We start from the raw sequence: 57671 nt of genomic DNA, 5'->3' as shown, positions 1-57671 counted from the left end.
GGTAATATTGGCCATACCGCACATTTTGGGGGCGCAATTGGTGGGTACGTTACTACATTGTTATTTAAACCAGACCTCCTAGTTACCGATACTTGGATGGTACTTTTACTTGCAGTACCCATTATCATTCTTTTTATACTCGGTAAATTGGGTAAATTGTAATATAAAAAGAGGTCTATCAATACTTTTTACAGTAGTGGTAGACCTCTTTATGTAAACTTGACTTAATCTTAATTAAGTAATTCAGAAATTTTCTCTTCCAAGGCAGGGCCCCGTAAGTTTTTTGCGATGATCACTCCGTTTTCATCCAAGATAAAAGTAGCGGGAATAGCATCAACATTGTATAATTTGGCAATGGCATCGTCAAAATAATCCAAACTTGAGATATGGTTCCAGGTTAGGTTGTCATCGGCAATGGCCTTTTTCCAATCTTCTTCCTTCCGATCCAAAGAAACGCCAATGATATTCAATCCCTTCTCGTGGTATTTGTTGTATACATTTACTACGTTAGGATTTTCTACCCTACATGGCTTGCACCAAGCAGCCCAAAAGTCGATTATGGTTACTTTTCCCATAGCTTCTTTTAGGGAGATCTTGCCACCATTTGGAGTAGGACCTGAAAAATCAGGAGCTATAGCACCAATGGAAGTAGATTTTCCTTTTTCTTCCCGTTCTTTCGCTGCAGTTAAGCTAGCAGCTATTTTTTTACCAGTTACTGTTTCTTTTATTTCTGGTGTTAGTGCATCGTACATTTCTTGGGCCTCTGCACTCTCCACTATTCTACTATTTAATACTTTATCTATTAAAAGAGCAGAGATAAGTCCGTTGGGGTTGTCCTTTATAAACTGTAATTCAAAGTTTTTGTACTCTTCTTGCAATTCGGCAAACTCGTCTTTAAGCGAATTTACAGTGGCTTCATTTCCTGTCATGCTTGCCTCCTGAAGATCTTTCTGTATAGACATCGCTTTATCGGATAGCGATCTGGAATTGTCCAAATATTTAAAGAATACATCGTTCTGGACAGTTCCCGTTACCTTGGCGAAATTTAGGCTGTCCTTTTGAGCGGTTAGCTCTATGGTACCATTTTCGGCTACAAGTGGGGTATATCCCTGAACTTGGTCTACAAATACATAGATCAAATCTGGGGAAGCTGCAGTACCCTTAATACTAAATTTACCGTCTACAACGGTAGTAGTATCAATATCGTAGGGCTGATTGCTCTCGTTGATCTTACGTATAAATACTTGCGTACCGTCCTCAATGTCGCCAGTCAATGTACCGTTTAGGACATAGCCTTCTGGTTTGTTGTTGCACGCAACCAATCCGATGATTACGGAAAGGGATAAAATTAATTTCTTCATTGTTATGTTGTTTTAATTGGCGCAAATGTACTTATATATGGTAAATAAAAAAAGCCAAAAGCAGTCCAAGAAGGCTCAAGGCTTTATTAGTTGAATAGAGGTAAGCACCTTAGAATTGGTAACGTACGCCTAGGGCAATATCGAAATCAAAGTTATTTGAGAAATTTTTGTAGCCCACCAAACCTATCTCTGGTCTAAAGTCCAAAGAGAGCAATAAGGGGAAATCAAAATTGTATTCCACCCCAATATCTCCGGCAGCAAATATAAATAGGCCGCCATCTGGAGTACGTTGGTTATTGTTGTTATCCGGAACAGAAGCAAAATCTACACTGCCCAATCCGCCACCAGCACCGTAGTACCAATTGAAATTGTCATCTATAGGAAAGATCCACTGATAAAGTCCGGATAATTTAAAGGCGTCAAAATACCGACTGTCTCGCCAGCCAAGGTTAGCTTCCAATCTGTTGTATTGAAATAAGGATTTTTGATAGGAAATCTCAGCGCCAAAACCATCGCTGTCCCCCAAGCGAAGACCAATGGAATGATCTGAAATTTCTTGGGCGCTAACGGAGTACCAAGAACAACACAGTAACAAAGCGAATAATTTAACGATTTTCATAGGGGTTCTAATTTTAGATATAGTTAAAAATGAAAAATTCATGGTTAAGCTCAAACAATAATAACTTAATTTAGTGCCCAAAATTGTTTGAGTTGGATAAAAATATGCTAAATTATTTAAAAGATCATTTAGATGGTGAGTTGTTTGTGGATAAATTAACAACCACCTTATACGCAACCGATGCTTCGGTTTATAGGAAAATCCCAATGGCCGTTGCCTATCCCAAAAGCGAGGCCGATATTAAGAAATTAATTTTATTTGCGAAGGAAAACACTATAGGCCTCATTCCCAGGACTGCAGGCACCTCATTAGCAGGTCAGTGTGTAGGTGAGGGCATAGTGGTAGATGTTTCTAAACACTTTACCGAAATACTTTCCTTAGATACAGATAAAAAACAAGTTACTGTTCAACCAGGGGTAATCCGTGATGAATTAAATCAATATTTAGCGCCTTTCGGCCTATTTTTTGGACCCAATACCTCTACCTCTAACCGATGTATGATAGGGGGTATGGTAGGTAATAACTCCTCGGGAACCACTTCTATACAGTATGGGGTAACCCGTGATAAGGTGGTTTCTATGAATACTTTTCTTTCCGATGGGAGCAAGGTCCAATTCAGCAGCCTGTCCCAAAACCAATTTTTAGGAAAAATGTCCCTAGAAACCTTTGAGGGCGATATTTATCGGAACATTCATAAAGAACTTATAAATAAGGAAACACAAGAAGAAATTCTATCGGAATTCCCCAAACCTCAAATTCATAGAAGAAATACTGGCTATGCTGTTGATGAGCTACTTAAGAGTAGTGTGTTTGGCATGGGAGATGAGGGATTAAATCTTTGTAAATTATTAAGTGGGAGCGAAGGTACCTTGGCATTTACCACCGAGATCGTACTGCAATTGGATGACATGCCCCCTAAGCTTTCCGCAATGGTGGTTACCCATTACAAGTCTTTGGAAGACTGCTTAAGTGATGTGGCGCCACTAATGGCACATAGCCTTCATACCTGTGAGATGATGGACAAGGTTATTTTGGATTGTACCAAAAACAACCGTACCCAATTGGAAAACCGGTTTTTTGTGGATGGGGACCCCACCGCACTGTTAATGTTGGAGGTGAAATCGGATACCGAGGAGGATTTGGAAAATCAACTACAACAGTTGTTGAACACCGTAAAATTATCCGGACTAAGCTACGCTCATCCAATACTTAAATATGATGATATTAACAAGGCCGTAGAATTAAGAAAGGCGGGCTTGGGATTGTTGGGAAATATAGTGGGGGATCGTAAAGCTGTGGCCTGTATTGAAGATACTGCCGTAGCCGTGGAAGACCTTAAGGATTTTATTGGGGAGTTTTCCCAAATAATGAAGGAATATGACCAGGAAGCGGTATACTACGCTCATGCCGGTGCAGGAGAGCTGCATCTAAGACCTATCCTTAATCTAAAAAAATCTACTGATGTAGCTCTATTTAGGGCTATTACCACTGACGTGGCAAAACTTACCAAGAAATACAAAGGGTCTTTTAGTGGGGAACATGGCGATGGAATTGTAAGGGCAGAGTTTATACCCCTAATGATCGGGGAAAAGAATTATGAGCTACTAAAACGCGTGAAAAGTTATTTTGACCCCCAAAATTTATTCAATCCTGGTAAAATTGTGGATGCCTATCCCATGGATCAATCCTTGCGTTATGAAATAGACCGGAAAGAACCGGAAATAAAGACGTTGTTGGATTTCTCAGATAGTGAGGGAATCCTGAAGGCTGCAGAAAAATGTAATGGGAGTGGCGATTGTAGAAAGACACATCATATGTCAGGAGCCATGTGTCCAAGTTATCATGCGACAAAGAATGAAAAGGACACCACTCGTGCACGTGCGAATGCCCTGCGCGAATTCTTGACCTCTTCAGACAAAACAAATAAATTCGACAATAAGGAACTTAAGGAGGTGTTTGACCTTTGCTTAAGCTGTAAGGCCTGTTCTAGCGAATGCCCTAGTAATGTGGACGTGGCTACCTTGAAAGCGGAATTTCTCTATCAGTATCAGGAAGAAAATGGATACCCGCTACGAGCAAAACTTTTTGCCTATAATACCGCCCTAAATAGATTGGGGAGTAAGATGGCAGGTTTTACGAATGCAATCTACGATTCCAAATTTTTGGGAGGATTGCTTAAAAAATCGGTGGGAGTGGCTCCCGAGAGGAACTTGCCAAAGGTGTACAAAGTAGATTTTGACAGCGTGCTAAACACGGCAAAAGAGGCCAGTAGTGTTACTAAATCCAAGGTTGTTCTTTATATAGATGAATTCACCCAATTTTTAGACGTGGAATTAGGAAAGGATGCTATTGAGGTCCTGACAAGGTTGGGGTATGAGGTAGAACTTTTTTATGCAGAAAGTGGACGTACCTTTATTTCAAAAGGATTCTTAAAACAGGCAAAAATCCTGGCCATAAAAAATGTGGAGAAGTTAATGGAATTTTCCGAAAGGGGGCTTCCTGTCCTTGGATTGGAACCTTCTGCCATTCTTACGTTTAGGGACGAGTACAAGCGATTTGGGATGGATAAGAAAAAGATGGAGAACATCGCCAAAAATGCATACCTAATTGAAGAATTTTTGTCCAAAGAGATTAAAGCTGGCGTCTTGACTTCCGCTTCCTTTACGTCAGAGGAGAGGACGGTTAAAATTCATAATCACTGTCATCAAAAATCAATTTCCAACCAGAAGGTGACTTTTGATATTCTTAATCTGCCAAAAAATTATAATGTTTCTATAATTAATTCTGGTTGTTGTGGAATGGCCGGATCTTTTGGCTACGAAAAAGAACATTATGAGGTGAGTATGCAGGTAGGGGAGTTAAAATTGTTCCCTGCCGTACGTAAAACCGCCGAGGAGGTAATCATTGCTGCCAACGGCACTAGTTGTAGGCACCAGATTTATGACGGTACCAATAGAAAGGCATTGCACCCTATTAGTATTTTAAAGGAGGCCTTAATCAATTAGATTGGGGCTTATGCTTGCTTAGGGTACAACAGTTTTTTGGAATTTTATTATTAAGTGTAAGAAACTGCTTTTTTGGCAACAATAAGGAGCTCTTCCATTTTTCTATCTCTTTTTTAAGATTTACCTTTGGTTGCTTAAGCCCGATAGGGTTTATAAGCAATACGAACCTATTACTTTACACAGGATATGGCAGGAAATACTTTTGGTACCCTTTTTAAATTGACCACTTTTGGAGAATCGCATGGCGTGGCCATAGGCGGCGTATTAGATGGTTGTCCCGCAGGCATAACATTGGATTTAGATGCTATTCAAGAAGATTTAAATAGACGTAAACCTGGACAGTCGGCCATAGTAACCCAACGGAAGGAACCAGATACCGTAGCGTTTTATTCTGGACTCTTTGAAGGAAAAACTACGGGAACACCCATAGGTTTTGCCATTCATAATACCAATCAGAAATCGAATGACTACTCCCATATAAAGGACTCCTATCGCCCTTCGCACGCCGATTATGTGTACGACCAAAAGTATGGATTTCGGGATTACCGTGGAGGGGGAAGAAGCTCTGCCCGCGAAACGGCCAGTAGGGTAGTGGCAGGGGCCATTGCCAAACAATTCTTGGGCGATATGAAAATTAATGCCTTCGTTTCCCAAGTAGGAAATTTAAAACTGGATAAAAATTATCAGGAATTAGATTTTACGTTGATAGAGTCCAACCCAGTACGCTGCCCAGATCAGGAAACAGCGGCAAGGATGGAGGAGTATATAAAGCAAATAAAAAAGCAGGGAGATACCGTAGGTGGCATAATTACCTGTGTCATCCAAAATGTCCCGATTGGCTTGGGAGAACCTGTTTTTGATAAGTTGCATGCCGAATTGGGGAAGGCTATGTTGTCTATTAATGCCGTAAAAGGTTTTGAGTATGGCAGTGGTTTTGAAGGCGTAAAAATGAAAGGTAGCGAGCATAACGATAAATTTAATACGGATGGGACCACTCAGACCAATTATAGTGGAGGTATTCAGGGAGGTATAAGTAACGGCATGGATATTTACTTTAATATTGCTTTTAAGCCGGTAGCTACGGTTATCCAAGCTTACGATACTATAGATAAAGAGGGTAACAAGGTGAGCACGCAAGGCAAAGGGAGGCATGATCCCTGTGTAGTTCCAAGGGCTGTACCTATCGTGGAAGCCATGGCTGCCTTGGTAATGGCAGATTTTAAGCTGCTGAACCGGACCATTACATTATAACTACTTATTTTTTTGGCGCGTTGCATCTCAAAATAGTATCTTACCGGCCTAAATCAGTTTTTTTATGAAGAAATTGGAGTTGCATTGGCAAATTTTATTAGGAATGCTGGGCGGAGTATTTTTAGCCTTGGCGTTGGTTCAATTTGAATGGGGTCCTAAAATAGTATCGGACTGGATTAAACCTTTTGGTAATATTTTCATCAGCTCCTTAAAGCTAATTGCAGTTCCTTTAATTCTAGGCTCCTTAATCAAAGGTGTTTCCGATTTAAAGGATATCTCCAAATTGTCCAAAATGGGCGGTAGAACTATTGGTATATATATTCTTACCACGGTAATAGCCGTTTCTATAGGTCTAACAATAGTTAATATTATTAAACCTGGAGCGTCGATCAGTGAGGAGACCAGAAATGAGTTGGTAGAAAATTATAAGGGGGATGCCGACTCTAGGATCCAACAGGCAAATAAACAAAAAGAAGCCGGACCCTTAAAGGCATTAGAAGATTTGGTGCCTAACAATATCTTTAATGCGGCAAGCGATAACGGCAATATGTTACAGGTCATATTTTTCGCTATATTTTTCGGGATTGGACTGATACTGATACCAGAAGAAAAGGCCGCCCCGGTAAAGAAATTCTTTGATGGATTTAATGAGGTTATCTTAAAATTAATCGATCTAATTATGTTGGCAGCTCCCTACGGAGTATTCGCCCTTTTGGCTGCTTTGGTAGTAGAATCGCCCAGTTTAGACCTCTTTAAGGCATTGGCATGGTATGCAGTTTGTGTTCTTAGTGGTCTTATACTAATGATAGGGGTGTATATTTTGATCGTTTATTTGGTAACCAAACGCAGCCCCTCGTTTTTTATATCGGGGATATCCCCAGCACAATTATTGGCGTTTTCTACCAGTTCTAGTGCAGCAACTTTGCCCGTAACAATGGAACGTGTTGAAGAGCATTTGGGCGTGGAGGAAGAAGTGACCAGTTTTGTATTACCTATTGGGGCTACTATAAACATGGATGGTACAAGTCTGTACCAAGCAGTTGCTGCCGTTTTTATAGCTCAGGCCTTTGGAATGGATCTAAGTTTTGGAGTTCAATTGGGAATTATTGTCACAGCAACATTGGCCTCTATAGGCAGTGCAGCAGTTCCTGGGGCCGGGATGGTTATGTTAGTGATAGTGTTGGCGCAAGCGGGTATCCCCGAGGCCGGATTGGCATTGATATTTGCCGTAGACCGACCGTTGGATATGTGTAGGACCGTTGTTAACGTTACCGGAGATGCCGCCGTTTCTATGGTGGTCGCAAAATCTCTAGGCAAATTAGGGGACCCCAAGGTTAAAAATTGGGACGACGAATACAAAATGAGAAAGTAATCCTAATTTTTACTTTCTAGGGTGTAATAAAGGAAATTAATCAGCAACAAATTATTTTCAAAGGTTTGTAATTTCGAAGGATTGTTCCTATAAATTAGTGCAATCTTATTTTGTAATTATGAAAAAACCTGCCTTACACTGGCAAATCCTTATAGGGATGCTTTTAGGGTTGCTTTTTGGGTTGGTAATGTTATGGGTATCCGGGGGTAAGATGTTTATTCAAAATTGGATCAACCCCTTTGGAATTATCTTTATCAATCTTTTAAAACTGATTGCCATTCCTTTAATTTTAGCTTCCATAATAAAAGGAATCTCAGATTTAAAGGACATCGCCAAGTTTAAAAGTATTGGTCTGCGTTCCATCACACTATTTATACTGACCACGATAATAGCGATTGTTATTGGTTTGGTGCTGGTTAATATCTTTTCCCCAGGGAAAGGAATCTCACCAGAGACCATAGCTAGGATTACCAATGATTATGCTGCTGGGCAGGGGGTGCAGGCCAAAATAGCCGAAGCGTCCCTGCAAAAAGACTCAGGTCCCCTACAGTTCTTGGTAGATATGGTGCCCGATAACGCTTTTAGCGCTATGAGCGATAATAGATTGATGCTTCAAGTGATATTTTTCTCTATTTTTCTAGGGGTATCCATGTTGCTGATAGGAGAGGCTCAGGCGAAACCCTTAAAAGCTTTTTTTGATTCCTTGAATGATGCCGTCTTAAAAATGGTGGATCTAATCATGATGACCGCACCCTTGGCAGTTTTTGCGCTCTTGGCCAATGTGGTGGTAAGCTCTGGAGATCCAGATTTATTGCTGGCATTGTTGAAGTATGCAGGCGTGGTGCTTTTAGGACTCTTTCTTATGATCCTTTTTTATTGTGTGGTTTTACTAGTGGTAGCCGGAAAAAATCCGATCTGGTTTTTAAAAGCAATAAGTCCTGCACAACTTTTGGGGTTTTCTACAAGTTCTAGTGCAGCAACCCTACCAGTAACCATGGATAGGGTAGAAAATCACCTTGGAGTGGACAAGGAAGTTTCCAGTTTTGTCCTTCCTGTAGGGGCAACTATAAATATGGATGGGACTAGTCTTTATCAGGGAGTAGCCGCAGTTTTTATTTCCCAAACCTTGGGGCATCATTTGGAGATTACAGACCAATTGATCATAGTGCTCACCGCCTTATTGGCCTCTATAGGATCGGCTGCAGTACCAGGAGCAGGAATGGTGATGTTGGTCATTGTTCTGGAATCCATTGGATTTCCCAGCGATAAGTTGGCTGTTGGCTTAGCGTTGATCTTCGCGGTAGACAGACCATTGGATATGGCAAGAACAGTAGTAAACGTTACCGGAGATGCAATGGTGGCCATGGTGGTTGCAAAGTCGGTAGGAAAACTACACGATATGCCGAAATAACAGAAAAAGTAATTTGGTTTAATAATTAATAGTTGGAATAATGTTAAAGGAAGAAATACAAATACAGATGATGCTACAGTATCCACATATATTTGAAATTGACGCGAATTTAGACCGATTGGTAAAGAAAATAGAGCTTCTTACCTATCTAAATCCACTGAATATTGAAAAGGAGAAACAGCGATTTTTTGCTTCCAAATATATTGATGCCCCCATTTTTAAGTATAAAAAACTGCAATTTGATCCGTATGAATTGCACCGATTACTTTTTTCCCAGCGATTAGATCAGATTCAGGACACTCAAATACGGAAATTCTATCAGGAAGTAATTTACTATTATGCCAATATGATCCAATGTATTGAAACCATTGGATTGGGAAGAAAATTTTATTACAATTCCCTTAGGGTCTATGGGACACCAACGGATATAGATGTTCAGAATGCACGGTTTATCCTCCATTTTAAAGAGGAATCCATGGTAAATGAGTTTGATAAAAAATATTCCCCTGAAGATGCAAAGCACTATTTTGAGGAATATGCAAAACAGTATACATTCCCTTTAAATGTCACTTATTCTACAAGTATAGCTGCTGATGCCATGGTGAGCAATAATACACAGTCTCTTTTAATTAAAAAAAATGCCAGTTTTAGCAAGAACCAGTTGCTTACCTTGGCCCATCATGAGATTGGAGTGCATTTGGTAACCACTTATAACGGACTATTGCAACCATTAAAAGTTTTTTCGAACGGATTTCCCAAAAATGTGGAGACTCAGGAGGGCTTGGCTGTTTTTAGCGAGTATATGGGAGGGGCGCTTACCTTAAAGAGGTTAAAAGAATTGGCTTATAGGGTGCTAGCTTCTGATAGTTTAATTAAGGGCTTTAGTTTTTCTGATACTTTTGATATGCTTCACGGGCAGTACAAACTAGATCGGAACCAAGCTTTTACCATTACAATGCGGGTGCACCGGGGTGGAGGATTTACAAAAGACAGACTGTATTTAAGCGGATTGAGAAAAATTTATAAACGTTATAAGAATGGAGTGTCCATGGATTCCTTGTTAACCGGAAAAGTATCCTTGGAGGAGGAAGATTCCATTTTGAGGTGGAAGGAGATGGGCCTATCGCAACCCATTACCCATTTTAATGCTGCCTTTAAGGAAAATAGGAATACTGATAAGAAATTAGATTTTATTTTGGATAATTTAAAATAGGGCTATAAATTCATTTTAATCGAAGTTGGAGCTAAAGCGCCTGTTAGTAGTATAGTGAATAGGGAAAGAAAAGTTACCATTAATAATTCTTATTAAATTTATCATAAATTATTGTTGACCACTTTTGGGATAATTATATAGTTTTTAATATCTTTGCACAGTTACATCAAAACACATATCAATCATGTTCGAATTTGACCAATATTTAGGGTTTTTAGCTTTTACAACCATCTTGCTCATCGGTTTTTGGTTGATGATTTTCTTGTTGACCTTTGTAGTGCCTTACTGGATTGGAGGTTCCATCCTTGAAGCTTTAAAAGAAAAACGCGACGCAAAGAAAGCAAAGCGGGAAGAATAACATATTTTGATTATAAAGATTTAAAAGGGAACCAATTGGTTCCCTTTTTTTGTTGTTCCCCTATCGGGTAGTTTGAGGATTTTGACTTGAATTTCCCGTGATAAATCATGGGGAAAGATAAAAGACTACAAACTGGATTCTGCCATAATAAAAATACTAACGTTTTCGGCTAAAGCCCGGTGTTAATTGACACCACCTTCATTATTTTTAATAAAAAAAACCTGCCCAGTTTAAACTTGACAGGTTTCATTATTCTTTTATGAAAATTGATAGGGGTATAAACTATTAGCCTTCAAAATCCATATCTTCCCCTCCGCCATTACGACCTTGTCCATTTTTTCCTTTCTGACTCTGAGGTTGATTAAATCGGTATTGAAAGGAGAGTGTAATTTGTCTCTCCCTCCACTGAAACTCGCTATAGGTCAATACATTAGCGGTCCTAGTTTCACTCGTACGTTTTCTGGTATTGAAGATATCGCTCACATTTAATGATATTGAGGCTTTATCCTTTAATATATCCTTACTCAACGCCAGATCGGAGCTTAACATCCCTTCTCTAGTGCTCTGTGCATCTTTGGAGGGGCCCATATAAAAGAAGTTGGTCTGAAAATCGATCTTTCCTGGCAATGGTAATTTAGCGCTGAACCTTGTGAACCACGAGAAATCACTGGCATCAAAATTCTGCACTATGGTTTCGTTGTTTGTGTTTACATAGGTATAATCACCTTCTAAATTTTTTTGAAAGGCATTTAAGTTCAAGGACAACCTCCAATTTCTCTTAGGGGTATAGGTAGTGGTAAATTCCATTCCGTAACGTTCTTCAGTCGCTAAATTAATAGGACTTCTCACTTGAACTGGTACTACAATTGGATTATTGGGATCATCTGGGTTATCTATAGATACGAAATCTCCTGTTTCTCTAGCAACAAATTGAAAAACACCAGTGGACCTATTATAATATCCTGAAGTGGTAAAGGACATATTGCTCCATCGTTTTAAATACCCTAGATCATAAGCATCGGTAAAAGTAGGATCTAGATCTGGATTCCCTTGAAATAGATTGGTGTTACTGGACCTAGAAGGGAAGGGGTTAATAAACCTAGACCAAGGTCTTCTTAGCCTTTTACTGTAGCTCAATGTAAATTGTTCAGTTTCAGAAAATTCATACCCTAAAAACACTGATGGGAACCAATTTACATAATCTTTATTGGTGATTTCGTTGGTATTGATCAACTCTATTCCTATGTCGGAAGCTTCCATTCGCAATCCTCCAAGAATACTAAATTTATTGAACTTGGTTCCCAATTGGGTATAGGCGGCATTTACGTATTCCTTATAATTTAATTCATTGCTGAAGTTGGGATCGCTGGTAAAGCTACCATCTTGCTGCTGTAGACCAAAATCAAAATCGGTATTGTTATTGTTGAAAGTTCCTCGATAACCAATTTCAAACTGGGATTGGTTATCCTTTCCAAAGGGTAGTACATAATCCATTTGAACCAATTGCGATATTTGCGTTTGGGCATCAATGGTCTTTTCGGTATCTAAATCTATATTATCCCCTAGTATTACTTCTTTTATAAGGGAATTTTCATCATCCATTCCTTTAGAATACTGGTAGTCAAAAGTAAGTTGGTGACCATCTTCATTAAATTTCTTTTGATAATTAAGGGAGTATTTTACTTCTTCCTCAAATTCATCCTCCCATGTAAATCTGTTTCTTCGTATAGTGGGGTTCTTATTGGCGTCGAAGTTGAAAAAATCTACATCCACCGTATTTTCTCCATTCGATTTACCAAATACAAACGAATTGGTGATGCTGCTGGTTTTGTCCAAAAATAATTCGAATCCAACATTGGTATTAAAGCTTTTATCCTGTCTCTGATAATCCCTTATCTCGTCCTGAAAGCTTAGTGTATTGCCATTGGCATCAAAGTTCTCTTGATTGAATAAGGCATTTCCGGGACCACTGCGGTAACGATAGGTGGTATTGGTGAAGATATTGAAATTATCCCTTCTTAGATTTAGACTTAAAGACCCTCCGTAATTATCGGGGTGTCCAGCATATACATTTACAGAACCATTGAGTCCGGCTGTTTTGCTTTGTTTTAGGATAATGTTCAAAATCCCTGCTGTACCTTCGGCATCGTACCGTGCAGAAGGGTTGGTAATTACCTCTACTTTTTCAATGGCATCCGAAGGTAATTGTTGAAGTGCCTCTGGACTTAATCCTGATAAAGCAGATGGTTTTCCATTGATTAGGATCCGTACACTTTCGTTCCCACGCAAACTAATATTTCCTTCAACATCCACTGAAACTGAAGGAACATTGCTTAGTACATCGGTAACGGAACCTCCTTTTACCGTTAGGTCCGATCCAACATTATACACTTTTTTATCCAACCGCAATTCAACGGTAGTACGTTGTCCAACGACCTCTACTTCTGCCAATTGGGCAACATCTAAACTTAGATTAATGACCCCTAGGTCTGATGGGCCCTTTAAAGTATAATTATCAATTTTATATGATTTGTAGGAGATATATTCTACACTAAGATGGTAATTACCCGGTGCTGCCTCTACTTCAAATTTCCCTGTGCCGTCTGTAATACCACCAGTTACTTTGTCTGGATTGCTAATGCTTTGTAGGACCAAGGTGGCATATTCCAATGGCTCCTTGGTTTCTTGATCCAAAACTGTCCCAGTAATTTTAACAGGTTCTTGTTGATTCTGGGGACTTTGGGAATAAGCGGTCAATGTTAACAGCAACAATGTTACTGGAATTAGTTTTCTCATATTAGTCTTTCTTTTTTTTCTTTTTGCGCTTCTTTTTATCTTTCACTTTCTTAAATCCGTTCTCCTGAAGGCTTACAAATGCCTCGTACTTTTCCAAGGGAAGACCTGCCTTTAATTCCTCATCTTGTTTTAGAGTTATTTTTTCATAGCCTTCCTTCATTTTTTCAGGTGGCAATTTCAATATTTGCATCTCTATACGCTCTTGTAAGTACTTTTTTAAGGTTGATGACAATACCGCTTCTTCAAATGCATTAAGGCCTAGCTTTTCCGAAATCTCCGGCATCTCTGCATCCACAATCTGTTCTGCAGTTAGTTTTTCCGGTTCCTTGGGTGTTTCAACGGCTTGTGGAATACTATTTCGTTGTCTTCCATATCCGTAGCCATTACCGTAACCATTGCCGTATCCATTACCGTAACCGTATTGGGCATTTAAAATAGGAAATGATAAAAGCACCAATAAAATGCTTAAAAATAATTTTTTGTTTGTTTTCATAATGTTTACTGCTTAATGGGATTCCAAAATTAAATGAAGGTTTAACCGATAAGGGTTAAATGTTTGTTAAATTGGGTCTGCCCCAATTATCATAGAACATTAAAGCTGAATTTACCTCAAGGTCAAGGAGGTAGTTTCACTTCCGAAATTTAGCTAATAGGTAAAGAATGGATTAGGTTAGAACAGCTCCATTATTTTTTCTGGGGGACGTCCTATTACCCCTTTGTTCTTATAGATTACGATAGGACGCTCTAATAATTTAGGATTTTCTACCATTGCCAGTAGTAATTCGTCATCCGTAAGGTTTTTACCTTTATACTTTTCCTTCCAAATGGTCTCGTTTGTACGGATTAGTTGTATTGGTGAAATTCCAAGTATTTTCACTATATCTTTCAGCTCCTTTTTGGTTGGAATGTCCTCGAGATACTTTACAATCTCAAATTCCTTCCCCGATTCGGTTAAAATAGCAAGTCCTTGTCTGGATTTGCTGCATCGGGGATTGTGGTAAATTTTGATCATCGTTAATCGGATTTAAAAATTCAATAGTAATTGCTGGTTGTTTTTAGAATAATTGGAGGAACTTAATAACAGGTATTCCATAAACCTATTCGTCTTCCTTTTGTCCCATCAACATTAGATAGGCTTTTAGGAAGCGGTCTATATCCCCATCCATTACCGCATCTATATTGCCAGTTTCTTCACCTGTACGTACGTCTTTTGCTAATTTATACGGGTGCATAACGTAATTTCGGATCTGTGAACCCCATTCAATCTTCATTTTGGAGGATTCAATTTCCTGTCTTGCTTCCATTTTTTTACGTAGTTCTATCTCGTATAACTGAGATTTCAGCATTTTTAATGCCGTTGCCCTGTTATCGTGTTGAGATCGGGAATCAGAACAGGAAATTTGGATACCTGAGGGTTTATGGGTCAATTGTACCTTGGTTTCTACCTTGTTTACATTTTGGCCTCCAGCACCACTAGACCTGGCTGTAGTGATTTCTATGTCGGCCGGATTGATATCGATTTCTATACTGTCATCCACCATAGGATAAACATATACAGAGGCAAAGGAGGTGTGTCTTTTGGCATTGCTATCGAAGGGCGATATGCGGACCAACCTATGCACCCCGTTCTCGCCTTTAAGCCAACCAAAACTATATTCACCTTCTATTTCTAAGGTTACGGTTTTTATTCCCGCAACATCTCCTTCTTGGTAGTTCAGTTCCTTAATCTTATACCCGTGCTTTTCGCTCCACATCATATACATTCGCATGAGCATGGCGGCCCAATCACAACTTTCGGTTCCTCCTGCTCCCGCAGTAATCTGTAAAATTGCGCTAAGTTCATCCCCTTCGGAGGAGAGCATATTTTTGAATTCCAACAATTCTAAGGCATCCAAGGTCTTTTCATAGTGGTTGTCCACTTCTTCTTGACTCATTTCCCCTTCTTTCAGGAATTCTAAAAAAACCTCCAAATCACCCACTAAGCTTTTGGCATCGTTAAAACCGTCTACCCATTGTTTTTTGGATTGAATCAATTTCATATGTGCTTGGGCTTCCTGCGGATGGTCCCAAAAGTCGGGAGCCATAGTTTTTTCTTGCTCGTTCTCTATTTCTATAAGCTTGGCATCTAAGTCAAAGATACCGTCTTAAGGCACCAAGGCGATCTAAAAGGCTCTTGTAATGGTCGGTATTAATCATATTTACTCATTTTGGGCAAAAATAGAACTTAAGTATGGTTGTACAATCTATTTTACATAAATTTAAAAATTCAATATAAAGAATAATGACAGACTATATTTTAGTTTACCAGGCAATAGGCTTGGGTTTGTTTGAGAGTAATGCCCAGTTCCCTAAAAAAAGTATAGATTTTGCATTGTATAATGGAAATTTCAATTATTTACAGCTATCCAAATCCATATGAAAATCAATCTAATTAGCGATACTGTTACCAAACCAAGCGTTGGTATGCTAAAGGCGATGATGTCTGCAGAAGTGGGTGATGACGTTTTTAAGGAAGATCCCACCGTAAACCGGTTAGAGGAAAAAGTGGCCGCACTTTTTGAGATGGAGGCAGCGCTGTTCTTTCCAAGTGGTACTATGGCCAACCAGACCGCAATTAAGTTACATACCCAACCTGGAGAGCAATTGATCTGTGATAAATACGCGCACATTTATAATTATGAAGGGGGAGGAGTTAGTTTTAATAGTGGAGTTTCCTGTAAGTTGGTAGATGGTGATAGGGGGATGATGACTGCGGCCCAGGTAAAAGAGGCCATTAATCCACCTGATTTTTACCACAGTCCACTAACTACGCTTGTTTCCATAGAAAATACGACCAATAAAGGCGGTGGTGCCTGTTGGGATTTGGAGGAGCTAAAATCCATTCGCAAGGTATGCGATCAGAATTCCTTAAAATACCATTTGGATGGTGCAAGGTTGTGGAACGCCCTAATAGCCAAGAAGGAAGTACCCCAGCAATATGGTAAATTGTTCCATACCATAAGTGTTTGTCTTAGTAAGGGGCTTGGTTGTCCCGTAGGCTCCGTTTTAGTGGGCGATAAGGAGACGATAAAAAGGGCGTTAAGAATAAGAAAGGTTTTCGGAGGCGGTATGAGACAGGCGGGCTTTTTGGCAGCGGCTGGAATATATGCCTTGGACAATCATAGGGAGCGATTGGAAGAAGATCATTACAAGGCCAAGGAAATAAGTACATTGCTCAAATCCCTGCCATATATTAAATCGGTTGCACCTACGGAAACCAATATTATTATCTTTGAATTGGATGAGCAACAAAGGAGTGTGGAAGACTTTCTTGAAAGTATGAAGCAACAGGACATTCATATAATTGGTATGGGGCAAGGAAAACTGCGAATTGTGACCCATATGGATTATACGGACGGGATGCACAAGTCGTTTTTGAAGACCCTAGCACGATTATAGGTCGATGGTATCGGGCAAAAGGGTAATGCTGGTCTTAATATTTTTGATGCCGTTTTCCATTCCTGCCTCTGAGCTATAGAACATAGAATTGCCAATTAGCTTTCCATCGCTATCCTTCAATAGAAAAAAAAACTTTCCGTTGTAATTGGTCTTGCGTTCAAACGAGGAATGGCGTAAGATCAATTCTTTAAGTGTTGCTATGGTCCACTCTAATTTTTGCTTGTCGCTAAAGGGGACACTCTGTAATAGATTATGTCCGCTTTCTGATTGTAAAGTAAAGGAAAAGGTGTGGTCTAATTCTTGTTTTATCCGTATCATTGGCTAGGCATCTTTTTCTAAAGTTACATAAAAAATAGCAATGAATACAATTGATGAGTGAAGTTGCTTTAGACAGATGTAGCAATCTTTTTGGAGGATATAGGTTAGCCAATTTACAGATGTAAATCACTATTGAAGGTGGTTCTAGTCAGTAAATTGTTGAAGTTTAAAATTGATATGATTACCGATCCTGACGTAAAAAATTCATATATCGTTCCATATCTCCTTGGCCCATATAGCCAGATATGCTGGATAAACCTTTGCCATCTGGACTAATAATTTTCATAAAAGGAAATAATCCTTTCTTGTTCCATTGTGCCAACAATTCCTTGTTCTGTTGCATTTCCTCCGCGCTAATCTTTTCCTTTTTCCGAGGAAGATCTACATAGAGAAGCACATAATTCTTGGTGATATCGGTAAAGTGCTGAGTATCTAAAACATTCTTTTTAAGCACTTTACATGGGGCGCACCAATCACTTCCGGTGAAATACATCAGGATTTCAGAATTGCTTTTCTGGGCTGCATTTTGAGCATCCTCATAATTGGTATACCATTTCTGAGCTATAGTAGTATTATTGTCCTGTGCACTTAGAAATATTGGTAGTAAAAACAAATAAATAAAATACTTCATCTAAGAACGTAATATGAAAATCATTAGGTTATTGCCAATAGCTATTTTAAGAACGAATCCATACCCGGAATATTGGGCATTCCTTCTTTGGCCACTGCAGCCAATTCGTTTTCATTGATAGTGGTGGCTTTTTCTATGGCCTTATTTAAGGTAAGGATCAAATAATCTTCCAATTGTTCCTTATCCGCTAACAGGCTATCATCCACTGAAATGGATTTTATAGTCCTATTGGCTGTTATACTTACCTTTAATAAGCCGTCTGGTGATTGTTCGTCTATAATCACCGTGTTGAGTCGCTCTTTAGTGCGTTGTACTTTTTCTTGGGTTTCTTTCAATTTCCCCAACATACCCATCATATCTCCAAACATAATTAACCGTTTAAGTTTTCAAGAATCAAAATTAGTGAATAGAATTGATTTTTTTCGCAAATAGCGACCAACTTCCAAAAATGAAATAATAATCTTAAGACCGGTACCGAATCGAGCTATTCCCAGACGACTCTATATAACCCTTTCGGTAGACGAAGGCCAGAGGCATGCCTAGGGGTAGACTAAGCTTTAATTTTGATCATTCAGTATTCGGTAATCGCTTTTGTGATTGTGGGAGATAAGGAGAGTAATTTTTAATGATTTTCTGTCCGTACAGCTAGTATATTAATATTACTTTTGCATTTTCTTTTTAAATTCCATTCCTATGCAACAACAATTACTCCCTCCGAGCCTGAAAAAAGTAGCCAAAGAACTCACAAAACATGGAGACACAAGAGTAGATCCATACTATTGGTTAAACGATAGGGAAGATCCGGAAGTCATTGCGTATTTGGAACAGGAAAATGCTTATTACGAGTCGCTCACCGAGCATACCAACGAATTAAAGGAACAATTGTTCCAGGAAATGAAATCGAGGATCAAGGAGGACGACTCCTCAGTGCCATATAAGTACAATGGATTTTGGTATTCCACCCGTTTTGAGATAGGGAAGGAATATCCCATTTTCACCAGAAGGTATCAATTGGAAGATGCCCCGGAAGAAATAATGGTCGATTGTAATGATATGGCCAAAGGATACGATTATTTTAATTTAGGCGGATTATCTGTCAGTCCAAATAATAAATTGGCGGTCTTTGGGATAGATACGGTTTCTAGAAGACAGTATACCCTAGGCTTTAAGAATTTGGAGACGGGTGATCTATTTCCCGATAAAATAGAAAATACTACTGGAGGTGCGGTATGGGCAAATGATAATAAAACTATCTTTTATACCCAAAAGGATCCGGTGACGCTACGGTCTAACAACATCTATAAACATGTATTGGGTACTCCAACGGAAGAGGACGAACTGGTCTTTCATGAGGATGATGATACCTTTACCACCTTTGTTTACAAAACAAAATCCCGAAAATTTATTGTTATTGGTTCGGCAAGTACCATGACTTCGGAATACCAGATATTAAATGCGGATACTCCTGCCGGAAATTTTAATATGTTTTCCAAAAGAGTACGGGGGTTAGAATATTCCCTTGCACACTATGGTAGCGACTTTTATATTCTTACCAATAAGGATGGGGCTACTAATTTTAAGGTGATGAAAACTTCGGAAGAACGGACGGAGGCCCATCATTGGCTAGATTTCATTCCTCATAGAGAGGCGGTGCTAATGGAGGACATAGAAATATTTAACGATTACTACGTACTCTCTGAACGGGAAAACGGTTTAAACCTTATAAAAATAGTGCGATGGGATGGCACTGAAAGTTATTATTTGCCGTTTAATGACGAAACGTATACCGCTTATGCAGGGACCAATCCGGATTTTGATACGGAAATACTTAGGTATGGCTATAATTCCATGACTACACCTAGTTCTGTCATAGATTTTAATATGCGGACCAAGGAAAGTGAGGTTAAAAAAGAACAAGAAGTGTTGGGGGGCAACTTCCAAAAGGAAAACTATATCTCCGAAAGGGTGTGGGCAACTGCAGCAGATGGAGTAAAAGTGCCTATTTCACTGGTATATCATAAGGATACCAAGTTAGACGGAACTAGTCCGTTATTGCAATATGCCTATGGGGCATATGGGTACACCATAGATCCCTATTTCTCAACGGTACGGTTAAGTCTATTGGACAGAGGGTTTATTTATGCCATTTCCCATATAAGGGGAGGGGAGTATCTAGGTAGGAAATGGTACGAAGATGGTCGTCTCCTGCAAAAAAAGAACACGTTTACCGATTTTGTAGATTGTTCTAGATTTCTAATCGAAAAAAAATATACAAGCCCATCCCATCTATATGCTATGGGTGGTTCTGCAGGGGGACTTTTAATGGGGGCAATAGTAAATTTGGCTCCTGAAATTTATCATGGAATTATTTCCGCGGTACCCTTTGTTGATGTATTAACGACCATGCTGGACGATTCTATTCCGTTGACTACGGGAGAGTACGATGAATGGGGAAATCCCAATGAAAAGGAATATTATGATTATATAAAGAGTTATTCCCCTTATGACAATGTTGTTGCGCAGGAGTATCCCAATATATTGGTTACCACTGGGTTACACGATTCTCAAGTGCAATATTTTGAACCTGCGAAATGGGTAGCAAAAATTAGGGAATATAAAAAGGATGAAAATTTATTACTTTTTAACATTAATATGGATGCGGGTCATGGTGGGGCTTCCGGGCGATTTGAATCCCTAAGGGAGGTGGCAAAAGAATATGCATTTTTATTAGATTTGGAGCAATAAATTAAATAATCCAAAAAAAAGATTAATTTTGTACCATAAATATTGACGAAAATTCATTGCGTCAATGAGTTCTAAACCTAGAAACTGTTTATGGAACATAAGATAAATGCTTATAACAACCTCCTAGAACTTATAGGAAACACCCCATTAATCAAATTAAATAAAATTGCAGCATCCTTGACCGGCAATTTTTACGCCAAGGTAGAAGGCTTTAATCCAGGACATTCCTCAAAAGATCGTATTGCACTTCATATTATTGAAGAGGCGGAGCGTAGGGGAATATTAAAGGAAGGAAGCACTATTGTAGAGACCACTTCGGGAAATACGGGTTTTAGTATTGCTATGATCAGTATTATTAAGGGATACGACTGTATTTTGGCAGTTAGTTCTAAATCTTCCCAAGACAAAATAGATATGTTGAGGTCTATGGGAGCTAAGGTCTATGTGTGTCCTGCACACGTTAGTGCAGATGACCCAAGGTCTTATTACGAGGTAGCAAAGAGATTACACGAGGAAACGGAAGATAGTATCTATATCAACCAATATTTTAACGCTCTGAATGCTGATGCCCATTACCACAGTACTGGACCGGAAATTTGGGATCAGACTAACGGACATATTACCCATCTAATTGCCTGTAGTGGAACGGGAGGTACCATTTCTGGAACTGCCAAATACCTTAAAGAACAAAATCCGGATATCCGTGTTATTGGAGTGGATGCCTATGGTTCTGTCTTAAAAAAATATCACGAAACTGGTGAGTTTGACAATAAGGAAATATATCCCTACCGAATTGAAGGTTTGGGGAAAAATTTAATTCCTACAGCGACCAATTTTGAACTTATAGATGAATTTGTAAAAGTAACTGACGAGGAAAGTGCTCATACTGCCCGTCAGATTGCCAGAACTGAAGGAATTTTCGTTGGCTATACCAGTGGTGCCGCGATGCAAGCAGTTAGGCAATTGGACCAGTTAGGAGAATTTGATGAAAACAGTAATGTAGTTGTGATTTTTCCAGATCATGGCTCCAGATATATGAGTAAAATATACAGCGACCAGTGGATGGGCGACCAGGGCTTTTTTGATAGCAAAAACATTGAAGAACCACAGAAAATAGAATTTATAAAATAAAAAGTATGTAGTTTTTCACAATTTAAAAGCAACGGTTGGTAAGTCGTTGCTTTTTATGTTCTAATTAAAGTGAATGTTTATTAAAAATATATACTTTTGCACTAACAATCAACGCAGTCTAGATGAGAGATTTATTTGACAGGATTATCGAAAATAAGGGTCCATTAGGAAAATGGGCCTCGCAAGCAGAAGGATATTTTGTTTTTCCAAAATTAGAAGGTCCTATATCAAATAGGATGAAGTTCCAAGGCAAGGATGTTATCACTTGGAGTATTAATGATTATTTGGGATTAGCCAATTTGCCAGAAGTTAAAAAGGTAGATGGTGAAACAGCAATGGAATATGGAGCTGCATTCCCAATGGGAGCAAGGATGATGAGTGGACATACCGAATTCCATGAGCAATTGGAAGAGGAATTGGCAGCATTTGTTCAAAAGAAATCGTCCTATCTACTGAATTTTGGTTATCAAGGAATGGTTTCGGCCATTGATGCATTGGTATCCAAGGATGATATTATTGTTTATGACGTTGATTCCCACGCCTGTATTATTGATGGTGTTCGTTTACATATGGGCAAGCGGTTTACCTTTAAGCATAACGATATGGAAAGCTTGGAGAAAAACTTAGATCGCGCCGTAAAAATGGCAGACCAGACCGGAGGTGGAATTTTGGTAATCACGGAAGGTGTTTTTGGCATGAGGGGTGAGCAAGGGAAACTAAAAGAAATCATTGCTTTAAAGGAACGATATAATTTCAGGTTATTTGTTGATGATGCCCATGGTTTTGGAACTTTAGGTGCTACAGGAGCAGGTGCAGGGGAGGAGCAGGGCGTGCAGGACGGTATAGATGTATACTTTGCCACCTTCGCTAAAGCTATGGCTGGTATAGGAGCCTTTATAGCCGCTGATAAGGAAATTATAGATTATTTGAAATACAATCTTCGTTCACAGATGTTTGCGAAATCCTTACCCATGATCTATGTGAAAGGAGCATTGAAACGTTTGGATATGTTGCGTACTCAGCCAGAACTGAAAGCAAAACTATGGGAGAACGTAAATGCGCTTCAAAACGGACTTAAGGAAAGAGGTTTTGATATTGGCACCACAACAAGTTGTGTTACGCCTGTATATCTTAACGGAAGTATCCCTGAGGCAATGGCCTTGGTAAAGGATCTACGGGAAAACTTTGGAATATTTTGTTCTATTGTTGTTTACCCTGTTATTCCTAAAGGGTTAATACTTTTAAGAATGATTCCCACCGCAACCCATACATTACAGGATGTGTCAGAAACTTTGGAAGCATTTTCTGTAATTAGGGAACGATTGCAAAATGGAACCTATAAAAGATTGTCCGCTGCAGTTTCTGCTGCAATGGGAGAATAATTATAATTCAATACTGAAAAATGCCAACTTTATTTCTAAAGTTGGCTTTTTTCGTTTATAAACCCCTTGTTGCTCTTTTTTAATTCCAAGGTTACCTTTGTCAATAAAACCTTTCTAAAGAGATGTAGCTGTTTGAGAAACCGAGCAATAGTATTCACCATCAATATCAATCATTGAAAGTCCCCAAAATGGATGGACCCGAAAAACAGAGGTATTTAAAAGATTTGAAACTTTTATATTCAATTCTACGACAGTATGTTTATGACATAATCATATGTAGACATTCTTTGAATTAATGTTATTTCGCCTCTATTTTCTTGTAGTATTTATGATGGTGTCATGTTCCTCTCCCTAGAGGACTGATATCATTTTCGAAGATTTTGAAAGTGGTAGCTTTGATAACTGGAACACATTAGGTGTAGCCTTCAACAACCCTTCTAAGCTTGATTCTGTTGCAGAACAAATTGAAAATGTAGAAGTTGATTTTTTTGCATTTTCCAATTTCGAAGGATTTGGAGAAAGTATTGGTCAGGTTTTACTAGTCTCAGGAAACTTTATTATCAATCGATCCTATATCCACTTTCGGATAGCAGTCGGCAATCACGATACACGAGAATGTATAAGCCTTATTGTGAATAATAAGGTTGTATCTACAGTAAACTCAGGCAATTTCACCGTGTCATTGCTTTGTGCTTGCAGCGCATTTCCAGATATTAATCCTGAAAGTAAAAAAAACCAAGGAGCGCTGACGTAATACGATTGATTGTTTTCATTGGTTTTTGGATAACTTTTACGGTTAAAAGATTTAAGATACGATTTTTGGTGCTTACATTAATAAGCATGGATTTGCATAAGTTCTAGGTACTTTCCTTCAATCAATCTGCTCAACCTCCATATATCCAGTAATAGGATCTATTCAAGTTTTAGTGGCTTCTTTGGGTATCCCTCCCTTAACATATCCAGCAATTTACTTCCATAAACGGTACGTCGGTACTATTTGGTCTTATATAAATTGAATTTTATGTAAATATTTTTCATCATTTCCAACGTTCTGGTCTCGAGGTTACGAAAGGTAAAATATCTTGATTCTTTTGTTTAAAACTATGGATTTCAAATCCAAAGTGATTTATCTTAAGATTCTCGAAATAATAGTGTAATTTTTAATCCTATATAATAGTTATATAAAGGTGTTTTGGGACGTTCCAATGAATTCTTTGGGACGAAATTTAGGCTCAAAACCTGATGTTTTTCTATCGTTAACTTATTTTAGTGAATTCAATTCAAAAATAGGGATAGTCGTAAATTATGCTGTTTCTGACATCTAATCATGCAAATAAAATAAACGAAAAAGACTACAGTGAGGACCAAATATAGATAGGGTAATTGCTTAGGATAGAACATTTTTAATTGGCATGAACGTTCATCGATAATGAAAAGGGAACCAAAATCTTATCTATGAATAGCTAGGTTGATTCCGAGGAAGCGATTAGCCACCATGGTCCTTTTATTGGCCAGTTTGGTATTTAGTGATAAATGATAATTAACAAAGAAATGACAGATATGGAAATAAACCTTGAGTTAAGCAAGATAAGTATACTAATAGGGAGTATAAAAGCTAGAACGGAACAGTTCACTTTTATTAAAAGATGCAGTATGTGTAAAAAGTACCTGATACCGATTTTCGCTATTTTGGGAACCCTAGGTTGCACAGCACAGCGTAACTCTTCCACGGTCTCCCTTTTTGACGGAACAACCTTAAAGGGTTGGGAGGTCGTAAACAAAGACAACAGCAAGTATTGGTCTGTAGTGGATAGTGTCATAACTGGGGGCGATGGAATTATTAACATTCCCACCAACACATATTTGCGTACGACTGAAAGTTATGGGGATTTTGAATTCCGAGCTCTTTTTCGTTTGACCGGGGACCATGAAACTGGCCTGATGAACAGCGGGATTCAATACCGTTCTATACTAGAAGGTAATACTATCATTGGGTATCAAGCGGATATCGGTAAAGGGTATTGGGGGGATATCTATGATGAGCACCGACGCGCTAAACTTATCGGAGGGGATCTCAGTACGTTACGGCACCTTCTGAAGGAGGATGGTTGGAACAGTTACATTATAAGGTGCAAAGGAAATAAGCACGAACTGTATATCAACGGGGTAAAGACCACGGAGTATGATGAAAAGGATCCGGAAATTCCGTCGAAGGGAGTTATTGGTATTCAGTTGCACAGTGGCGGCAATGCGAAGATCGAATTTAAACATATAACCATAACCAAGCTTTAAGGAATTCTAAACATTAACATTACGCCACGGAATGAAAATCAAGAACTTATTATTTTTATACAGCGTTGTCATAGTCTTGTCCTGCCTGGGATGTAAAGAAAGGTCATCTACATCCCAAACTATGGATGCTACAGGGACCGAATACCCAGATTACAACCGTAAGACACAGTCCGCAAGGACAGAAATCTATTCTCCAGAAAAAGAATTGGCCGGGTTCCAAGTTCCGGAAGGCTTCGTTGTAGAATTGGTTGCCAGTGAAAGGGACGGCGTAGTCAATCCTATCCATATGGCATTTGATGATGCGGGAAGGTTGTGGACACAGACTGCGGAGATGTATCCTCTGGACCCTGTCTCCGATATAGGATGGCAGGATTTGCTAAAACTTATGGATAATCCTGCAGCCCAGGAAAAAGACCCCAATTTTAAAAGAATTTTTGATCTGTACCGGGGCAAGACCAAAGGAGAAGATAAAATTCTAGTGCTTTCCGGTCTATATGGGAAAAAAGGAGTAAAAACAACTGTATGGGCAGACGGACTTGCCATACCACAGAGCATATTGCCCTATAAAAATGGAAGTTATGTGGCCCAGGGTTCTGAATTGTTTTTCCTAGAAGATACGGACAATGATGGTAAGGCCGACAAACGTACGCCTTTGTTCACCGGATTTGGGATTACCGATACTCATACCATGGCCCATGTACTGGTGCGAGGTCCTGGGGATTGGATTCATTTTAGTCAAGGTGCCTTGAACAAAGGGGAGGTGAGTTCCCTGGTAAGTGATGCCAAAATCCGTTTGGATTACAGCAAAATAGCCCGGTTTTCCTTGGATTCCAAAAAGATAGAGCTGGTCAGTTCGGGCCTGAATAATATTTGGGGCTTTAAGCTCAGGGGCAATGGCCAATGGTATGGAATGGAAGCCAACGACCTGGGGTATTCTGTGGTCCCGATGGAAATAGGGACGGGTTTCCCCGGTATTGGCAACGAACGTCTACGGCCATACCAGCCTTGGATGCCAGAATTGCATAAATTCCGTGTCGGGGGAACAGGAGTTTCCGGAGTTGCTTTTGCGGACGATCTAGAAGGGAGCTTCCCGGAGGAATGGAAAGATGTGGCCTTTATTGCAAATCCTATTACCAGTGCCATCAACGCAGTCAAGATAGAGCGCAACAACGATGGTACCGTTTCTGCAGAACACCTGCCAGATTTTTTGATCTCAAAAGATGATTGGTTCAGGCCGGTGAACATGGCGTTTGGTCCTGATGGGTGTTTATATATTGCGGATTGGTACAATAAGATCGTCTCTCATAATGAAGTGTCGACTTCGCATCCGGACCGTGATAAATCCCATGGACGTATTTGGCGGATCCGCCATAAATCCCAAAAACCACGGGAAATTCCCAATTTTCATGAGGTCCCAACAAATGAACTGGTCGGTTATTTAAAATCTCCATCAATTTGGGCGAAAAGGGCTGCTTGGCACCAGATCAGTGACCGTCCTATCCAAGAGACCAAAGAGCTGGCCACGGACCTTGTGTCACTTGCTTCCGATAGTTCACAGCACGAAGTAACCCGAATCATGGCTCTTTGGTCCTTGGAAGGAATAAAACATTATGACCAATCGCTGATAATATCATTATTAAATACCCAATTGGATAATCTTAGAAGAGAGGCGGTCCGCTCCCTCCAATCCTTTTCCCTAAGTACCGATGAACTTGCCTCCTTGCTAACAAAGCCTTCCAAGGATAGTAATCCTATGGTTAGGTCTCAAGTGCTAAGGACGTTGGAAGCGGTAAATACAGCGAATACCGCGACCATTGGCCTTTTGGTCGGGGCCTGTAGGCCACCTCTAGATGGTAATGCCATGGGCGGGGCATACGAACGCAATTTTGAAAGATTTTTGGCCAGGAAGGCCCTTGAGAACTATCCAAAAGAGCTGTTGGCTTTTATCCAATCTCCCAAAGTTGCCCAATACGACACCTCCAATTTAATTTGGGCGAGTCAGGCATTGCCAAAAGAAGAAAGGGAACAGGTCTTTGTAGATTTATGGAAGAAATCTGACAACCAGGGTTTTGATGAAGCTACTTTTATAATTGTGGCCGGGATGCTGGAGAACAGGAGCGTACTGGATATTGTACTACCAGTTTTGGAAGATAATAATAAAGCCCACGAACATGTTTCGCTCACCCTTAAAAACTTAGCATCGGTGCAATCCATGGAATTGTCGAAGGCTTTGAAGGGTCCCATAAAATCGTTATTGAAAAGCGAGGACCTCTCCGAGCAGATGTTGGGATTGGAAGCTGTCGGAAAATTAAATATCCAGGGCTTAAGAAACGAGGTATTGTCTTTGATCGATAAAACTTCATCCCCCGAAATGATCAAATTGGTGATGTCTGCACTTAAGAAAAGTCCTTCTGAAAACAAAGCCACCTTTATCCAAATTGCAAAATTGGATGATCTGGATATCGAGTTAAGGGCTACTGCGGTACAGACGGTAGCCGTTGCAGATGTAAATTCTGCTCTAAATATTATGGAGGACTGGTTACCCAATTTGGATGTAGCCCAAAAGAAGACCGTGGTTAAAACAATAGCCACTTCAAAAGAAGGGGGTGCCCTTTTAAAACAGCTGCTGGATAAGGAGCTAATCAGTGCCAACGAATTTGATCTTTCAAGTGCAGAAAAAGTAGTCCAGTACGAACCAGAGGACGAAAAGGGAGTACAGCTTTTTGAGCAGGTCAAGAAAAGGATCGAGGAGGAAAAGAAAGGCTTGGAGTCCAGATTGGATCGATTTATGGCTATTGCGGAGAAAGGGGAGGGCAAGCCTGAAAATGGTGAAAAGCTCTTCCAGACCTGTCTCTTATGCCATAGTGTAGGAAATAAAGGATATGATTATGCACCTGCACTGGATGGTTCGGCCTTACGTGAAAATGAGGCGCTGTTGACGGCAATATTGGATCCCGATGCGGCATTGGAAAGTAGTTATGCTATATATAGGGTTACCAAGAACGATGGGAGCAATATAGAAGGATACCTAGTTAAAAAGGATGATAGGGGCACTACCATTGGATTTATGGGGGGTACTACCCAGTTTATCCAAGCCTCGGAAATTAGGTTCGAAGGTTTTATGGGAGGACGTTCCTTTATGCCCAAAGGTCTGATAGATAATTATTCGGACGAACAAGTGTCTGACCTATTGGCATTTATTAAGACTTTAAAATAGTTTAGAAAATATACCCTGTGATTTTCTACCCAAAAGGGGATATACCTCTTTTCTAGAAATAGAAGTGAAAAGCATTGTAGTCAACTTAATAACCAAAGAATAGAATTATGACAAGACATTACGGAATGTTCCAATTTAAGGAAGGGATAAGTGAAGCGGAAATTGAAAATTGCTTTGCCAATATGAAAGCAATGGTAGGAAAAATACCGGGGTTGTTGGACATGGAACACGGCCCATATGATAGTACGGAAGGACTTAACGACGGCTACACCCATGGTTTTATCATGACCTTCGATAGCCCAGAAGCCAGAGAGGCATATCTACCCCATCCCATTCACGAAAAGGTGAAAGACGTGGTACTACCAAAATTGGAGCGGGCCGTTGTTTTTGACTTTAATGTTTAATGAAATAATATGCTTATGGCCATTAAGGATAAACGTATAGTAATGCTCGGTTGTTTTGATACCAAGGGGGAGGATTTCACCTATCTACTTCAATGTCTTGGTATGCAGAATCAGCCTGTAATTACGATTAACACAGGGGTCATGGATACTTCCGTTGACTTCCCCATCGATGTGGACAGTGGATCAGTGGCGGCCGCCTCGGGTACAAGTTTGAAGGCTATCCGTGAATCTGGCGATCGCGGAAAAGCGGTAGAACTGATGGGGAAAGGTGCTGCTGGCATCCTTGCAGACCTTGTTTCCAAAGACCAGGTCATGGGTGTCATTGGAATGGGTGGCGGAGGTGGCACCTATATCATCTTGGAAGCCATGCAGGCAGTTCCCTTGGGCATACCCAAACTATGCCTTTCCACGGTAGTGGCCAAAGACCTATCTAGACAGATCAGGGTGAAAGACATCACCATGATGTCCTCCGTGGTGGATGTGGCCGGTCTCAATAGGATCAGCCGCTTGTTGATACGGCAGGCTGCGGCAGCCATAAGTGCCATGGCCCAAGTAAAGGAGGATTCTTCGTCGCCCATCAAAAAAAATATTGCAATCAGTATGTTCGGGAATACTACAAAATGTGTGGACAAATGTACCGAACTTTTAAAGGATAGGGGATATGAGGTTATGGCCTTCCATGCCACCGGAGTGGGAGGGGCCACCATGGAATCGCTTATCCGTGAAGGTGTTTTTGATGCCGTATTGGATGTGACCACTACAGAACTGGCCGATGAACTTTGTGGGGGTATTTTAAGTGCCGGCCCGGACCGATTGACCGCGGCCTCAGAAATGGGAATTCCCCAAATAGTGGTACCAGGCTGCTTGGATATGGTGAATTTTGCCCAAGTGGATACCCTTCCCCAGAAATACAGGTCAAGAAGGCTCTATAGTTGGGCGCCCGACGTAACACTAATGCGGACGGATAGCAAGGAGAACAAGATTTTGGGCAAACAGCTAGTGGATAAATTGAAGCAGTCCAAGGCCCCGGTAGAAATCTTGATTCCCTTGAAAGGAATATCGCAAATAGACCACGTAGGTGAGATTTTTTATGAGCCCGAGGCAAATAAAGCACTGTTCAAATCCATACAGGAAAATGCGAAGGGCCAACTAGCGGTAGTCGAAATCGACGCCCATATCAATGATGAAGCTTTTGCTAAAATATTGGTAGAACGCCTGTTGCGAATAATGGAATAAAAAAAATACAAAACGAATTACAACCATAAAAGAATAAAATAACATGCCAAATAAATGGACAGGAAAGGGTAACCCTTATACCCGAGAAGAAGTTAGACAGCGATTGCAAAAAACCTTGGCCCAAAAGAAAGCCATCATAGGTGCGGGAGCAGGAACGGGAATAAGTGCCAAATTTATAGAAAAGGGAGGGGCCGATTTTCTGATCATATATAACTCCGGACGCTTTAGGATGTCTGGTCACGGCTCTACAGCCGGACTTATGGCGTATGGCGATGCGAATGCCGTGGCCATGGAAATCGGGGAATTTGAGGTATTGCCAGTGGTAGAAGAGATTCCAGTTTTTTGTGGTGTCCACGGATCGGATCCCCGAAGGAGGATGTGGCATTTCTTGCAACAGGTGAAGGCCATGGGGTTCTCCGGGATCAATAATTTCCCGACCCATTGTATTGTGGATGGTAGTTTTAGGGATATCCTAGAGGAGACTGGGATGGGCTTTTACAAAGAAGTGGAAATGGTTCGTCTGGCTTCTGAAATGGACCTTTATTCATGCGTATATGTCGCCACCCCTGAGGAGGCCGTGCAAATGGCCGAGGTAGGTGCCGATTCCATAATAGCCCATGTGGGGACAACCGTAGGAGGTTCTATCGGGGTAGTGGGCGCAACGGTGAATATGGACTTTGCCATTAAAAGGACCCAAGAGATCATAGAAGCGGGCCGAAAGGTGAACCCAGATATTATTTTCTTGGCACATGGTGGGCCCATCAATACTCCCGAGGATGTTAAGGTAATTCTTGCAAATACGGATGCGCATGGATTTGTAGGGGCATCTTCCTTGGAAAGGATGGCCGTAGAATCCTCACTGACCGCCTTAACACAGCAATTTAAATCCTTGGAACTTTAAGCCAATATAACAATCTAAATAAATGGGCTATCTCGCGCCTAACAACATTTACAGTCGGAGGATATCGATACGGCCTACAGCCTTATGTATTAGGGGAAGCTGAGTATTTGCACTGGGTAACGGTATGGTAGTCAGCACACCGATCTAAATTAATGATATGCCTATGAAGTAAATACCCGAAGCGTGTTGACCAGTGCAAAAGCATCGAACGTTTCTGGAAGTCGATAAAATATGATATGAACATGACCGAAATCTGGTCGCAAATACAGGTTATTGTTTCAGGAGAAATAAGTTGGAAACAAAGTCAAACCTTTAATGATAATTATGAAATGGTCTCGCCATTAAGTACGAATTTAATATTTGGTTGCGCAAAGTCATTTGTCTTTGCGCAACCAATAATATTTAACCTTTTAGTCTATAAAGGTTTTCTTCCACTAATTATATTATACAATATTACAATTACAGCAATAACTAAGAGAACGTGAATAAGACTATTGGTTCCTATTCCCGGAAGTACTCCTAAGATACCCAAAAGCCAAACGACAATAAAAATTACAGCGACTAACCAAAGTAAACTTCTCATAATTATAGGTTTTAAAGGTTGAGTAATAAATATACAAAAGAATTTAACTGAATTACAATACATTAGATAAATAGCTGATAAATAAAAAAAACCTTCCATGCCAAGAACTGGTGCTGGGTTGATTTTCTAATAGCACAATACCGTAACTTGTTGAAATGGTTAATAGTGAAAAGCCTTGAAACTATAAATACTGTTTTTGAGTTATTAGGGCTCTAAATAGTGAGACAACAAGAGAGCAATTTAAGAGGAAATATTTTTTTAATTAGATATATATCTGTGTCATAAAAAAAAGAGGTAGGAAATAAATCCTGACCTCTTTCATAAACTAACTCAAAATACTTCTTTTTTACATTTCTTTTAATAGCCTGTATTTTGTGTGATCAACGGATTGCCGCCTTCATCAGTTCCTCCAAGATCCACTTGGGATTGTGGGATAGGAAAATATTCATGTTTACCATTAATAAAATTGACTCCATTGAGATAAGGACGTATTTCTTTTTCTGCAGCTACATAAGTATTTATTACTTGTTCTGCAATGCCCCAACGTACTAGGTCAAAGAAGCGGTGACCTTCATGGGCAAACTCTAACCTTCTTTCCATTCTTAGTGCTGTCATCGCTTCATTAGCATCTGCAAAAGCAGGATATTCTTCTATGAAGTAATTTGCGGCCGTAGAACTACCATCTAATGTCATAACCTTATTGCCATCTCTTGCCCTTTTCCTTATATTATTTATTATGGTTCTAGCACCTTCAATATCATCTGTGTGTATTAGCGCTTCTGCCCTCCACAATAATACATCGGCATAACGAATAATATAATAGTTCAAAGCACTAACATAAGGCCAAACTGTAAGGTGATGAGGTGAATTGGCAGATACGATTCTTTTTTTAGGTCCATATGGGCCATAGGTAGCTAAATCTCGAGCCCAATCAGCTTGGTAGAGAATTCCTAAGTCTTTATATGGAATGCCGGGACGACCAAGGGTAAAATCAATTCGAGGGTCAACATTATCACTCATTGTTAATTCTGAATTGTCCATACTTGGCAAACCAGCACTATTAGTTTTATAAGCATTTACCAAGTTTTGTGTAGGTCGAAGAAATCCATAAGCTGAATATCTAGGTCCGCCAGGTGCAAGTAATCGGTCCCCTATGGATCCGTTGTAATTGCTAGGATTACCGTCATTTATGGACTGCTGTACGCTGAAAACTATTTCAGGGCTATTATCATTTTCAGGAAGAAAAACATGCTCAAAGTTATCCATTAAACTATAACCTCCATTTAGCATTACATCTTCAGTGGACGTCAGTACCTGGTCCCATTTTCCTTGAAAGAGATATACCTTAGCCAAATAGGCCATTGCAGCATATTTTGTAGGCCTTCCTTTTTGGGATTGTGTTGCTGGCAAAATGGCGTATGCATCATTGAAGTCGGTCTCAATCTTACCCCAAACCTGTTCATTGGATAGTTCGGTGTTAGAAACTTTAAAGTCGGTCAATGAAGTGGCATTCTCATCCAAAAAAGGTATTCTGTTATAAATCTTTTTAAGCTCAAAATAAAAATGACCTCTTAAAAATTTCATTTCGGCTAATCGTTGTTGTTTTAAATCAGATGAAATATCCTCAGTTTCATTCAATATTCCAATGGCTATATTAGTTCGTCTAACCCCTTCGTACAATGCTTTCCATTTTCTTTCAATATCGATTAATGATGGATTGGTACTAAAGATCTCCATTTGGTGAATATTGTTCTGATCACCTGTACCGCCACCACCTTTATAGGCATCATCGGATACTACATCTCCAAAACTCCAGTTAGAGGCGGGAGAATTAAATGCATTACTTGCATTATCTATTTGTCCATTTAAAATACTATAAGCTCCTACTATTAGGGATTCAAGATTTTCTTCTTTAGAAATTTGTTCTTGGGTTAATTGGCCATAGGGATCTTTTTCCAAAAATTCTGATGAGCACGAAACTAGTAGTATTGTTAGTGTAAAATATATTATCTGTTTCATTTTGATATTTTTTTATAATTAAAAAGCAATATTTAGACCCAAAGTAACTGTGCGTGATGGTGGGTAAATAGCACGATCTACTCCAATATCCAAGTTACGGTCATCAGAAGAATAATTCTGCAAGCCAATCTCAGGATCAATACCATCATACCCGGTAATGGTAAATACGTTCTGTAGGTTGAGATATAAGCGGAATTTGCTCAATGAAAAGTTTTCGATTAGCTGTGGGTTAAAGTTGTACCCCAGTTGTAATGTTTGAAGCTTTACAAAAGTCCCGTCCTTAACATAATAACTAGATGGTCTAATATTATTATTTGGATCGTTCAATGATAGTCGTGGTATGGATGAACCTGTATTAGAAGGAGTCCAAGCGTCTGCAATTCTTGAATGTTTATTGTAGGATGATAAGTTGTAGAAATCAGAATAATACCTGGTAAGGTCATATACATCATTACCAAAAGAGGATCTAAAGAAGGCCGTTAGGTCAAAGTTCTTATACTCAAAATTGAGATTTAGATTAAGACTTAAATCTGGGTGTGGATTCCCAATAAATGCCCGGTCTTTGTCATCAATTACGTTATCATTATTAATATCCTTGAATCTAATATCGCCAGGGGATGTTGAAGCATTCTGAAAAGAGTGAGCATCAATTTCTGACTGATCTTGAAAAATACCATCAGCTACCCATCCATAAAAGGATGCAATGGGTTGGCCTACTGCTGTTCTAGAGACTTCTTGATCAAAATTGTTGCTGTGTAAGGTTACTGCATCAATTCCTACAAAGTCTACCCCTTCTTTCAAGGAAGTAAGTTCATTACGAATTACCGACATATTTAGCCCTGCGGAAAATTGAAGTTCTCTATCGTAATCATTTCGGTAATTGGCTCCTAACTCAAATCCTTTATTGTTCATTGCTCCAACATTGTCCCATACAGAGCTATTGGTACCTCCGGATATTGGTGCCAGTTGACGCTCTAGTAGAAGGTCTTCAGTAGTCTTACTAAAATAATCCAAAGTAAAATCCAATCTATTGGTCATAATCCCTAGATCTATACCTATATTATACTGTTCTGTAGTCTCCCATTTTAAATCTGGGTTACTGTTCCTAGATATAATATATCCGTTAAAGACGCTGTTTTGAGCACCATCAATAGCGTAATTAGAATTAAAAGCATTACTAAAATAACCGCTAGATGTAACATAAGGTGGAATATCTTGATTCCCATTCTGTCCCCATCCAAACCTAAGTTTTAAGCTATTCACGAGTTCGCTCTTATAAAAGGCTTCGTTTGAAATTTTCCAACCCAAGGAGGCGGCTGAAAAGGTACCCCATTTGTTATTAGCCAGTTTAGAGGTGCCATCCCTTCTAATGGTATAAGAAGCCAAATAACGGTCGTCATAACTGTAATTTGCTTTTCCGAAGTAGGAAACCAAAGAACTTTCAAATTTCATATTGGTATTTTGCTGAGTACCGGAATCTCCCGCATTTAAAACTTGAAAATTGGGGTCATTACCAGGAAACCCTTGACGGAATGCGGATAAGGTCTCTAAACTAGATTCTATACTTTCATAACCTCCTAATAGATTAAGGTTATGTTTATCATTAAAAGTAGTGTCGTAATTCAAAGTATTCGTAAACGTCCATTCCAGCAAGTTCTGTTCGGACTTAGTTAAATCGGCCAAAACTCTTTGTACATTGGGTTCAGTGAAAGTAGGATTAAAATTGGTGCCCGAGAAATTACTTATCGTTAAGCCATAATTAGTTTTAAATTTAAGTCCCTTTGCGAGTTGGATTTCTGCAAATACATTTCCAAAAAGACGCAATGTTTTATCCTCATTATTTCTATTCCTGGTTAATGCGCCTAACGGATTTTGAATATCGTCTAGAGGGTAACCTGTAAATTCTCCATTTATATTATAAATAGGAGCAATTGAGGGCATTAAGAATGCTCCATAAATGGGGCTTCCCAAAAGTGAATTGGTATTAACATCTGTGTTATTGGAAAAGGATACGGAAAAATTTTCTCCAACGGTAACTTTACTTCCTAACTTAAAGTTGGTGTTAGCCCTGAAAGTATAACGGTCAAATCCTGTATCTTTTAAAACTCCATCTTGTTTGTAATACCCTACAGAGAAAAAACTATTTGAGGCTTCGTTGCCACTGGAAAAGGAGATATTATGAGAGGTAACTAAAGCTGTATTGAATAAGGCCCCTAACCAATCTGTATTTGCTGAAGGAATGGTATTTTGAGCATCAAGAAAAGCAGGTATTACGGGAGTGCTACCAGAACCATATATATCATTGGAAGGTGTTATACCATCGTTGGCAAATGCTTGCCATAGCCCTTCACCATACTGTGCAGCACTGGCTAATCTAGGTAATTTTACAACGGTCATAGCACCTGCATAACCATCATACGCAATTTTAACTTTACCATCCTGACCTTTTTTGGTGGTTATTACTACAACCCCATTTGCGGCCCTAGAACCATATATGGAAGCAGAAGATGCATCCTTAAGAACTTGCAACGACTCTATATCGTTAGGGTTTATTAAGTTGATTCCAGTAGTTGTAGGTACACCGTCAATTACGTAAAGAGGATCATTGTTTCTTATGGTACTAAAACCTCTAATTCTTATAGCAGCATTCCCTCCTGGTGAATTAGAGCTTAGTACTTCTACTCCTGCAGACCTTCCTTGAACTATCTCGTTTACACTTCCTAGAGGTTGGTCTGTCATTTCGTCAATTTTAACTATGGAAACCGCACCTGTAAGATCGCTCTTTCTTTCTGAGGTATATCCTGTAACAATCACTTCATCCAGTTTTGCAGAGTCTTCCTGAAGTACAATATTTAATTTATCAAGGCCTGCAACAGGTTGTTCTTTAGTTATAAATCCAATAAAAGAAATGACTAAAATGGGATCCTCACTTCGCACAATTATGGAGAAATTTCCATCAAAATCTGCAATAACGCCATTTGTAGTTCCTTTTTCAACAATGTTTGCTCCAGAAAGGGGAGTCCCCGTATTGTCCGTAACCAGGCCAGTAACAACTATCTGTTGATTTTTTGAGGGATAGACTCTAAATTCTTCAATAGGTTCATTGTTCAGTTCTAGCGCTGTTCTTGTAAAATTTGAATTGGACGAATTGGCCTGTATGGTGAATACTACCAATAACATTAATAGTAAACTACTTCCTACCTTAAATTTAAATTCAAGAAGTGGATAGGACCTTCTTTTCTGATGAAGATTGTTTATCATTTTTTTAAAGTATTAACTGTGGTTATTCAATTGTTTTAATCCCTTTGTAATTTAGGGATAGGGTAATTAGAATTGTTTTTAGATTTCCATATGATATAGATGTAAAAGTGAATTTAATTTTTTAAAGCTAGTTTAAAAATGGAATAGTAAACTTATACCATTTGAACATTACTTTGCCTTCTTATATCTATTAAAGTAGCCATTTATGAACTGTATCCTTTAATGAGTAATGGACTTCATGCGATGTATAAAAATAACTCTTTTTTTAACTTTAAAATTCATTAATTTAATATGGAGTTGTTAAAAAGTTATATTTTTTTTCTTACGGTATTAATCAGGTGTGAAAAAATTTCTAATTGTCTAAAATATAAGCATATGTGAATAAAATATTTAATATTATAAATTTGGGGCAATAATAGACACTTAAATGAAGGCAGGAGTTAAGCTAATATTAAGTGCATGTTAATCAATTGCAGGTTCTTACAATTTCTATGGGGATATCTCGCAAAGGGTTACATAAGAGAAGATGATTTTTAATCTTGTCTGAATTATTTTCAACATAAAATTATTATAATAACGAATCGTATAGTAATGAAATTCAGTCTATTGAGTTTTATGCTTGTTCTTTTTATGCAATGTGGAGATAAGAATTCCGCCAAATAAAGGCTGGAAGTGAAACCCGAAAATGCTAAAATGGGTATCCATAAAAAATCGTAATATTTAGGAGATAGTTCGCTTGGTGTGCGTAAATGTTATTTCCAGTTCTACAGATGGTGGTAAAACATTTAAATGGGAATCTATGGGTTTCCAAGGGTACCTATTGCATGCATTGCGATTAAAGGATATAGAGTGCTGCTTGCTTATGGCTTCCGTCATAAACCTTTTGGGATACGGCCCCGTATTTTAAATTCGGAATGCACCAATTTTGGAACTGCTCCCGAAATAGTGCTTGGGGATGATGGTGGATCTAGCGATATCGATTATACTTGGCCAATCCAATTAGGTGATGGGCGCGTTATGGTAGTATACTATTTTAATTTAGAAAATGGCACCCGTCATATTGCTGGTACTATTTTAGCTGTTCAACACAAATAGAATAGGAAAGATGGGTTGGAGTAGCAAATTTCACCATATAAATTTTATTCTGGGGAATAAGCTTTACCGGTTTCGGAAAACAAAGAAGGCCGACTAAAACATTATTTAGCCGACCTTTAACAACACTACTTAGCTTAAAATCTGAATTACTAAAAATAAGTGGAAAGCCCTAAACTAAATCCTCCTGTTTTTTCTGCTGGGTTATCGTGTACGTCGGTTTGTTGTTGTATGCGGTAATTAAGTCGAAACACGGTTTGTTGCGAGGGTCTAAAGCTTATGGCGGGCATTACGCTCCACAAGTGATCCCCTATATTATAACCGGTTTCTTTAAAAGTGCCTACATTCCAATCCACGAATTCTAATCTGCAACCAAGGTTAAGGGAGGCATTCTCCCAACCCAACATCTTTTTACTGATTATGGGTTGTACTATATCCAAAAATCCACCGTGCTGTTTGTTGCCATATTGCTGGGTATAGTTATTGGGAATGTCCACATTTATCCAGCCCCATTCTCCGGTTATATAGGTCTTCCATTTTGGAAGGGTGTGGTTGTAATCTAATGCAAAAACATTGAGTCTTCTTTTTTCATCTACCTCTTCCCCACCGTCTTCAAAAGTAGTATAGATACCTCCCATATAAGAGAGTCCAATTTCCCCGAAATCATTATGGCGTACTGCAATCTTAGCTGTGGTTAAGGGGGTTCCACTAGCACTTTCCTCAAATCTTGTAAAGTTAGCTTTGGATGCTGCTAAATAAGTTTTGTTTTGGTCGTTGTCTATTACCGTATTGTCAAAACCTCCTGTTAAATAAAGCTCATATCCTAACATCCATTTGTCTTTATAGGTTTTTCCAAACAGTCCAAATCCGGCGGTGCTCCATGTTGCGGGAAGCATTTGAGTGGCAGAAATAGGCCTGTCCGTAAATTCCCATTTTGGTCCGTCGTGATTTTGGTTAAAAGCACCTATGGGGTTCATAATAATCCCTCCACGTAGATTAACTAACGGGTGAAATTCTACATCCAAAGAGGCAAACTCTATAACTATTTTATTCCCGCCTTCTTCAAACTCGATCTCACTCATAAATTTTAGTTTTTTCCCAATGGAAGAGGAAACAAAGAGGGTCATCCGTCTCATTTGAAATTCGTGTCCTTCAGTAACCCCTTCGGTACCCATATACTGCCAATTGGCCTCCATATAACCCCCCACGGATACGGGCGATTTACCTAAATTTAAAAAGGGACGATCATAAACTGCATCCATATTTAATCGCTGTTGGGTAGAATCTATTTTAGTATTTTGTAAAAGTGTTGGATCAATTTGGGCCTGGACAATCCCTGCTATTGATAAAAGTAATAGGGTAATTAATTTTTTCATATGATGCTATTTATAGTGGTCATTCCTAGATTAATAATATTCCTAATGGAATTCTAAGGACAGGTTAATTTTATGAGGTGTTTTATCTTGTTCTTATTGATGCTACGATGGCCTTAAGGAAATATGTATAATATCCTGTAAAATACGTACAGGAAATGACCATAAGACATCCGTAGCAGGACCATTGGTTACGTTTCCTTTGTTGTCAAATTCACTTCCATGTGCTGAACACACCAACTTATCGCCATAAGCATTAAGCTCATTTCCCTGATGAGTGCATTGGAGGTAGAGGGCAGAATATTCATCTGCGGAAAAGCGAAATATGGCAATTGGGAACTGTAATTTGGAATTGTTTACCACGATATAGTTATAATGGCCGTCCTTTTTTATAAAGTCGGACTTGGGGATAACCAGCTCGTCTCCTTCTATATTGGCAGTAATACTTTTGGTAGATATACAGCTTTGAAGGAACGCACCCATGGTGGAAGCGCCTAAGCAGGCAAGTCCGCAAGTTTTCATAAAGTCTTTTCTTCGCATAACTAAAGGGATTCTAAAAATTTAATAAGGTCATCCTTTTCGGATTGGTCTAGCCCAACATATTGGTTCTTGCTATTTTCTGCCTCTCCTCCGTGTAGGAGTATGGCCTCTTCAATACTTCTGGCCCTTCCGTCGTGCATCAGGTAATATTTTCCTCCTTGGGAATCCGAAGAAAGTCCTAACCCCCATAAAGGTGCGGTGCGCCATTCAGAAATAAGGGCACTTCCCTCGGTATACCCATCATCTAGTTCCGTCCCCATATCGTGTAGCAATAGATCGGTATACGGGTGAAAGGTCTTGTAGGATAATGCTTCTATAGGGGCATATCCTGTTTTCATTTTTGGCATATGGCAAGAAGCACACTGTATTTGCGTGAATATGTTTTTTCCGAATTGCACTTGCGGATCCTTCTGGTTACGAGGAATGGGAGCTTTTAGGGTTTCAAGATAAAAAACTACGTCCCTAATGGTTTGTTTGGATACCTCTGGATCTATTGCCAAGCCAGAATAGGTGTCTTTAGGATCGAAGATAGAGGTGATTCCCATATCTTGATTATAGGCATCCACTGTCTGCTCTAAAAGATCGTATACCGAAGCTTTTTTTCCAAAACGATGAATATATTTTCCATTTCTGATAATGGCATCAGCGGAGGGAATGGTGAAATCCCTTATATAATCCCAGTTGGGCACCCCGGAAATACCGTCACCATCTAGGTCCTCTGGATCTGCAAGTGCAAGTATATCAGCATCGGTTACATACTGTAAAAAACCTAGTCCAGTAACCGCTGGAGGTGTAAAAACCGAATAGGTAGCACCTTCCGGGATGTTTTCTGGTGTGTATCCCGGCAAGGCGCGATTTTGTAATTGTGGTCCGCCTAAGTGTAAAAACTTATTCCCTGTAGAATCTATCTGTCCAAACCGAGTAAGGGAAGTGGAAGGTAAGCCCTTACCATCGCCAGCATGGCAACTAACGCAACTTGTGGCTACAAACAAAGGTCCAAGACCATTTCTAGAATGAAAAAGTTCATCGTTGAAGGCAATATCCCCACTAAGAAACTGTGCGCTTTGTGCTTGGGTTAAATCTTCAATGGGGCCGTCTAATAATTCTGACTCCATGGGTTCTGATGGAAGAAACTCTTCACATGATAGCATTATTGATCCCAAAAGAATGAAGTTTATAATTGTGATTTTTGAATTTAGCATAGCGCTGATATTATAATTAGTCTTGCAAATATATAAAGTTAGACTTGGCTAAAAAATTAAATTTGAAATATTTATATCTTTACAGGAAACTATTGAAATGCCAACACAAGCAACGGAGAATTATCTAAAGGCTATTTTCTACTAACACACTAAAAACCCAGAGATTTCTCTCACAGGATTGGGACAACGTTTAGAGGTAAGTAAGCCCACTGTTAATGAGATGATTAAGAGGTTAGAAAAACAAGGCTGGGTTACTTATGAAAGGTATAAACCCATTACAATTACCCTGGAAGGAAAAAATGAGGCGGCTAGGGTTATTAGAAAACACCGTTTGTCTGAAATGTTCTTATCCGAGATTATGGGATTTGGATGGGAGGAAGTGCATCAAATAGCCGAACAAATAGAGCATTTAAAATCCGATATTTTCTTTGATAGATTGGACGAAATGTTAAGCTTCCCTACCGCAGATCCACACGGCTCCCCAATTCCGGATAAGGAAGGGGATTTTATAAAGAACAATTATAAAATGCTTTCTAAAATTGGAGAGGGCGTAACTGTAGCGTTAAAAGATTTGCGCAGCAGTGATAAAGAGTTTCTCATGTTTTTAAATAAGAAGGAAATTAGCTTGGGATTGGAAATCACCGTGAACCAAATTGAGGAATTTGACCACAGTATGAGCATCTCTTACGGCAAGCACCTAAACATAGTTATTAGTCAGCCAATAGCCGTAAAACTCATAGTGGAAAATATCGGATAGCGCATTTATAGTACGACCTCTATTTCTATTGAAACGCTTTTAGAGTAGGGCTAGTGTAATTTAAATCTAGAAACTCCGTATATTATTACCTATAATCTGTAGGGAGTTTACCGTAGTGTTTTTTAAATGCAGCTGAAAAATGGGTGGCATATTTGTATCCTAAACTTTCGGCTATGTCTGTGATCTTACGATCCGATTCTAATAGGAGCTTTTTTGCCTTTCCCATTTTGTATTCCCTAAGGTACGCCATAACAGAATTTCCAAAATGTGCCTTGAAATGTACTTTCAGGTAATATTCATTGGTGCCTACTGCAGTTGCTAATGATTTGAGGCTTGGTGTTTCGGAAAGATTAGCCAGCAATAATTTCCGTGCCAGAGCCATCTGCTTTGGGATTCGATTATCTTCAGACAGGTTTTCTGGTGCGGATTGAGACATGGAGTGGTTCCATTCGCTTATATATAATAGTAAAAGCTCTAAAACTTTAATTTCGATATAGTGTTCTAAAAAGCAACCTGTATATTTTTTGTAGGCCAGCTCTTCTACAATTTGGCGCATTCTATAATCAATAAGAAATGGGCAATCGGAAAAAGTATTGATAGTGGAGGAAGGGGAGTGTTTGGCAAAGGATAATATGTTTTCAAAATAAGCTTTTTCAGGACTGATTACGCTGTTGTGAATATTGATAATAAATGCCTCTACATTTCCTTCAGATAATTCAGTTATTTGTATCTGCCCACAGGAGTATTTCACTAACTGTACCGTATTAGGAAGGATATCAATAAAAGCACCTTTTCCATCAGAAATTCTTAGAGAACCTTTTAGTCCCATAAAAAGCTGTATATAATTCTCATTACAATCTATAGTAAAAGTTTTATTTAAATTTCCCGATTTTCTACAATTGCAATAATAAATCCTATCCGATAGAAACTCATGTCCTGTTAAATTTGCACTATCCAAGTCCCTATATTTAGGGTGAGATGAGAGGTCTTCACTTTTGTTTACAATAAAACCTTTATCGTCACCTTGATAGTCATTCAATAGACTATTAAACTTTTTTTCTACAGGTATTCCCTTTTTCGTCATTGATACTCCCTTTTTCGTCATTCTAATTGAATTGACAACAATATTTTTGTCGCTTCAAAATTAAGCTTTTTTAGACTAAATCTAAATAACACCCAATTTTATGAGAAAATATTTATTTCAACTTTTAATTTTAATGAGTGTAACCCTCGTACAGGCTCAAAAAGTCCACGTTAACGGAATGGTCCTAGATGCGTTTAACGATATGCCCTTACCCGGTGCTACTGTACAATCCCTAAATGGAGATACTTCCACAGTGACGGATTTTGATGGGCAATTTAGAATGTATGCCCTGCCCGGGCAATCCTTAGTGGTTCGTTATCTTGGATTTAAGGAACAGGCTTTTATGGTACCTAATGATGAATCTCTGATAACCATTATCCTGGAAGAGGATATAACCCAATTATTAGGAGTAGAAGTTACTGGAGCGTTAGGTATAAAACGGCACGCCAAGGAACTGGGTTCTTCTTCCCAATTAGTAAAATCAAGCGATCTAAATCAAGCTAGGGTAGTCAATCCCATTTTTGGCTTGGCAAGTAAAGTAGCCGGACTCCGTATTAATCAGTACGATAGTAAGGTAGATCCTGCTGCTCAGATTGTTCTTAGAGGAACGCGATCCCTACAACGAGGTAAGGGAATAGATGGAAGGTCTAATAACGAACCTATATATGTTGTAGACGGAGTGCCTATTCCGAGTATAGGTCGACTTAATCCCAATGATATTGAGAGTATTACGGTGTTAAAAGGAGCGAATGCTGCGGCACTTTATGGTTCTGAAGGGGTTAATGGCGCCATTATGATAACTACCAAAAAGGGCAAAACAGGGAAAGGAGTGATTTCATTTTCCAATACAACCACTTTTTCTAATGTATATTCTTTACCCGAGGCCCAAACCACTTATGGTCAAGGTTTTAATGGGGTATACAGTCCAACCACCTTTGAGTCTTGGGGACCGGCCTTTGATGGTTCTTTAAAACCATTTGGCAATCTCTTACCTAATGGGGATCAACCTATGATTACCTATGCTGCGCCTTCATCGGATAACAGAATAAATTTATTTGAAACCGGTGTTAATGTTCAGAACGATATTTCTTTTTCGGGAGGGGATGATATAAGTACTTATTTTTTATCTGCACAACATGTAAAACAGACAGGTGTAATTCCGAAGGATAAAAATAACAGGACGAATCTTCGTTTTAACGGTACTCGAAATTTTGGGAGGCTGCGTACGGCCTACAACATTAATTTCATACAAAATAAAAAAGACATTACCCCCGATGGTCCATGGATCAGTGCCTACCGTTATCCTGCTAATTTTGATTATGGTCTGATCAAGGATTGGGAAAGTCCAAATTCGCCCGGAAATCCGAACAATTACTTTATCCCTAATGGAGGATGGTACAGGAATCCTTATTTCTTGATCGATAATATCCGTGATCAAAGCAACCAACAGGTATTAAATGGGAAAATTGAGTTGAATTATGATTTAGCGCCTTGGGCAGAAGTAATGTACAGGGCCGGATTCTACAGCGATACGGATGAAACTCGTAATTATACCCGAAAATTTGAAGCGGAAGGCACTCGGAATACCCTAGGTTCCGTTGATGACGGGAGCCTGTTCTATCGAAGATTTAACAGTGACTTGGTTTTAAACGTAAAGAAGGAGATCGGGGATGTTAAAACGCGAGTTTTACTTGGTCATAATCTTCGTACAGATTATAGAAAGAGCCAAAACATCTCTGCCAGTAACCTACTATATCCCGATATTATTAACCCTGAAAGTCGTGCCGGGGAATTGGGAGGTGGGACATCTATCACGGAACAACGGTCTTTTGGTGTGTATAGTGAATGGGTTACTGGATATAAAGATTTCGCCTTCCTTACCCTTACTGGGAGGAACGATTGGATCTCTACCCTAAGCAAAGCGCATAGGTCTTATTTTTATCCAGGCGTAAGTGCATCATTTATTTTGTCGGAAGCGATTCCTTCTTTGCGAAAATCGGGAAAATTATCATTTGCCAAGATATATGGGTCGTGGAACAGGACCGGAAATGTTACTTTGGCACCTTATCAACTTAATAATGCCTATTCTCAATCCAATGGTTTTCCTTTTGGAAATACCATCGGATTTTTACCCAATCTAGTAAATCCCAATCCGGATATAGAGCCAGAATTTGTTACTTCATATGAGACGGGAGTGCAGTTGGGCCTATTTAATCAACGGCTACAATTGGAGGCGACCTATGTGTATTCTGATTCCGATGGCCAGATTTCCAATGCCAATGTTTCCCGTGCCACTGGATATAATGCCATGCTCGTGAATTCGGGGCGGATGACCAATAATATCATAGAACTAAGTGTTAGTAGCGACATTATAAAGAGTAGGGATTTAAAATGGAATTTGGGCATTAATTATAGTTATACCAAAAATGTAGTGAAGGAACTTTATGGCGATGCTCCCTTTCGTCAGAATTTCAGACAATCCTATGCTTTTGTAGGGGAACAATTTCCTAGCTTATGGGTGAGTGATTATCAGCGCGACCCCAATGGGAATGTGGTGGTAGATGCGCAAACAGGGGATCCTATAATTGCAGTGGACAATACGCTATTAGGACCCATGGTACCTCCCCATATGATTGGGATTAATTCTATGGTTACCTACCGGAATTTTAGTTTGGGCTTACAGTTTGATGGACGTATGGGAGCCTGGTTCTATTCGGAAACCATTCCGCCTATGTTCGAATTTGGAACGCATCCCCTCACTGCGGAATACAACCGCGAAGCGTTTGTGTGGCCTGGATCGGTAATTGAAACAGCCCCCGGAGAGTATGTTCATAATTCCAATTTAACTACCTCTGGAGGCGGAAAGGAATTCTGGGCCAAACAGGGGTCGGTACAACGTAACACAGCCGCCAAAGCAGATTTCTTTAAGCTTAGAGAAGTGAACCTAAGCTATCGTTTACCCGAATCTCTTTTAGGGAGTAAAAAGGTGTTTCAATCGGTTAGTTTAGGCGTAGTAGCGAGCAATTTGTTTGTTATTACTCATTCTAGCAACAATATTGGTGACCCAGAATATCTCTATAATAGCACTGATGGATACTACAGTTTTAGGCAGATTCCTCCAATGCGCAATCTAGGTCTTACCATTAATGCTCAGTTTTAATTTTTATACAATTTTATCATGCTAAAAAATAAATTTCTTTTTTCTACACTATTGGTTGTTTCGATATTCTTTCTGGGATCATGTGATTCTTTCCTAGACGTAAACAGCAATCCCAATAAACCCATTAATGAGAACTTGCCTTTAGAGGCAAAGCTTCCAGCGGCCTTAGTTTCTACCGTAAATCAGGAGGTGGGGCAAATTAACCAGATTGGGGCCTTTTGGGGAGGCTATTGGGGAACCAATAATGATGGTGCCAATTTATATTATGATTTAAAAACATATAATGGCCCCGGCATCCGTAGCCAAAGGGACGGTATTCCTGTCTGGGAGAATGGGTATAACAACATCCTATATTTTAAATTGATAGAGGAGGAAGCCTCCAAAATTGGCGATTTATTTTATACTGGTAGTGCAAAAATTATGCAGGGCTGGCTATTTTTAAGGTTGGTGGATTTTTATAACAATATTCCTTTCGACCAAGCAGCAAGTGGTAATATTCACCTTAATCCAGTCTATGAATCTGGACAGGAAGTCTACAAAAAAAGCATCAATTTAATTACGGATGGTATTTTGGATGTTAAGGCTTCTGATATGATACCCACAATGAATCATGGAGATGTGCTTTTTGGAGGTAAAAAAGATCTTTGGGCCAAATTTGGAAATACCATAAAACTAAGGGCCCTGATCAGGCAAAGTGAGAAAGTGGATCTGGCATATTTACAGTCGGAAATAGCAAGTATTACCTCGGAGGGATCTGGATTTTTAGGCCCTAAAGAACATGCTCTAGTAAATCCAGGTTATTTGAATACCGATGGGAAATTAAATCCATTCTGGACCAATTATTACCGAGACGTACAGGGAAACAGTACCGCCAACCATCAAAACTTAAGGCCAACCCTTTATCTGGTCAACACATTAAAGAATCTAGATGATCCTCGTTTGTCTAAAATTTATCAAGAGACAAACGGCGAAATTAATGGAGTGATTTTCGGAAATCCAGATGCGGGGAATCCTGAATATGCAAGACAAAATACTTCGGTTCTAAAAGGTCCACAAGAAAATAATGGCGTAGCTACGGGATTGTTACATGGAATTGATCAAGGAAGTATACTTATGACTGGTTTTGAATCACAATTTTTACAAGCTGAAGCCGCATATAGGGGATGGATAGCCGGAGACGTTATCGATTACTACCAAAATGGCATTTTGTCCTCTATGGATTACTTAAAAGTTGCAGATACGGATGCCTTAGTTTATACCGAAACGCAAGTGAGGAATTTTGAACATTCAGGAACTCAATTGAATTTGCTAATAGAACAAAAATGGCTCGCGCTAAACAGTGTCTCCAGTATTGAAGCTTGGAACGATTATAGAAGGTTGGGCTTACCCAATTTCCCTAAAACTGCCGCCTCTGGCGTTTCTGGACGCCCACTTAGATTAATGTACCCAGAGACAGAAAGGGGTACAAATAATGCACAGGTAGAACTTCAAGGGTCGGACATGATTACTGAGAATAAAATTTGGTGGATGCTTTAGAATTAATCAAACTTATGACTATCGAATAAGGTGGTTTTTAAGGCTTTCCTATTTTTTTTTAAATCAATTGCACCATACCATTATGACGAGACAAGTAAAGACAAATAGCTGGATCAGGATTAGGAAATTTTTAAACGACATTCACCTTTGGGTAGGATTGATCAGTGGACTGGTACTGTTGGTTGTATGTTTTACAGGAACGCTATATGTCTATAATACGGAAATCAGAGAATGGAGTGCTTCCCATCTCTACAGGGTATCTGTTCCGAAAGGAAAGGAAGCTTTGCCCATTGAAACCATATTGCAAAAAGGAAACTCAGTTATTCAAGGAAATATTACCGGGTTGAAAATTTTCTCGGATGCTAATCGCAGCCTTCAGGTGGTCGCTAAAAAAGAAGGGGACCGAGGGCGTTTTGGAACCACTTATTTTTTTAACCCTTATACCGGGGATTTTCTTGGAGACAGTAAGGAAGATAATGCCGTGGTACGTTTTATGGGGAATGTATTCAGCCTTCACCGTTGGTTACTATTAGACAAAATAGAAAAGCCTATAATATCGGGCTTGGAAAATCGTACCCTTGGTAGTTATATTACAGGAACAGCTACCATATTATTTACCCTAGGGGTCTTAACAGGAATTGTGATATGGATACCACGAAAAGCGAAGTACTGGCGGCAGGGCCTGAAAATAAAATTCAGCGGTAATTGGAAGCGTATTAATCATGACCTGCACAACACATTGGCACTTTACGCTGCTGTTATCTTGTTTCTGATGGGAGTTACCGGGCCATTTTGGTCTTTTCCTTGGTATAGGGAAGCATTACAGAAAAGTTTAGGCACTTATAAGGAACGCCAAGAAGGTAAACCCGCTATTCGTTTGGAAAATAAAAGTACAACCCCTTTGAAACAAGAATCTGGAATATTCCCGCTAGCCGATTATTTGTTTGTCGTAGACTCAGAATTGGATTATTCTGGTGATTACAGTATAAATATGCTCCAAAATGGGGCTAGTGAAATCAGTATTAGTAAAAAGCGATCTGGTTTTTTCTCGCCAGCTGCCTCCGATAAGATAGTACTGGATTTAAGCACCAAGGCCATCAAGGAATTGGATGTCTTTATTGCAAAACCTTTTAAAGAGAGAGTGTCTGGGTCAATTAAAGCATTGCATATTGGTGATGTTTATGGTTCGTTCAGTAAGTTGCTTTATTTCATTTCATGCCTTATAGCCACCAGCTTACCTATTACTGGAACACTAATCTGGATCAATAAAATAAAAAAAACAAAGAAGAAAAAGAAGAAGTAGGTACCTCCTTCCTAAAGGAGTTTACTAGTAATTATAGAGGTGCGAATATTTTTATTCTAAGTTTAATTTGCCCAAGAAAATAAATATCTAACTCGGTTTATTTTTTTTGTTCGGTTTAATCGATACGGTGCGACAACTATTCTTTGAAGCTTCGATTAAATCCAGAAACTCATTTATATGTGAAATTTGTTTAAACTTAAAGATTATTTTTGGAAAAGGAAATGTTGAACTTTGATTCTTTAAAAACATAATGAATTATGAAAATCGAGTCATTTACGAACAGTAACTTACTGAGCAAGAAGGCTGCCAACCTAATTTTTTCTACTTTAATAAAAAAACCTGATAGTTTAATTTGTACGGCAAGCGGTAATTCAACAGTAAAAACGTATCAAACATTAACCGAAAGATCCATCGATAATCCTGAAATTTTCGGAAAGCTCAATATTTTAAAATTAGATGAATGGGGTGGAATAGAAATGGACCATCCCAATTCATGTGAAACTTTCCTCCAGAAAATGTTGATCGAGCCTTTAAAAATCTCTTCCTCAAAATATATCTCCTTTAATAGCAATCCAATTGATAAAAAAGAGGAATGTGAAAGAATATCGAATTTAGTAAAGAAAAAGGGGCCCATTGATCTATGCATTTTGGGTCTTGGTATTAATGGACATATCGCTTTTAATGAACCCGGAAATTATTTAAATCCAGGCTGCCATATCGCTACTCTTTCCAAAAGTTCCCTTAAGCATTCCATGGCGGTAAAAGCACACCCTAAACCAAGCTTTGGCCTTACTATCGGAATGGGTGATATCTTACAGTCTAAACAAATACTTATTTTGTTGACCGGTCCTGATAAAAGTAAGATAGCAAAGGAATTTTTATCCCAAAAAATAACGACCCAGTTACCGGCTTCTTTCCTGTGGTTACATGCCAACACAACTTGTTTGATAAATGAAGAAGACATTCATATCAAATAACTGCATAAAAATATAAATAGTTTTCAAAGTACTGGAAAATCAAAGATGTTGCTCTGTGTTGTGTACCAATAAACGGAGGAATTAGGTAAGCTTTCTGCACCTGGATTTCCAAAATGGAGATTCCTATTTTGGACTATCTATTGGGATGGAAAATAGGCCTATTAGGCCCATGCCTTTTCACCATTTTTATAGGGTACACATCCATTATACCTTCCAGGGATAGGATTATATCGCAGTGCTTGTGTGGTACCTGGTTCTGAAGTAAAATATCCCCAAATAGTAAGTTGTTTTATCATGGTGAAATAATGGACTTCGTGGTTCGCTTTTATTTTTGATACTTCATTATCCAAATCCACCAGCAACAGATGCCTTTCATCCAGTGTAAGCTCCCGAAAAGAATTGCCGAATCTTTTCTCAGACAATTTATTTAAATGGAGTATACCGTTTTTAAATATTTTTTGCTCCGTAGCGGTATAGCAGTCTTCTACAATTGACTTCATAAATAACCCAATCTTGGCCGTTTTGGCACCAGGAGATTTACTGCTTTCCGGAAGAATGGTTTCCCCTACGTCATCCAAAAAAAGAACCTCCTCTTTGGTGAGCAACTCCTCCATTTTCGGATCCGGCGCACAGCCCAATAGAAAATAGTCGGAGCCAATAATTGTTCCTGCAAACACACCAGCTGTAATTTTTAACGCTTTTCTTCTATCCATTTTTTATAGTCTTACCTTTTCTCCAAAGTTTATAGGGTCTATCAACGTCCGACCTAAAAGGCATAAATATTTTTCTTTCTGCCCCTGCAGCCTCATAGGCTGCGAAAATTATTTCCAAAACCGCCCTGCCATCTTCGCCTGTTAAAATTGGTTTAGAGTCATTTTTAACACAGTCCACAAAATGTTCCATTTCTTGGGGAAAACCATAATTCCATATTTCTTCATACATAATAAAACTCCAGCCTATGGTATTTCCTGCCTTTTCCACGGCATAATTAATACCCTTGGTACTGTAGGTCTGTATCGAATTTCCCTGTAATATATCCGCATAAGCTACCCCTTCAGAACCATGGATTTCCGCTTTATCATCCATTCCACCAAGTTTGGTCCAGCTTTCTTCGGCTATGGCAGTAACGCCATTTTCAAATTCAAGGATAATTATTGCATTATCATCCCCAATGGTCTTATCATGATGAACACTTGTTGACATCTGTGCATATACCGATTTTACAGGATTTTTATTATTTAACCATCTAAAAAATTGTATTGCATGGCATCCCATGTCCATGGTAACCCCACCCCCAGATTTTTCCACATCCCAGAAGTGATCCGAGTGAGGTCCATCATGTTTTTCAGACTGTTTAAAAATAATCGGCCTTCCAAGGGCGCCTTCATCCAAAAGCTCTTTTAACCTGACATATTTTGGGGTAAAACACAATTCTTCGGCATACATTAGCTTGACATTGGCTTTTTTACATTCCTCTATCATCTTATCCGCTTCTTTTAGATTGAGACACATAGGTTTTTCCACCACAACGTGTTTTCCTGCTTTTGCCGCCTTTAATGTGATTTCACAGTGCACTGAGTTTGGGGCACCAATCAGTATCATATCTATTTCTTTAATAGCCAACAAATCTTCTATCTTGGTATAATATTTTGGTATCCCATATTTTTGGGCAAATTTTTCAGCATTTCCAGGAGTTGGCGATACTACGGCCAGAACTTCGGCAGCTGCTACATGTCTCAAAGCTTCAACATGAATGGAGGATATAAATTGTGATCCAATAATACCTATTCCCACTTTTTTATCCATAATAAAAGTATTATAAATTACCTTTTTTTATTTCATCTACCGCAAAATTCGCTGCTCTTGCCGTTAACGCCATATAGAGAATAGATGGGCTCTGATTCCCCGTACTCGTCATGCAGGCTCCATCGGTGACAAAAACATTTTTACATAGGTGCATCTGGTTTTTATCATTCAGCAGGGATGTTTTTGGATCTGATCCCATTCGAACACCGCCCATCTCATGAATATCCAGTCCTGGTGCTTGTTTATTGTCATGAGTTTCCACTTCAGTACAACCTATCTTTTCTAGCATTTGTTGACTTTCGCTTAAAAAATCGCGGATCATCAGTTCATCATTTTCATCGTAATCAACATCGGTTACCAATAAAGGAATTCCCCATTGATCCTTTTTATTCGAACTAAGGTACACCCGATTGGTTGCCTTAGGAATTGTCTCTCCTTGCATATACATATAAACGTGCCAATCACCAGCCTCACTTAAAGCATGTTTATAATCTGACCCAATTTGCTCATTACTTTTTGCTGCTTTGTCCTTTCTTACCCTGTAGGCTCCACAAAACGTTGTGAATCCTCCAAAATATTCCATTTCCTTTTTTCCAATATTTCGATAATTGGCCAATATAGGTTCAGTCGGATTCATGCCATAGACATATTTGTCCTTAAACCCTTCCATTTTACCCCCTGCATGTCCCCGGTATAGATGAAAACAAATATATCTTCCCAAAATATCATGGTCATTTCCTAATCCGTTTGGAAACCTATTGGAAATTGAATTTAATAGGATCAGGTTTGTATTTAGAGCAGAAGCGTTTACAAATATTATTTTGGCTTTATATTCAATCACCTCATGGGTATTTGTATCTATTACCTTAACTCCTGAAGCGCTGTTCAATTCGTCATCATAAATAATGGAATGAACCACTGAGAAAGGCCTAAGGGTCAAATTTCCTGTTTTTTCCGCCCATGGAATAGTCGAAGAGTTTGAACTGAAATACCCTCCATATGGACAACCGCGCATGCACCTGTTACGGGATAGGCATTTTCCCCGTCCCTGTTCAATATGTAACTCAGTGGGTTGGGTTATTTGTGCCCATCTTCCCTGTACCATATATCTATCTGGGTAATGTTTCCGGATTCCCTCGCTCATTTTTTGTTCCACACAATTAAAATCGAAGGGAGGCAAAAACTCCCCATCGGGCATGGCCTCTATGCCATCTTTATTTCCGCATACTCCAATAAACTTTTCTACATGTGAATACCAATGCGCTACATCCTCATAATTTATCGGCCAGGAGATACCATATCCAAATTTGCTTGGTGCTGTAAATTCAAATTGACTCCATCTTTGACAAGCACGGCCCCATGTGAGTGACTTCCCACCAACTTGATAACCTCTAATCCAATCAAATGGTTTTTCCTGTACATACGGATGATCAGCATCCTTTATAAAAAAATGGGCAGTATCTTCCCCGAATCCTGACGCTTTAGATATCAATGGATTTTCATCGATAAATTCTTTGGTCATCTGGCCACGATGCTTAAATTCCCAAGGGTCCATATTTGAAGTTGGGTAATCTTTAATGTGCTTAACATCCCTACCTCTTTCCAATAACAATGTCTTTAAACCATTTTCGCAAAGTTCCTTTGCCGCCCATCCCCCTGAAATTCCTGACCCAATCACTATTGCATCATAAGTATTCTCTAATTTATCCATAACTTATATCATCCTAGTTTGAATTGTTATTTGGTCAAATTCCAGTATGCTATACCTATCACCCTTTTAATCTTACAATTTAAGGATGACAATAGTCCATTTCAGGTATGAGTTTAAATCTAAATCAATTTACTCATTTATTTGTAATTCAGATCAATAGGGAAATTAATTTTGGGTAACCATACTTTGATTCCCCGTTAAACAATGTCCTACGACTTAGTACTCTGCTACCTATTATTTTTATTCTAGTGCCCGTTTATATTTTTTTTAATGTAGTTATTTAGGGTATTTCACCTTCAATCTTGAAAAAATAAATTGGAAACAGGCTAGGGGATCTCTTGGTGCTAAAATAAAATAAACTAAATCTGTCCTCTAGTTATAAGATAACCTCAATACAAATACATGTAAGATTTTATTACAATAAAAAGTAAGTATAATAAGATATTGGTTTATCTTAATAAAATGAAATTTAATATTGGCTTAAAGCTTGCGGTATCACTTTAGCCAATTATTAGCAAACAGTTACTAAATGAAAATAAGATATAAAAAACGGCATCAGAATGTAAGTCTGATTTTTGGACTTATATGGTTGGTTTTGTTCTTCATTTTCCGCTTTACAAAAGAGGAAGACAATTGGACTGATTATGGATGGCTTGTTATTTCATGTATGTATTTATCAGTTTATTTTTATCAATTGAGGTACAAATATTTAACAATAGAAAAAGGAATAATAAAAGTGAACTACCCTTTGGGAAAGAAAATAAGTTTGATGGAAATTAAGGGAATTAAAAAGTTTGCGGGAGATTATATCCTAAAAACTGACAAAAGAAAATTGACTATCCATACAAAAATTATTGATCTAAAATCTCTTGCTGATTTGACTTCTGAATTGAATAAACTAGGCGTAGAATGGAGTTAATATCTTATTTTACAGTAATTATATGGAATAGGTCATTTTGATTTATATACAAATTACAAAAAGGTTGGTCCGACTTCAAAATAGGAAGAATTTTATTCAATAAAAACGGGTTTGAACAAATCGATGGACCAAATTATGGCGTTGAGATTCTGCATATAATAATGACTCATGTTAAATAGGGGGGAAGTCCCTAATTCAAAGCCATAGACATGTTTTTTAATTTCTATTACTTGACTCTTGGAGGGCCCTTCCTTCTACAAGTTCCCTTCATTGTGTGAAATTTCCTAATGATTAAAAAAGTCGGTATTAATAGGTCAGTAGGATTCTTATTCCCATATAAAGTAAGTTGAATAATTTATTCCCTATCTTAATCTGTTTAAAATATTGAACTAAAATAAATGGATCTCAAAAGTCAAGATTAAAGGACATTTTATCACATTATCTACCCCAAAAGTGTGTGGATGTGGTAGATGTTACAGAATAATCACCATTTTATTTTGTACTTATTTTTTTTTTACACTAAAGCACCTTAATACTTAAAAAAATGATTTTTATAGAAAACGAAGGGAATACCAATCCACGGTTAAACCTTGCTTTGGAAGAATATATTCTGAGAAATTTTGATCCAGCGGATGATTATTTGTTGTTTTATATTAATGAACCTTCCATCATTATAGGGCGAAACCAAAACACCTTAGAAGAGATAAACCATCAATATGTAGATGAAAACAATATACATGTGGTACGAAGAATATCTGGTGGTGGCGCAGTTTATCACGATTTTGGCAATCTCAATTTCAGCTTTATCACCAACCACGATGGAAAAAGTCTGAGCAATTTTAAAAAATTCACAGCTCCGGTGATAAAAGTGTTACAATCGCTAGGGTTGAACGCTGAACTTAAGGGTCGCAACGATATTGAAGTAGAGGAGAAAAAAATTTCCGGTACCGCCCAATTTTCTACTGGAAAAAGAATGGTGAGCCATGGCACTTTACTTCTCGATACTGATTTGGAGGAAGTGGTAAAAGCACTAAATGTTAAGATGGAGAAGATTGTCTCCAAAGGCCATAAATCCGTTCGCAGCAGAGTGGCCAATATCTCGGAATATTTAACACAACCCTTAGAAATAGAAGAGTTCCGAAGGTTGTTGTTGGAAGGACTTTACGAAGAGAGCGAACCTTTTGAGCGTTATCATCTTTCGCTAAAGGAATGGCAAGAGGTGCATCGCCTAAAAGAGGAGAAATACGATACATGGGATTGGAATTATGGTCGTTCGCCCAAATTTAATATTCAGAGGTCCAAGCGTTTCCCCATAGGTGAATTGGATTTGCGGATTTTTGTTGAAAAAGGACATATACAGGAGTTTAAGATTTTCGGGGATTTTTTCGGAAAAGAACCTCTGGAAAGTCTGGAGAAGTTTTTTATAGGAACTCGATATGAAAAAGAGGATATTTCGGCAATTTTAAAAAATATGGATATCAAAGAATATTTCGGCGACATTTCGAAAGATGATCTAGTTGAATTGGTTTATGGTGCGGATGTAGTGGATTCAAATCTTTAAAAATTCCTTGCATACCGATGCTGTTTCCGATGGTGAAAAACGAACCAATTAGGTCATTAGTTCCTCCAAGCGCGAGAACCTGGCCTGAAAACTAAAGGTTGTCAACCTATTATAAAAATGAGTTATAAAATCTGTACTTACTTATGAAGGTAGGGGATTGCGGTAACCCATCCAAATTTCCGCTAAGAAGGGTATGTTGGATTAGACGAAATCCCATAATTGAACATAAAATTCAAGGTAGTTTTAAACTAAAAAATCAACCATAAAAAACAGTCCATTAACGTTGTGATAACATTAGGATATACTAAATACATTGGCTATTGCAGAAAGGATAAATTCAACACCAATGGTAATTACGATAAATCCAATAATTCTAGATAATGCATTTATGCCGGAAGCACCTAGAATTCTAACAATATAAAACGAACTTTTCAATATTAGATAAATGAAAATTGTAGATAAAAGAATTGCTGCGAGGATAATGAACACTTTATTTAACTCCGTAAATTCCTGATTATAGGTTATTAATAAGGACATAGTGCCCGGACCAGCAATCATTGGCATTGCTAAAGGAGTCAATGAAATTTCTGACCGAGTCTCAATATCTTTTTTTACTTTTTCAACTTTCATCCCTTTATGCTTTCTAAACCCGCCTGTCAATAAAGCGAAACCTGAGGAGGCAATAATTAGTCCACCAGCAATTTTAAGTGAGTTTAATGTTATCCCAAAGAATACTAAGATATATTTTCCCGCAAAAAATGAAATAAGTAATATTATCAATACATTTAAAGACGCCCAAAAAGCTATTTTGTTCCGCTCCAACCCACTGTGCTCTTGCGTTAAACTAACAAATACAGGAACAGTTCCGAAAGGGTTCATTACCGAGAACAATGCTGCAAAAATCATTATAAATAATTCCATTTTTTTTAAGCAAAGTTCCTTCCTTCCTTTTTTAATCCCATTAAGTGCATATTACGATTTCGTAAATTTTACATACGAAATGCAAAATGAAAGATAAATAACCCTTTCAATTGGTTATTGTATTAATTTAAATCATAGTAGCTAGCTCTTTCTTTTAAAATTGGCCGGTCACTATATATGTAGATCAACTAGCTATAAAACAACCTCAATAATCTATTTCTAAGACTTATATTTCCCATAAACGTAAGTAGAAAAGTTTATTGACCAAAGGGATTTTATAAGTTAAAACCTGTGATGAGTTTCTGGGTTATAGTTCCAATAATGATTATTGGTATTGTGCTAATAGGCGGTATTTTGAATGGAGATCCTATAGAGGGAATTATTTCGATTTTCGCTGCTATCACTAGCCAAGACGGTTTATAAACAGCGCTTTGTGGAACGATAAATGGCAAGAAAAAGTTGACCTTGAATATAGCGATAGAATCTAAATCGGCAATTACAATTTCTTAAAATTTCTCATTATTAACTCGTAGAGATAGCAGAAAATTAGAAACATTTACTTAATTTAACAGGATTACTGGTATCATTTAATGAATACTAGATAATTTAAGTAGATAAAGGTTTTATTGAAATAAAAACATAATCTTATGAAATTAACTTCCAGGGAAACAGAAAAACTCATGCTTTTTCTTGCAGGGGAACTCGCTGAAAAACGCAAGGCAAGAGGTTTAAAATTAAACTATCCGGAGTCCATCGCATTAATCAGTGCAAGACTACATGAACTG

The 57671-nt window shown here is 38.7% G+C and carries 45 protein-coding genes (2 of these 45 only partly in view); 25 read left to right on the top strand and 20 right to left on the bottom strand.

Features of this window, described 5'->3' with window-relative positions:
• Window positions 1-162 carry the 3' end of a rhomboid family intramembrane serine protease gene (locus KCTC52924_RS18150; protein ID WP_251807782.1) on the top strand. Its footprint begins 489 nt before the window's first position, so 162 of the gene's 651 nt are visible here — the last part of the coding sequence; the start codon falls outside the window, past its left edge; it ends in the stop codon at window positions 160-162.
• Between the two features lie 68 nt (window positions 163-230).
• Here the strand turns inward: KCTC52924_RS18150 and KCTC52924_RS18145 are convergent, their stop codons facing one another.
• Entirely contained in the window at window positions 231-1361 is a 1131-nt protein-coding gene (locus tag KCTC52924_RS18145) for a TlpA disulfide reductase family protein (RefSeq protein WP_251807781.1), read from the bottom strand.
• A 109-nt stretch (window positions 1362-1470) separates the two neighbouring features.
• On the bottom strand, window positions 1471-1980 hold the full coding sequence (locus tag KCTC52924_RS18140; protein WP_251807780.1) for a hypothetical protein: 510 nt from the start codon (window positions 1978-1980) through the stop codon (window positions 1471-1473).
• Window positions 1981-2084: 104 nt separating this feature from the next.
• Between KCTC52924_RS18140 and KCTC52924_RS18135 the strand changes: the two genes are divergently transcribed.
• The 6 genes from KCTC52924_RS18135 to KCTC52924_RS18110 all read left to right on the top strand — a co-directional run bounded on the left by KCTC52924_RS18135 (window position 2085) and on the right by KCTC52924_RS18110 (window position 10590).
• The gene (locus KCTC52924_RS18135; RefSeq protein WP_251807779.1) at window positions 2085-4985 is read left to right on the top strand and encodes an FAD-binding and (Fe-S)-binding domain-containing protein; all 2901 of its coding nucleotides are present in this window, start codon (window positions 2085-2087) and stop codon (window positions 4983-4985) included.
• Window positions 4986-5171: 186 nt separating this feature from the next.
• Window positions 5172-6236 carry a chorismate synthase gene (gene aroC / locus KCTC52924_RS18130; protein WP_251807778.1) on the top strand — a complete coding sequence of 355 codons (1065 nt, stop codon included), beginning with the start codon at window positions 5172-5174 and terminating at the stop codon, window positions 6234-6236.
• A 64-nt stretch (window positions 6237-6300) separates the two neighbouring features.
• The gene (locus KCTC52924_RS18125; RefSeq protein ID WP_251807777.1) at window positions 6301-7608 is read left to right on the top strand and encodes a dicarboxylate/amino acid:cation symporter; all 1308 of its coding nucleotides are present in this window, start codon (window positions 6301-6303) and stop codon (window positions 7606-7608) included.
• A gap of 118 nt (window positions 7609-7726) precedes the next feature.
• On the top strand, window positions 7727-9019 hold the full coding sequence (locus tag KCTC52924_RS18120) for a dicarboxylate/amino acid:cation symporter (RefSeq protein ID WP_251807776.1): 1293 nt from the start codon (window positions 7727-7729) through the stop codon (window positions 9017-9019).
• 40 nt (window positions 9020-9059) lie between these two features.
• Window positions 9060-10232 carry a flavohemoglobin expression-modulating QEGLA motif protein gene (locus tag KCTC52924_RS18115; RefSeq protein ID WP_251807775.1) on the top strand — a complete coding sequence of 391 codons (1173 nt, stop codon included), beginning with the start codon at window positions 9060-9062 and terminating at the stop codon, window positions 10230-10232.
• Between the two features lie 184 nt (window positions 10233-10416).
• Window positions 10417-10590 (top strand): hypothetical protein, encoded by a 174-nt coding sequence (locus KCTC52924_RS18110; RefSeq protein WP_251807774.1) that lies wholly within the window; start codon window positions 10417-10419, stop codon window positions 10588-10590.
• 285 nt (window positions 10591-10875) lie between these two features.
• Here the strand turns inward: KCTC52924_RS18110 and KCTC52924_RS18105 are convergent, their stop codons facing one another.
• The 4 genes from KCTC52924_RS18105 to prfB all read right to left on the bottom strand — a co-directional run bounded on the left by KCTC52924_RS18105 (window position 10876) and on the right by prfB (window position 15582).
• The gene (locus KCTC52924_RS18105; RefSeq protein ID WP_251807773.1) at window positions 10876-13386 is read right to left on the bottom strand and encodes a TonB-dependent receptor domain-containing protein; all 2511 of its coding nucleotides are present in this window, start codon (window positions 13384-13386) and stop codon (window positions 10876-10878) included.
• Between the two features lies 1 nt (window position 13387).
• Complete coding sequence (locus tag KCTC52924_RS18100; RefSeq protein WP_251807772.1) at window positions 13388-13879, bottom strand: hypothetical protein; 492 nt, start codon at window positions 13877-13879, stop codon at window positions 13388-13390.
• Between the two features lie 177 nt (window positions 13880-14056).
• Window positions 14057-14398 (bottom strand): arsenate reductase (glutaredoxin), encoded by a 342-nt coding sequence (gene arsC, locus KCTC52924_RS18095; RefSeq protein WP_251807771.1) that lies wholly within the window; start codon window positions 14396-14398, stop codon window positions 14057-14059.
• Window positions 14399-14483: 85 nt separating this feature from the next.
• Window positions 14484-15582, bottom strand: a protein-coding gene (gene prfB, locus KCTC52924_RS18090) for a peptide chain release factor 2 (protein WP_251807770.1) whose coding sequence is annotated in 2 segments (ribosomal slippage) — window positions 14484-15518 and window positions 15520-15582 — 1098 coding nt in all. Because the reading frame shifts where the segments join, the coding sequence is not laid out codon by codon here.
• 219 nt (window positions 15583-15801) lie between these two features.
• Here prfB and KCTC52924_RS18085 point away from each other — a divergent pair.
• Entirely contained in the window at window positions 15802-16824 is a 1023-nt protein-coding gene (locus KCTC52924_RS18085) for a low specificity L-threonine aldolase (protein ID WP_251807769.1), read from the top strand.
• On the opposite strand, the gene KCTC52924_RS18080 is transcribed toward KCTC52924_RS18085, so the two are convergent.
• The 3 genes from KCTC52924_RS18080 to KCTC52924_RS18070 form a co-directional block, all read right to left on the bottom strand.
• Entirely contained in the window at window positions 16819-17142 is a 324-nt protein-coding gene (locus KCTC52924_RS18080) for a YegP family protein (RefSeq protein ID WP_251807768.1), read from the bottom strand. The two genes, KCTC52924_RS18085 and KCTC52924_RS18080, sit on opposite strands and share 6 nt — an antisense overlap.
• 181 nt (window positions 17143-17323) lie before the next feature.
• On the bottom strand, window positions 17324-17773 hold the full coding sequence (locus KCTC52924_RS18075) for a thioredoxin family protein (protein WP_251807767.1): 450 nt from the start codon (window positions 17771-17773) through the stop codon (window positions 17324-17326).
• A 41-nt stretch (window positions 17774-17814) separates the two neighbouring features.
• A complete protein-coding gene (locus KCTC52924_RS18070) occupies window positions 17815-18141 on the bottom strand; it encodes a YbaB/EbfC family nucleoid-associated protein (protein ID WP_251807766.1) in 327 nt (108 codons plus the stop codon).
• A 325-nt stretch (window positions 18142-18466) separates the two neighbouring features.
• On the opposite strand from KCTC52924_RS18070, the gene KCTC52924_RS18065 reads away from it, so the two are divergent.
• From KCTC52924_RS18065 to KCTC52924_RS18030, 8 genes are all read left to right on the top strand, one after another.
• Window positions 18467-20518: a S9 family peptidase gene (locus KCTC52924_RS18065; RefSeq protein ID WP_251807765.1), complete on the top strand. Its 2052-nt coding sequence runs from the start codon at window positions 18467-18469 to the stop codon at window positions 20516-20518.
• Window positions 20519-20608: 90 nt separating this feature from the next.
• Complete coding sequence (locus KCTC52924_RS18060; RefSeq protein ID WP_251807764.1) at window positions 20609-21649, top strand: PLP-dependent cysteine synthase family protein; 1041 nt, start codon at window positions 20609-20611, stop codon at window positions 21647-21649.
• 122 nt (window positions 21650-21771) lie between these two features.
• Window positions 21772-23031: an aminotransferase class I/II-fold pyridoxal phosphate-dependent enzyme gene (locus KCTC52924_RS18055; RefSeq protein WP_251807763.1), complete on the top strand. Its 1260-nt coding sequence runs from the start codon at window positions 21772-21774 to the stop codon at window positions 23029-23031.
• Window positions 23032-24684: 1653 nt separating this feature from the next.
• Complete coding sequence (locus tag KCTC52924_RS18050; protein ID WP_251807762.1) at window positions 24685-25323, top strand: DUF1080 domain-containing protein; 639 nt, start codon at window positions 24685-24687, stop codon at window positions 25321-25323.
• A 31-nt stretch (window positions 25324-25354) separates the two neighbouring features.
• Complete coding sequence (locus KCTC52924_RS18045; RefSeq protein WP_251807761.1) at window positions 25355-28540, top strand: c-type cytochrome; 3186 nt, start codon at window positions 25355-25357, stop codon at window positions 28538-28540.
• A 107-nt stretch (window positions 28541-28647) separates the two neighbouring features.
• Window positions 28648-28944, top strand: a complete 297-nt coding sequence (locus KCTC52924_RS18040; RefSeq protein ID WP_251807760.1) for a Dabb family protein — start codon at window positions 28648-28650, stop codon at window positions 28942-28944.
• Between the two features lie 15 nt (window positions 28945-28959).
• The gene (locus tag KCTC52924_RS18035) at window positions 28960-30180 is read left to right on the top strand and encodes a Tm-1-like ATP-binding domain-containing protein (RefSeq protein ID WP_251807759.1); all 1221 of its coding nucleotides are present in this window, start codon (window positions 28960-28962) and stop codon (window positions 30178-30180) included.
• Between the two features lie 43 nt (window positions 30181-30223).
• On the top strand, window positions 30224-31081 hold the full coding sequence (locus tag KCTC52924_RS18030) for a phosphoenolpyruvate hydrolase family protein (protein WP_251807758.1): 858 nt from the start codon (window positions 30224-30226) through the stop codon (window positions 31079-31081).
• Between the two features lie 415 nt (window positions 31082-31496).
• Here KCTC52924_RS18030 and KCTC52924_RS18025 read toward each other — a convergent pair whose 3' ends face one another.
• From KCTC52924_RS18025 to KCTC52924_RS18015, 3 genes are all read right to left on the bottom strand, one after another.
• On the bottom strand, window positions 31497-31664 hold the full coding sequence (locus KCTC52924_RS18025) for a lmo0937 family membrane protein (protein ID WP_251807757.1): 168 nt from the start codon (window positions 31662-31664) through the stop codon (window positions 31497-31499).
• Window positions 31665-32021: 357 nt separating this feature from the next.
• The gene (locus tag KCTC52924_RS18020) at window positions 32022-33683 is read right to left on the bottom strand and encodes a RagB/SusD family nutrient uptake outer membrane protein (RefSeq protein WP_251807756.1); all 1662 of its coding nucleotides are present in this window, start codon (window positions 33681-33683) and stop codon (window positions 32022-32024) included.
• Between the two features lie 18 nt (window positions 33684-33701).
• Entirely contained in the window at window positions 33702-36944 is a 3243-nt protein-coding gene (locus KCTC52924_RS18015; RefSeq protein ID WP_251807755.1) for a TonB-dependent receptor, read from the bottom strand.
• Between the two features lie 789 nt (window positions 36945-37733).
• Between KCTC52924_RS18015 and KCTC52924_RS18010 the strand changes: the two genes are divergently transcribed.
• Window positions 37734-38039: a hypothetical protein gene (locus KCTC52924_RS18010; protein WP_251807754.1), complete on the top strand. Its 306-nt coding sequence runs from the start codon at window positions 37734-37736 to the stop codon at window positions 38037-38039.
• 149 nt (window positions 38040-38188) lie between these two features.
• On the opposite strand, the gene KCTC52924_RS18005 is transcribed toward KCTC52924_RS18010, so the two are convergent.
• The 3 genes from KCTC52924_RS18005 to KCTC52924_RS17995 all read right to left on the bottom strand — a co-directional run bounded on the left by KCTC52924_RS18005 (window position 38189) and on the right by KCTC52924_RS17995 (window position 41151).
• On the bottom strand, window positions 38189-39412 hold the full coding sequence (locus KCTC52924_RS18005; RefSeq protein WP_251807753.1) for a hypothetical protein: 1224 nt from the start codon (window positions 39410-39412) through the stop codon (window positions 38189-38191).
• A 102-nt stretch (window positions 39413-39514) separates the two neighbouring features.
• Window positions 39515-39949 (bottom strand): ubiquinol-cytochrome c reductase iron-sulfur subunit, encoded by a 435-nt coding sequence (locus KCTC52924_RS18000; RefSeq protein ID WP_251807752.1) that lies wholly within the window; start codon window positions 39947-39949, stop codon window positions 39515-39517.
• Between the two features lie 2 nt (window positions 39950-39951).
• The gene (locus KCTC52924_RS17995) at window positions 39952-41151 is read right to left on the bottom strand and encodes a di-heme oxidoredictase family protein (protein WP_251807751.1); all 1200 of its coding nucleotides are present in this window, start codon (window positions 41149-41151) and stop codon (window positions 39952-39954) included.
• 163 nt (window positions 41152-41314) lie between these two features.
• Here KCTC52924_RS17995 and KCTC52924_RS17990 point away from each other — a divergent pair, with 163 nt between their 5' ends.
• On the top strand, window positions 41315-41908 hold the full coding sequence (locus tag KCTC52924_RS17990; RefSeq protein ID WP_353057495.1) for a metal-dependent transcriptional regulator: 594 nt from the start codon (window positions 41315-41317) through the stop codon (window positions 41906-41908).
• Between the two features lie 85 nt (window positions 41909-41993).
• On the opposite strand, the gene KCTC52924_RS17985 is transcribed toward KCTC52924_RS17990, so the two are convergent.
• Window positions 41994-42992, bottom strand: a complete 999-nt coding sequence (locus tag KCTC52924_RS17985) for an AraC family transcriptional regulator (protein ID WP_251807749.1) — start codon at window positions 42990-42992, stop codon at window positions 41994-41996.
• Window positions 42993-43092: 100 nt separating this feature from the next.
• Here KCTC52924_RS17985 and KCTC52924_RS17980 point away from each other — a divergent pair, with 100 nt between their 5' ends.
• The 4 genes from KCTC52924_RS17980 (at window position 43093) to KCTC52924_RS17965 (ending at window position 49968) form a co-directional block, all read left to right on the top strand.
• Window positions 43093-46152, top strand: a complete 3060-nt coding sequence (locus tag KCTC52924_RS17980; RefSeq protein ID WP_251807748.1) for a SusC/RagA family TonB-linked outer membrane protein — start codon at window positions 43093-43095, stop codon at window positions 46150-46152.
• Window positions 46153-46170: 18 nt separating this feature from the next.
• Window positions 46171-47688 (top strand): SusD/RagB family nutrient-binding outer membrane lipoprotein, encoded by a 1518-nt coding sequence (locus KCTC52924_RS17975; protein WP_251807747.1) that lies wholly within the window; start codon window positions 46171-46173, stop codon window positions 47686-47688.
• An 82-nt stretch (window positions 47689-47770) separates the two neighbouring features.
• The gene (locus KCTC52924_RS17970) at window positions 47771-48991 is read left to right on the top strand and encodes a PepSY domain-containing protein (protein ID WP_251807746.1); all 1221 of its coding nucleotides are present in this window, start codon (window positions 47771-47773) and stop codon (window positions 48989-48991) included.
• 257 nt (window positions 48992-49248) lie between these two features.
• Complete coding sequence (locus KCTC52924_RS17965) at window positions 49249-49968, top strand: galactosamine-6-phosphate isomerase (RefSeq protein ID WP_251807745.1); 720 nt, start codon at window positions 49249-49251, stop codon at window positions 49966-49968.
• A gap of 161 nt (window positions 49969-50129) precedes the next feature.
• On the opposite strand, the gene KCTC52924_RS17960 is transcribed toward KCTC52924_RS17965, so the two are convergent.
• The 3 genes from KCTC52924_RS17960 to KCTC52924_RS17950 are packed head-to-tail and all read right to left on the bottom strand — an operon-like array spanning window position 50130 to window position 53485.
• A complete protein-coding gene (locus tag KCTC52924_RS17960) occupies window positions 50130-50681 on the bottom strand; it encodes a gluconate 2-dehydrogenase subunit 3 family protein (RefSeq protein ID WP_251807744.1) in 552 nt (183 codons plus the stop codon).
• A complete protein-coding gene (locus KCTC52924_RS17955; protein ID WP_251807743.1) occupies window positions 50674-51774 on the bottom strand; it encodes a Gfo/Idh/MocA family protein in 1101 nt (366 codons plus the stop codon). The genes KCTC52924_RS17960 and KCTC52924_RS17955 overlap by 8 nt, the downstream gene beginning before the upstream one ends.
• A 10-nt stretch (window positions 51775-51784) precedes the next feature.
• Window positions 51785-53485, bottom strand: coding sequence for a GMC oxidoreductase (locus KCTC52924_RS17950; RefSeq protein ID WP_251807742.1), 1701 nt, complete (start codon window positions 53483-53485; stop codon window positions 51785-51787).
• Window positions 53486-54014: 529 nt separating this feature from the next.
• Here KCTC52924_RS17950 and KCTC52924_RS17945 point away from each other — a divergent pair.
• On the top strand, window positions 54015-54404 hold the full coding sequence (locus KCTC52924_RS17945; RefSeq protein ID WP_251807741.1) for a hypothetical protein: 390 nt from the start codon (window positions 54015-54017) through the stop codon (window positions 54402-54404).
• Between the two features lie 544 nt (window positions 54405-54948).
• On the top strand, window positions 54949-55965 hold the full coding sequence (locus KCTC52924_RS17940) for a lipoate--protein ligase (RefSeq protein ID WP_251807740.1): 1017 nt from the start codon (window positions 54949-54951) through the stop codon (window positions 55963-55965).
• Window positions 55966-56259: 294 nt separating this feature from the next.
• Here KCTC52924_RS17940 and KCTC52924_RS17935 read toward each other — a convergent pair whose 3' ends face one another.
• Window positions 56260-56886: a MarC family protein gene (locus KCTC52924_RS17935; protein ID WP_251807739.1), complete on the bottom strand. Its 627-nt coding sequence runs from the start codon at window positions 56884-56886 to the stop codon at window positions 56260-56262.
• A 647-nt stretch (window positions 56887-57533) separates the two neighbouring features.
• Between KCTC52924_RS17935 and ureA the strand changes: the two genes are divergently transcribed.
• Window positions 57534-57671 carry the 5' end (the start) of an urease subunit gamma gene (ureA, locus tag KCTC52924_RS17930; protein ID WP_251807738.1) on the top strand. 165 nt of this gene lie beyond the right edge of the window, so 138 of the gene's 303 nt are visible here — the first part of the coding sequence; the start codon lies at window positions 57534-57536; its stop codon lies off the right edge, out of view.

It is taken from the genome of Arenibacter antarcticus (assembly GCF_041320605.1).
Lineage (GTDB): Bacteria > Bacteroidota > Bacteroidia > Flavobacteriales > Flavobacteriaceae > Arenibacter > Arenibacter antarcticus.
Note: the sequence above shows the minus strand (reverse complement) of the source record. Positions and strands in the feature narration are given on the sequence as shown.

Excerpts from the sequence above, each read along its gene's own strand:
- KCTC52924_RS18010 (WP_251807754.1), top strand. The coding sequence starts at position 37,734 with ATGGGAATCTATGGGTTTCCAAGGGTACCTATTGCATGCATTGCGATT.
- arsC (WP_251807771.1), bottom strand. The coding sequence starts at position 14,398 with ATGATCAAAATTTACCACAATCCCCGATGCAGCAAATCCAGACAAGGA.
- KCTC52924_RS17995 (WP_251807751.1), bottom strand. The coding sequence starts at position 41,151 with ATGCTAAATTCAAAAATCACAATTATAAACTTCATTCTTTTGGGATCA.
- KCTC52924_RS18040 (WP_251807760.1), top strand. The coding sequence starts at position 28,648 with ATGACAAGACATTACGGAATGTTCCAATTTAAGGAAGGGATAAGTGAA.
- KCTC52924_RS17940 (WP_251807740.1), top strand. The coding sequence starts at position 54,949 with ATGATTTTTATAGAAAACGAAGGGAATACCAATCCACGGTTAAACCTT.
- KCTC52924_RS18035 (WP_251807759.1), top strand. The coding sequence starts at position 28,960 with ATGGCCATTAAGGATAAACGTATAGTAATGCTCGGTTGTTTTGATACC.
- KCTC52924_RS17985 (WP_251807749.1), bottom strand. The coding sequence starts at position 42,992 with ATGACGAAAAAGGGAATACCTGTAGAAAAAAAGTTTAATAGTCTATTG.
- KCTC52924_RS18005 (WP_251807753.1), bottom strand. The coding sequence starts at position 39,412 with ATGAAAAAATTAATTACCCTATTACTTTTATCAATAGCAGGGATTGTC.
- KCTC52924_RS18075 (WP_251807767.1), bottom strand. The coding sequence starts at position 17,773 with ATGAAGTATTTTATTTATTTGTTTTTACTACCAATATTTCTAAGTGCA.
- KCTC52924_RS18050 (WP_251807762.1), top strand. The coding sequence starts at position 24,685 with ATGTGTAAAAAGTACCTGATACCGATTTTCGCTATTTTGGGAACCCTA.
- KCTC52924_RS18060 (WP_251807764.1), top strand. The coding sequence starts at position 20,609 with ATGGAACATAAGATAAATGCTTATAACAACCTCCTAGAACTTATAGGA.
- KCTC52924_RS18055 (WP_251807763.1), top strand. The coding sequence starts at position 21,772 with ATGAGAGATTTATTTGACAGGATTATCGAAAATAAGGGTCCATTAGGA.
- KCTC52924_RS18000 (WP_251807752.1), bottom strand. The coding sequence starts at position 39,949 with ATGCGAAGAAAAGACTTTATGAAAACTTGCGGACTTGCCTGCTTAGGC.
- KCTC52924_RS18045 (WP_251807761.1), top strand. The coding sequence starts at position 25,355 with ATGAAAATCAAGAACTTATTATTTTTATACAGCGTTGTCATAGTCTTG.
- KCTC52924_RS18030 (WP_251807758.1), top strand. The coding sequence starts at position 30,224 with ATGCCAAATAAATGGACAGGAAAGGGTAACCCTTATACCCGAGAAGAA.
- KCTC52924_RS18145 (WP_251807781.1), bottom strand. The coding sequence starts at position 1,361 with ATGAAGAAATTAATTTTATCCCTTTCCGTAATCATCGGATTGGTTGCG.
- KCTC52924_RS18100 (WP_251807772.1), bottom strand. The coding sequence starts at position 13,879 with ATGAAAACAAACAAAAAATTATTTTTAAGCATTTTATTGGTGCTTTTA.
- KCTC52924_RS17935 (WP_251807739.1), bottom strand. The coding sequence starts at position 56,886 with ATGGAATTATTTATAATGATTTTTGCAGCATTGTTCTCGGTAATGAAC.
- aroC (WP_251807778.1), top strand. The coding sequence starts at position 5,172 with ATGGCAGGAAATACTTTTGGTACCCTTTTTAAATTGACCACTTTTGGA.
- KCTC52924_RS18135 (WP_251807779.1), top strand. The coding sequence starts at position 2,085 with ATGCTAAATTATTTAAAAGATCATTTAGATGGTGAGTTGTTTGTGGAT.
- KCTC52924_RS18085 (WP_251807769.1), top strand. The coding sequence starts at position 15,802 with ATGAAAATCAATCTAATTAGCGATACTGTTACCAAACCAAGCGTTGGT.
- KCTC52924_RS18105 (WP_251807773.1), bottom strand. The coding sequence starts at position 13,386 with ATGAGAAAACTAATTCCAGTAACATTGTTGCTGTTAACATTGACCGCT.
- KCTC52924_RS18140 (WP_251807780.1), bottom strand. The coding sequence starts at position 1,980 with ATGAAAATCGTTAAATTATTCGCTTTGTTACTGTGTTGTTCTTGGTAC.
- KCTC52924_RS18070 (WP_251807766.1), bottom strand. The coding sequence starts at position 18,141 with ATGTTTGGAGATATGATGGGTATGTTGGGGAAATTGAAAGAAACCCAA.
- KCTC52924_RS17955 (WP_251807743.1), bottom strand. The coding sequence starts at position 51,774 with ATGGATAAAAAAGTGGGAATAGGTATTATTGGATCACAATTTATATCC.
- KCTC52924_RS18115 (WP_251807775.1), top strand. The coding sequence starts at position 9,060 with ATGTTAAAGGAAGAAATACAAATACAGATGATGCTACAGTATCCACAT.
- KCTC52924_RS17965 (WP_251807745.1), top strand. The coding sequence starts at position 49,249 with ATGAAAATCGAGTCATTTACGAACAGTAACTTACTGAGCAAGAAGGCT.
- KCTC52924_RS18110 (WP_251807774.1), top strand. The coding sequence starts at position 10,417 with ATGTTCGAATTTGACCAATATTTAGGGTTTTTAGCTTTTACAACCATC.
- KCTC52924_RS18125 (WP_251807777.1), top strand. The coding sequence starts at position 6,301 with ATGAAGAAATTGGAGTTGCATTGGCAAATTTTATTAGGAATGCTGGGC.
- KCTC52924_RS18015 (WP_251807755.1), bottom strand. The coding sequence starts at position 36,944 with ATGATAAACAATCTTCATCAGAAAAGAAGGTCCTATCCACTTCTTGAA.
- KCTC52924_RS17945 (WP_251807741.1), top strand. The coding sequence starts at position 54,015 with ATGAAAATAAGATATAAAAAACGGCATCAGAATGTAAGTCTGATTTTT.
- KCTC52924_RS18120 (WP_251807776.1), top strand. The coding sequence starts at position 7,727 with ATGAAAAAACCTGCCTTACACTGGCAAATCCTTATAGGGATGCTTTTA.
- KCTC52924_RS18080 (WP_251807768.1), bottom strand. The coding sequence starts at position 17,142 with ATGATACGGATAAAACAAGAATTAGACCACACCTTTTCCTTTACTTTA.
- KCTC52924_RS18020 (WP_251807756.1), bottom strand. The coding sequence starts at position 33,683 with ATGAAACAGATAATATATTTTACACTAACAATACTACTAGTTTCGTGC.
- KCTC52924_RS18025 (WP_251807757.1), bottom strand. The coding sequence starts at position 31,664 with ATGAGAAGTTTACTTTGGTTAGTCGCTGTAATTTTTATTGTCGTTTGG.
- KCTC52924_RS17970 (WP_251807746.1), top strand. The coding sequence starts at position 47,771 with ATGACGAGACAAGTAAAGACAAATAGCTGGATCAGGATTAGGAAATTT.
- KCTC52924_RS17960 (WP_251807744.1), bottom strand. The coding sequence starts at position 50,681 with ATGGATAGAAGAAAAGCGTTAAAAATTACAGCTGGTGTGTTTGCAGGA.
- KCTC52924_RS17975 (WP_251807747.1), top strand. The coding sequence starts at position 46,171 with ATGCTAAAAAATAAATTTCTTTTTTCTACACTATTGGTTGTTTCGATA.
- KCTC52924_RS18065 (WP_251807765.1), top strand. The coding sequence starts at position 18,467 with ATGCAACAACAATTACTCCCTCCGAGCCTGAAAAAAGTAGCCAAAGAA.
- KCTC52924_RS17950 (WP_251807742.1), bottom strand. The coding sequence starts at position 53,485 with ATGGATAAATTAGAGAATACTTATGATGCAATAGTGATTGGGTCAGGA.
- KCTC52924_RS17980 (WP_251807748.1), top strand. The coding sequence starts at position 43,093 with ATGAGAAAATATTTATTTCAACTTTTAATTTTAATGAGTGTAACCCTC.